The organism is Burkholderia sp. LS-044 (assembly GCF_004803625.1).
GTDB classification, from domain to species: Bacteria; Pseudomonadota; Gammaproteobacteria; order Burkholderiales; family Burkholderiaceae; genus Burkholderia; species Burkholderia cepacia.
Window position 1 is genome coordinate 336,718 of the sequence record NZ_SSWO01000004.1, and the last position, 57,671, is coordinate 394,388.

A 57,671-nucleotide genomic window follows, 5' to 3' on the forward strand; every position below is an offset into this window, starting at 1 on the left:
GCGCCGCGAGATTCGCGCGCAGTTCGACGCGTTCGCGGCGAGCGGCCTGCCGCTCGACCACGTGAACGCGCACAAGCATTTCCACCTGCATCCGACCGTGCTGTCGCTGATCATCGAGATCGGCCGCGACTACGGGCTGCGCGCGGTGCGGCTGCCGTACGAGACGAGCGCGCCCGCGCTGCTCAAGCCGTGGATCGCGCTCGTGCGCGCGCGGCTCGACCGGGCGGGGCTCGCGCACAACGACTACGTGGTCGGGATCGAGCATACGGGCGCGATGGACGAGGCCGTGCTGCTCGACGCGCTGGCCAAGCTGCCGCCGGGCGTCGGCGAGATCTACTGCCATCCGGCCGAGGCCGGCGACGGCCCGATCACGCCGACGATGGCCGGCTACCGTCCGGTGGACGAACTCGATGCGCTGCTGTCGCCGCGCGTCGCAGCCGCGCTGAAGGCCGCGGGCGTCGCGACCGGCGGCTTTGCCGACGTGTTCGGCCAGCCTGCGGCGCGGCGCGGCGGGCAGGCGTCGCGCGCACCGGGAGCGCAGCCGTCATGATCAAGTGGATCAAATGGCTCGGCTGGCCGCTCGGCATCGGCATCCTGCTGGCGCTGGGGCTGCACGAAGGCATCGGCGACGTGTCGCAGATGCTCGCGCGCGCCGGTTACGCGCTGCTGTGGCTCGTACCGTTCCACGCGCTGCCGCTGCTGCTCGACGCCTACGCGTGGCACCTGCTGCTCGACAGGCGCTCGTCGCTGCCGTTCCTCTGGTGGATCGCGACGGTGCGCGAAGCCGTGAACCGGCTGCTGCCGGTGGTCGGGATCGGCGGCGAGCTGGTCGGCATCCGGCTCGCGCGCTGGCAGGTGCCCGACGCGAGCCGCGTGACGGCGTCGGTGATCGTCGAGGTGCTCGTGACGATCGTCGTCCAGTATGCGTTTGCCGCGCTCGGCCTCGTGCTGCTGCTCGCGACGACGGACAACATGGGCGGCGGCACGATCGGCCTCGCGCTGCTGCTGACGCTGCCGCTGCCGGTGCTCGGCGTCGTGCTGATGCGCCGCGGCGGGATCTTCCATGCGATCGAGCGTTTCGCGGGCCGCCTGCTCGGCGATTCGCACCGGCTGCTGCAGGGCGTCGACGGCAAGCGGCTCGATGCCGACATCGATGCGCTGATGTCGCGCACGGGCCTGTTGTTCAGCGCGTTCTTCTGGCAGCTGGCCGGCTACGTGCTCGGCGCGCTCGAGATCTACTGGGCGCTCGCGCTGCTCGGCCATCCGGTGTCGATCGGCGGCGCGATCGCGATCGAGGCGATGACGCAGGCCGTGCGCCATGCGGCGTTCATGGTGCCGGGCGGCCTCGGCGTGCAGGAGGCGACCGTCGTGCTGCTCGCGCAGATGTTCGGCGTCGACCGCGAGACGGCGCTGTCGCTCGCGCTGGTCAAGCGTGGCCGCGAGGTGCTGTTCGGCTGCCTCGCGCTCGGTTCGTGGCAGCTTGCCGAACTCGTGCGCACGCGCCGCAGCATCGGTGCGCCGCCGGCCGTGCCGCGCGCGACGGGCCGCGTGGCCGAATCCGAAACCGAAACGATGCATTGACCACGAGACGGGCCGCGCGCCCGTCTCGCGCTTTTGGCGTCGCGCGGGTATCCTTGCCGCGTGTTTTCTCGACGCGCATTTCTTCCGATGAATTTCCGTTTCCGGCTGCTCCCCGTGACGATGCTGGCCGCCGCGCTGGCGCTGACCGGCTGCGACGACAAGCAAGGCAACCTCGACGTGCAACGTATCAGGGACTTCTTCAACGCGATCAAGCCCGCGCCGCTGCTGCTGAAGGGGCTGAAGGCCGGCGAATCGACCGAGGCCGACGTGCGCGGCACGATGGGCAAACCCGAGACCGAGCGCGACTTCACCGACGGCTCGAAGCGTCTCGAATACCCGCGCGGCCCGATGGGCAACCAGACGTGGTTCGTCGACCTCGATGCGAACGGCCGCTACACGGGCGCGACGCAGGTGTTGACCGCCGAGAATTTCGCGAAAGTGCGCCCGGGGATGAACGAGGACGAGGTGCGGCGCCTGCTCGGCAAGCCCGGCGACATCGCGCAGTATCCGCTCAAGCCCGAGACGGTCTGGAGCTGGCGCTGGCTCGAGGACGGCGTCAACACCGACGCGTTCTTCAACGTCCATTTCGGCCCGGACGGGCTCGTCTACACGACTTCGCGCTCCGACATCCTGAAGGGGCGGTGAGCCCGACCGTCTTCTTCGGCGCTATATCGAAAAAGCGACCGGAAAATTGCAAAAAGTCCGCTTCCCTGGCCGTTATCCGGTTGTCAGGGAGCGGCTTTTTTCCTTTTGAAACAGCGGTGTAGGTCGCGGTTGAAAATGACGGGGCGGATTGTTGCGACGCAGCAATCGCGTGCCGGGTGATTTGAGGCAATCAATTTCGCTTGCGACTATCCGCGTCAGCCCGGCGCGGGACAGGCAGACGCGTCGGCATCCATTCCAACTCTGGAGACGCGCGTGTTCCTTTACGGCTTTGGTCCTGTCCTCTGGGCCGGCACCGTGCAGACCATCGAACTGTCGGTGCTGTCGCTCGCCACTGCGGTGGCGCTGGGGCTGATCGGCGCGGTGGCGAAGCTGTCGCACAACCGGGTGCTGCGAGCGATCGCGACCGGTTATACGACGCTGATCCGCTCGGTGCCCGATCTCGTCCTGATGCTGCTGCTGTTCTACAGCATCCAGATCTGGCTGAACCAGTTCACCGACTTCGTCGGCTGGGACCAGATCGACATCGACCCGTTCGTGGCCGGCGTGCTCACGCTCGGTTTCATCTATGGCGCGTACTTCACCGAGACGTTCCGCGGCGCGTTCCTGTCGGTGCCGCGCGGCCAGCTCGAAGCCGGTGCGGCTTACGGGATGAGCGGGATGCGCGTGTTCGTGCGGATCATGTTTCCGCAGATGATGCGTTTTGCGCTGCCCGGTATCGGCAACAACTGGCAGGTGCTCGTGAAGGCCACCGCGCTGGTGTCGATCATCGGTCTCGCGGACGTCGTGAAGGCCGCGCAGGACGCCGGCAAGAGCACGTTCAACATGTTCTTCTTCATCCTCGTCGCGGCGCTGATTTATCTCGCGATCACGACCGTTTCCAACCTCGTGCTGATCCAGCTCGAGAAGCGTTATTCCATGGGCGTGCGGCACGCAGAACTATGATCGAGATCCTCCAGGAATTCGGCCAGGCGTTCCTTTACTGGGATGGCCAGCGCCTCTCCGGCCTCGCGGTGACGCTGTGGCTGCTCGTCGCGTCGATTTCGCTCGGTTTCGTGTGCGCGGTGCCGCTCGCGGTCGCGCGCGTGTCGAAGAACAAGTGGGTGTCGACGCCGGTGCGGTTCTACACGTACGTGTTCCGCGGCACGCCGCTCTACGTGCAGTTGCTGCTGCTGTACACGGGCATGTACAGCCTCGAGTTCGTGCGGTCGCACTCGCTGCTCGACGCGTTCTTCCGCAGCGGCTTCAACTGCGCGATTCTCGCGTTTGCGCTGAACACCTGCGCGTACACGACCGAGATCTTCGCGGGTGCGATCCGCGCGATTCCGCACGGCGAGGTCGAGGCGGCGCGGGCATACGGGATGTCGCCGTTCACGATGTACCGCCGCGTGATCCTGCCGTCGGCGCTGCGCCGCGCGCTGCCGCTGTACAGCAACGAGGTGATCCTGATGCTGCACGCGACCACCGTCGCGTTCACGGCGACCGTGCCGGACATCCTGAAGGTCGCACGCGATGCGAATTCCGCGACCTACATGGCGTTCCAGTCGTTCGGAATCGCCGCGCTGATCTATCTTGCGGTATCGTTCGCACTCGTCGCGGCGTTTCGCCGCGCGGAGCGCCACTGGCTCGCGTATCTCGCGGCCGCCCGTCATTGATTCACTTCGAGGAGAGCCAGTTGGCCGAGATCACTCAAACGAGCGCGTCCGCTTCCACCAAGCTTGCCGCGGTCGACATTCACAAGCGCTACGGCGACAACGAGGTGCTCAAGGGCGTATCGCTGAACGCGAAGGCCGGCGACGTCATCAGCATCATCGGCGCGAGCGGCTCGGGCAAGAGCACGTTCCTGCGCTGCATCAATTTTCTCGAGCGGCCGAATGCGGGGCAGATCGTCGTCGACGGCGAGACCGTGCGCACGAAGACCGACCGCGCCGGTGCGCTCGAAGTCGCCGATCACAAGCAGCTTCAGCGCATCCGCACGAAGCTCGCGATGGTGTTCCAGCACTTCAACCTCTGGGCGCACATGAACGTGCTCGAGAACGTGATGGAAGCGCCGGTGCACGTGCTCGGCATTTCGAAGAAGGAAGCCGAGGAGCGTGCGCGCGAGTACCTGGAGAAGGTCGGCTTGCCGCCGCGCGTCGAGAAGCAGTATCCGTCGCATCTTTCCGGTGGCCAGCAGCAGCGCGTGGCGATTGCGCGCGCGCTGGCGATGCATCCGGACGTGATGCTGTTCGACGAGCCGACGTCGGCGCTCGACCCGGAACTGGTGGGCGAAGTGCTGAAGGTGATGCAGAAGCTGGCCGAGGAAGGCCGCACGATGATCGTCGTCACGCACGAGATGGGTTTCGCGCGCAACGTGTCGAATCATGTGATGTTCCTGCATCAGGGGCGGACCGAGGAAGAGGGCGATCCGAAGGAAGTGCTGGTACGCCCGCAGAGCGAGCGGCTGAAGCAGTTCCTGTCGGGCAGTCTCAAGTAACGCGACAGGGCGGGTTTCATACGTGGTACCGGTGTCTCGTCCCGCAGGCGCCACCCGCACGATGCAGGTGGCGATCGTTGCATTGCCGCCCGTGTCGATGTCGGGCGTGGGTCCGATCGTCGATGCGCTGAACCTCGCGAACGAGATCGACGGGCGGCTGCTGTATCGCTGGCAGGTGTGTTCGTGGGACGGGCGGCCCGTGCCGCTTGCCGGCGGTGCGCAGTGGCATGCCGATGCGGCGTTCAACGACGCGATCGCATGCGACTGGGTCATCGTCGTGTCGGAGCGGTTTCAGCAGTTTGCCGACTATCGGTTGTTTCTCGCGAGTCTCGCGCGGGTCGGGCAGCGCACGCCGCTCGTGACCGGAATTCATCATGGCGTGTGGTGGCTGGCGATGGCCGGGCAGCTTTCCGGGTACCGGGTGAGCGTGAACTGGGAGACGTATCAGCAGTTCGCCGAACAGTTCGAGCGGTCGATCGTCACGCAGCAGATCTTCGAGATCGACCGGGATCGCGCGACGTGCGCGGGCGGGCAGGCTACCGTGGATTTCATGCTGGCCATGATTGGCCGGGAACATGGGGCGGACCTCGCGGAGCGGATTGCCGATGCACTCGGGGTCGGGACTTTGCGGAGCGGCGAAGAGCGGCAGCGGATTCCCTTTGTGACTGCGCCGGGCGAGCGGCATCCTCGGTTGAACGATGCGTTGCTGCTCATGGAAGCCAATGTCGAGGATCCGTTGACGACCGACGAGATCGCCGAACTCGTCGGCGTTTCACGCCGGCAGCTCGAGCGGCTCTTTCGACAGTATCTCGGGGCGATGCCCTCGAAGTATTACCTCAACCTCCGGTTGCTCAAGGCCCGGACTCAGTTGCAGCGGACCAGCAAGTCGGTTGTGCAGGTTAGCCTTGCCTGTGGGTTTTCTTCTGCTGCGCATTTTTCCAACGCGTACCGCGAAAGGTTCGGGGTCACGCCTCGGGAGGATAGGCGAGCGTGGCTCGAGAAGCAGACCGGCGGGGGCAGTGAACCGCGGGGTGGGGCGCTCGTCGAGCGTGGGAAGGATTGATTTCAGGTTTTTTTGCAGTGTGCTTGCTTTTGTCGTGAAGCACCTGTGAGCTTGTCGGTCTATTAGCGTCGCCCCTGCGCGGGGCGGCGGTTACTTTTCTTTGTCTTGCCAAAGAAAAGTAACCAAAAGAAAGGCGCTGTGAGAACGCATGACTTCCCGGTGCCATGGTTTCCGGAGTGGACACCGCCTAAGTGTCCGCGCCAGTCAGGAACACGGAGTGGTTCGAGCAATGGTTCTGACTCCACTCCCTACCCAACAGAGCGGTATACCACCCGCAAGCTCCATCCTCGCTTCGCTCGGCTGCAAGGTACCTCCCGTCGCGTTTCATGCGCTTGCGCTTTTACCAGCGCTGGTCAGCAAATCGACGCTCTTTACTCACACCATTCGTACCTGTCGGACTGCTTGTCATCTGTACGTGTTTGATACCGTCGGTGGCCGTGTGTTTTCGTGATGGGTCGCTGCGTCCCTTTTTCCTTGTGAATGAGGGTGTGCCCTTGATTTGCTGAGTTCGGGGTACTTGCGCGTGCGATTGCCGGGAGGATTGACCTTATGCGCTACTGGAGGGGGTGTACCTGTCGGCCGAGCGAAGCGAGGGCGGAGCTGGCGGGTGGTATACCGCTCTGTTGGGTAGGGAGTGGTGTCAGAACCATTGCTCGAACCACTCCGCGCTCCTGACTGGCGCGGACACTTAGGCGGTGTCCACTCCGGGAACCACGGCACCGGGAAGTCATGCGTTCTCACAGCGCCTTTCTTTTGGTTACTTTTCTTTGGCAAGACAAAGAAAAGTAACCGCCGCCCCGCGCAGGGGCGACGCTAATAGACCGACAAGCTCACAGGTGCTTCACGACAAAGGCAAGCACACGACCCACAAGCCCCAAAACCAGACAAGCTTCCACGCCCCCCGCCCGGAGAGAGAGGGCAAAATAAAGCGCACTATCCGCTTCCGATAGAACCCGTCGCAATTCCGCAAGACGCTTGCGTCACCCTTACCTAAACTTGATCCTGTTGAACCCTCTTACGAAACCGAAAGGAACGACCATGACGACCTCGACCGTGACCCGCCAGACATTCGATGAAGTGATGGTGCCGGTATTTTCTCCCGCGCCGTTCGTGCCGGATCGCGCAGAGGGCTCCCGCGTGTGGGACACGGCCGGCCGCGAGTACATCGATTTCGCGTGCGGCATCGCGGTGACGTCGCTCGGCCACGGCCACCCGGAACTGCTGAAAGTCCTGGACGAACAAAGCCGCAAGCTCTGGCACATCGGCAACGGCTACACGAACGAGCCGGTGCTGCGCCTCGCCAAGCGCCTCGAATCGCTGACCTTCGCCGACCGCGCGTTCTTCGCGAACTCGGGCGCGGAAGCGAACGAAGCCGCCCTGAAACTCGCGCGCCGCGTCGCGTTCGACCGCCACGGCGCCGACAAGGTGGAAATCATCTCGTTCGTGCAGTCGTTCCACGGTCGCACGTTCTTCACGGTCAGCGTCGGCGGCCAGCCGAAGTACTCGGAAGGCTTCGGCCCCGTGCCGGCCGGCATCACGCACCTGCCGTACAACGACATCGAAGCCGCGAAGGCCGCGATCGGCCCGCAAACCTGCGCAGTGATCGTCGAGCCCGTGCAAGGCGAAGGCGGCGTGATCCCGGCCGATCCGGCATTCCTGAAGGCACTGCGCGAAGCCTGTGACGCGAACGACGCGCTGCTGATCTTCGACGAAGTGCAAACGGGCGTCGGCCGCACGGGCCAGTTCTACGCGTACATGGACACGGGCGTCACGCCGGACATCCTCACGACCGCCAAGGCGCTCGGTAACGGCTTCCCGATCGGCGCGATGCTGACGACCAACGAACTGGCCGCGCACTTCAAGGTCGGCGTGCACGGCACGACGTACGGCGGCAACCCGCTCGCATCGGCGATCGCCGACAAGGTCGTCGAACTGATCGGCGACCCGGCACTGCTCGAAGGCGTGCGCGAACGCAGCGTGCGCCTGAAGGGCGCGCTCGAGCGCATCAACGCACGCTTCGGCATCTTCAAGGACGTGCGCGGCAAGGGCCTGCTCGTCGGCGCGGAACTCACTGCCGCATTCGATGGCCGCGCGAAGGACTTCGTCACCGCGGCAGCAGAAAACGGCCTGATCATGCTGATCGCCGGCCCGAACGTGCTGCGCTTCGTCCCGTCGCTGGTGATCCCGTTCGACCTGCTCGACGAAGGCGTCAAGCGCTTCGAGAAGGCCGTCGAACAAGTGCTCGCCGCCCAGGAAGCCACCGCGCGCTGATCGGCGCACCCATCGCAGACAGGAACGACGATGCTATTTGTTCGCCCCGGCAAACTCACGGATCTCGATGCGCTCGCGCACATGGCGCGCACCGCGCAACCGGTCCTGCACTCGCTGCCGCACGACCGCGCGGCGCTCGAAGCGCGCGTGGCGCTCTCGGAGGATTCGTTTCGCGCGGACGTCGACTTCGCCGGCGAGGAGTTCTACCTCTTCGTGCTCGAGGATTCGTCGACGGGCAAGCTGCTCGGCACGGCGAGCATCGTGGCCGCGGCCGGTTACTCGGAACCGTTCTACGCGTTCCGCAACGACGCCTTGATCCACGCGTCGCGCGAGCTGCACGTGAACCGCAAGATCCACGCGCTCACGATGTCGCACGAGCTGACCGGCAAGAGCCGGCTCGCGGGCTTCTACGTCGATCCGTCGCTGCGCGGCGACGCGGCCGCGCACCTGATCTCGCGCGCCCGGATGATGTACATCGCCGCGAACCGCCGCCGCTTCACGCCGGAAGTGTTCACGCTGCTGCTCGGCGTGAGCGACGACACGGGCGCGTCGCCGTTCTGGGAAGCGGTGGGCCGCAAGTTCTTCGGCCGCGACTTCACCGACGTCGACATCGCGTCGGGCGGCCGCAGCCGCACCTTCATCGCGGAAGTGATGCCGGCGTATCCGCTCTACGTGCCGCTGCTGCCGGAAGCCGCGCAGCGCGTGCTCGGTGAACCGAACGAATCGGCACTGCTCGCCTACGACATCCATCTCGAGGAAGGCTTCGAGCCCGACCGCTTCGTCGACATCTTCGACGCGGGCCCGGTGCTCACCGCGCAGGTCGACCGCACCGCGTGCGTGAAGCACGGCACGGAGCGCGTCGTGCGCGAGGCCGCGCACCAGCAGGGCGACGTTGCGTACATGGTGTCGACGGGCAGCGGCGAATCGTTCCGCTGCGTGCTGGCCGACCTGCCGGGCGATGCGGCTGACGCACCGCTCGCCGGCGACGTGCGCGCGGCGCTCGATGTGAAGGATGGCGATGTCGTGCGCTGCGTGCCACTGCACCGCCGCGACGATGAAGATTTGAAGGGAGACGCAGCATGATCGTCGTTCGGGTCGTACAAACGGGCGACGTCGACGCGCTCGTGTCGCTCGCGAAGGAAACCGGGCCAGGCCTGACCACGTTCAAGCCCGACCGCGACGCGCTCGCCGCGCGCATCGAGCGCACGCGCCGCACGCTCGAGGGCGAGGCCGCCGCAGGCGAAGCCGGCTACTTCTTCGTGATGGAAGAATCGAAGACGGGCGACATCGCGGGCGTATGCGGGATCGAGTCGCAGGTCGGCCTCGAACAGCCGTTCTACAACTACCGCGTGAGCACGGTCGTGCATGCGAGCCAGGAGCTCGGCGTGTGGACGCGCATGCACGCGCTGAACATCTCGCACGACCTGACCGGCTACGCGGAAGTGTGCTCGCTGTTCCTGAGCCCGCGTTATCGCACGGGCGGCGTGGGCGGCCTGCTGTCGCGCTCGCGCTTCATGTTCATCGCGCAGTTCCGCGAACGCTTCCCGGAACGCATCTGCGCGGAACTGCGCGGCCACTTCGACGACGACGGCACGTCGCCGTTCTGGCGTGCCGTCGGTTCGCACTTCTACCAGATCGATTTCAACGCGGCCGACTATCTCAGCTCGCACGGCCGCAAGTCGTTCCTCGCGGAACTGATGCCGCGCTATCCGGTGTATGTCGACCTGCTGCCGCAGGACGCGCAGAACGCGGTCGGCCTCACGCACCGCGACACGCTGCCGGCCCGCAAGATGCTCGAGGCGGAAGGGCTGCGCTACCAGAACCACGTCGACATCTTCGACGCGGGCCCGGTGCTCGAATGCCACGTCAACGACCTGCGCACGGTGCGCGAGAGCGTCGTCGTGCCGGTCGCGATCGGCGTGCCCGACGCGCAGGGCGATCATCCGCCGACGTCACTCGTGTCGAACACGTCGCTCACCGATTTCCGCGTCGGCGTCGCGCCGGGCGTGGTCGCGAACGGCTCGTTCGTGCTGTCGGCCGACGATGCCGCCGCGCTCGACGTGAAGGCCGGCGATCCGGTCCGCGTGCTGCCGCTCAAAGTCAAACAGGGATAAACGAATCATGACGGAACTCTTCATCGACGGCGCCTGGGTCGCAGGCTCGGGCCCCGTGTTCGCTTCGCGCAACCCGGGCACCGACGAGATCGCATGGCAGGGCGAAAGCGCGTCGGCGGCCGACGTCGACCGTGCGGTCGCGAGCGCGCGTCGCGCATTCGCCGGCTGGTCGTCACTCGACTTCGAATCGCGCTGCGCGATCGTCAAGCGTTTCGCTGCATTGCTCAATGAACGCAAGGAAGCGATCGCGACCGCGATCGGCCGCGAGACGGGCAAGCCGCTGTGGGAAGCGCGCACCGAAGTCGCGTCGATGGCCGCGAAGGTCGGTATCTCGATCCAGGCGTACCAGGAACGCACCGGCGAGAAGCGCCAGGACATGGCCGACGGCGTCGCGGTGCTGCGCCACCGCCCGCACGGTGTCGTCGCGGTGTTCGGCCCGTACAACTTCCCCGGCCACTTGCCGAACGGCCATATCGTGCCCGCGCTGATCGCCGGCAATGCGGTCGTGTTCAAGCCGTCGGAGCTCGCGCCGGGCGTCGCGCGCGCGACGGTCGAGGTGTGGCAGGAAGCCGGGCTGCCGGCCGGCGTGCTGAACCTCGTGCAGGGCGAGAAGGACACGGGCATCGCGCTCGCGAATCACCGGCAGATCGACGGGCTGTTCTTCACCGGCAGCTCGGATACCGGCACGCTGCTGCACCGCCAGTTCGGCGGCCGTCCGGAAATCGTGCTCGCGCTCGAGATGGGCGGCAACAATCCGCTCGTGATCGGCGAAGTCGAGGACATCGACGCGGCCGTCCATCACACGATCCAGTCGGCGTTCCTGTCGGCCGGCCAGCGCTGCACGTGCGCGCGCCGCATCTTCGTGCCGCAGGGCGCGTTCGGCGACCGCATCCTCGCGCGTTTCGCCGACGTCACGTCGAAGATCACGGCCGACGTGTTCGACGCCGATCCGCAGCCGTTCATGGGCGCGGTGATCTCGGCGCGCGCGGCCGCGAAGCTCGTCGACGCGCAGTCGCGCCTGATCGAGCAGGGCGCGAAGCCGATCATCGCGATGACGCAGCGCGATCCGCGCCTGGGCTTCGTGAACGCGGCGATCGTCGACGTGACGGGCGTGGCGAACCTGCCCGACGAAGAACACTTCGGCCCGCTCGCGCAGATCGTCCGCTACGCGACGTTCGACGAAGCGATCGAGCGCGCGAACGACACGGCGTTCGGCCTGTCCGCCGGCCTGCTGGCCGACGACGCGAACGCATGGGACCACTTCCGCCGCACGATCCGTGCGGGGATCGTCAACTGGAACCGTCCGACCAACGGCGCATCGTCCGCCGCGCCGTTCGGCGGCACCGGCCGCTCGGGCAACCATCGCCCGAGCGCGTACTACGCGGCCGACTATTGCGCGTATCCGATGGCGTCGGTGGAAAGCACGCAACTGACTTTGCCCGCGAGCCTGTCGCCGGGCCTGCACTTCTGATCGAGGGAACGACGATGAACGCACAAGAAGCCAATTTCGACGGGCTCGTCGGCCCGACCCACAACTACGCCGGCCTGTCGTTCGGCAACGTGGCGTCGCTCAACAACGAGAAGTCGGCCGCGAACCCGAAGGCCGCCGCGAAGCAGGGGCTGCGCAAGATGAAGCAGCTCGCGGATCTCGGCTTCGCGCAAGGCGTGCTGCCGCCGCAGGAGCGGCCGTCGCTGCGCCTGTTGCGCGAGCTCGGTTTCTCGGGCAAGGACGCGGACGTGATCGCGAAGGCCGCGAAGCAGGCGCCCGAACTGCTCGCCGCCGCGAGCTCGGCATCGGCGATGTGGACCGCGAACGCGGCCACCGTCAGCCCATCGGCCGACACGAGCGACGGCCGCGTGCACTTCACGCCGGCGAACCTGTGCAGCAAGCTGCATCGCGCGATCGAACACGAAGCGACGCGCCGCACGCTGTCGACGCTGTTCGCCGATCCCGCGCACTTCGCGGTGCACGAAGCGCTGACCGGCACGCCGGCACTCGGCGACGAAGGCGCGGCGAACCATACGCGCTTCTGTGCCGAATACGGCAAGCCGGGCATCGAGTTCTTCGTGTACGGCCGCGCGGAATATCGCCGCGGCCCCGAGCCGAAGCGCTTCCCGGCACGCCAGACGTTCGAGGCGAGCCGCGCGGTCGCGCATCGCCACGGGCTCGCCGAAGAGGCGACGGTGTATGCGCAGCAGGACCCGGACGTGATCGACGCGGGCGTGTTCCACAACGACGTGATCTCGGTCGGCAACCGCGACACGCTGTTCACGCACGAGCGCGCGTTCGTCAACAAGCAGGCGATCTACGACACGCTGACCGCCGCGCTCGACGCACGCGGCGCGCGCCTGAACGTGATCGAGGTGCCCGAGGCGGCCGTGAGCGTGAACGACGCGGTCACGTCGTATCTGTTCAACAGCCAGCTGCTGTCGCGCGCGGACGGCTCGCAAGTGCTCGTCGTGCCGCAGGAATGCCGCGAGAACGGGAACGTCGCGGCTTATCTCGACGAACTCGCGGCCGGCAACGGCCCGATTCACGACGTGCTCGTGTTCGACCTGCGCGAAAGCATGAAGAACGGCGGCGGCCCCGCCTGCCTGCGCCTGCGTGTCGTGCTGAACGACGCGGAACGCGCGGCCGTCACGTCGAACGTATGGATCAACGACACGCTGTTCACGTCGCTCGACACGTGGATCGACCGGCACTATCGCGATCGCCTCGCACCGGAAGACCTCGCCGATCCGGCGCTGCTCGACGAATCGCGCACGGCGCTCGACGAGCTCACGCAGATCCTGCGCGTCGGTTCGCTGTATGACTTCCAGCGCTGAAGCACGGATGCCGGCCAACGCGCTGCTCGACGACTTCCTCGCGTTCACGCTGGCCGGTAGCGCGCCGTCCGTGACGGACGGCACCTGCGCGGCCGGCGCCGTGCGCTGGTCATGGCGCGGCGACGGTCTGCTCGCGCTCGAACCGGCCGCGGCCGCCGGCGCGGCGCGCCCGAGCGTGCTCGTGTCGGCCGGTGTGCACGGCGACGAGACGGCGCCGATCGAGCTGCTGTCGATGCTCGTGCGCGATCTCGCATCGGGCGCGCTGCCGCTCGCGTGCCGGCTGCTCGTCGTGCTCGGCAACGTGCCGGCGATGCGTGCCGGCGAGCGTTATCTCGACGACGACCTGAACCGCCTGTTCAGCGGCCGTCATGCGCAGGTGCCCGCCAGCCGCGAAGCACCGCGCGCCGCGCAGCTGGAAGCGGCGGCCGTCGCGTTCTTCGCGGACGCGCCGGCCGGCGCTGCGCGCTGGCACATCGATATGCACACGGCGATCCGCGCGTCGGTGTTCGAGCAGTTCGCACTGCTGCCGCACACGGGCACGCCGCCGACGCGCACGATGTTCGAATGGCTCGGCGACGCGCGGATCGCGGCCGTGCTGCTGCATACCGCGAAGGGCAATACGTATTCGCATTTCACGGCCGAGCACTGCGGCGCGCTCGCGTGCACGCTGGAACTCGGCAAGGTGCGCCCGTTCGGCCAGAACGACCTGACGCGCTTCGCACCGGCCGATCGCGCGGTGCGCAAGCTCGTGTCGGGCGTGGCGGGAGATGCGGTCGCGCAGGGCGATCATTCGTCGCTGCCGCGCGTGTTCACGGTGATCGACCAGATCACGAAGCAGAGCGATGCGCTGGAGCTGTTCGTCGCGGCCGACGTCGCGAACTTCACCGCGTTTGCACGCGGCACGGTGCTCGCGCAGGACGGCGACTACCGCTACACGGTGACGCACGACGAGGAACGGATCGTCTTTCCGAACCCGACCGTGAAGCCGGGCCTGCGCGCGGGCCTGCTCGTCATCGACACGACGCGCGAGACGATCGCGGCGCTTATTTGAGCGCATGTCCCGACCGGCTGCTGATTGCGCTGCCGCGACGGCACGCGGCCCGCGCCTGACCCGCAACCTGTCGGTATCCCGTCGTCGTCGCCCGCATGCCGGGGGCCGACGGCACGCGCCCCCGGCTTGCGTATTTGCGACACCGTTTTGCAAGTTCGGCGGATCGCCTGACCGGCGCCGCGCACGCACCGCAGCATCGCGCGACGTCGCCCGCTTTGCCATATCGGGCCGCGCGGATTGGTACAATCGCGGCCTTGCGGCTGTTGCGCCGCATCACGGCGTGGCATCGCGATTGTCGTGGTCATCCGACCCTGCAATGATGCAAGCGCCCGTAGTTCCGGAACATTCGAGTATCGAGGAGAGCACCTGATGAAGTTGGATTGGCGTAAAGTGGCCGCGCATGCGGTGGTGGCGGCATCGGCGGTGGCGGCAGGCAGCGCGTTTGCCGCGGATCTGAAGGAGATCCGTTTCGGCGTCGAAGCCTCGTACGCGCCGTTCGAATACAAGACGCCCGACGGCAAGCTGACCGGCTTCGACATCGACATCGGCAACGCGGTGTGCGCGAAGCTGAAGACGAAGTGCGTGTGGGTCGAGAACGACTTCGACGGCCTGATCCCGGCGCTGCAGGCGCGCAAGTTCGACGCGATCAACTCGGACATGACGATCACCGACCAGCGCAAGCATGCGATCGCGTTCACCGATCCGATCTACACCATTCCGAACCAGCTGATCGCGAAGCAGGGCAGCGGCCTGCTGCCGACCCCGCAATCGCTGAAGGGCAAGCGCGTCGGCGTGCTGCAGGGCACGATCCAGGAAGCGTACGCGAAGAAGAAGTGGGCGCCGGCAGGCGTCGAGGTCGTGCCGTACCAGACGCAGGACCTGGCCTACGCCGACCTGAAGTCCGGCCGTCTCGACGCGACGTTCCAGGACGCGGAAGCCGGTTCGAAGGGCTTCCTGGCGAAGCCGCAGGGCCAGGGCTTCGCGTTCGCGGGCGGTACCGTGAGCGACGCCGAGATCCTCGGCTCGGGCGTCGGTTTCGGCCTGCGCAAGAACGACGCGGCGCTGAAGACCGCGCTCGATCAGGCGCTGAAGGACCTGAAGGCCGACGGCACGATCGACAACCTCGCGAAGAAGTACTTCAGCGTGCCCGTAACGCTCAAGTAAGCGTTGCGTTCGATCGCACGATGCAAGCAAACCGGCCGCTCATGCGGCCGGTTTGCTTTTGCAGGCGGGGAACGGTGTGAAACAGGATGCGAAACAGGGTGTGAAACCGCCGAAAACGGCGGGGAGCGGCCGGCGCCGCGTCACGCCGGAAAGAACCGGCCCAGTTCGCGCGCGAGCTCGTTGAGCACGCCCATCTCCTGCTGCGTGATCTTGCGCGCGGGCTGCGCGCCGGCCCAGTCGCCGTACAGCAGCGCGACGGTCGTCGTGCCGACGCGCACGGGCAGCAGCACGAACGCGCGCGTGTCGTCGAACGCGTCGAGATACCACGCGGGCAGGCGCTTGAGCATCTTCGGCTCCCGTGCCTGCTCGATGAAGATGCCGACCGAGTTCGAGATCGCGAGATGAAACACGTCCGGCTCGAAGCGCTCGTCGAAGCGCAGCCGGTCGAGCATCGTATCGACGCCGGGGCCGAAGCCGAGGCGCGCGGCGAACATGCCGTCGTCGTGACGCACGAACATCACGGTGCGCGTGAACGCGAGGCCGGCCAGCAGGCTTTCCGACGCGAGCGCGAGTACCGGCGTCAGCACGTGCTCGGACGGCAGCGCGCGCAGGTCCGCGAGGCCGGCTTCGAGGCACGCCTCGGGCTCGGCCTGTGCGCGCGCGATCGCATCGGCGTTCGCGCGCAGCTCGACGATCTCGCGCATCATGGTGTCGCTCGCTTCCTCGCGCGCGAGCCGCTCGGCGATCTCGACGAGCGCGTCGGGTTCCATGCCGAGTTCCGCGCCGTAGTGCTGCGCGAGCGCCGCGATGCGCGCGTCGCGCTGCGGGCTCGCGGGCATCACGAGCGCGCCCGCGACGTCGGTCGAGCAGCGGCTGATCTCGCGCAGCCAGCGGACGCGCTCGGTCGGGCCGTCATCGGACACCTCGCCCGCATCGAGGTCGTCCTCGTCGTTGCCGAACGCGTCGGTGCGGACCACGTGGTCGTGGTCGGCCATCCCCGCGCGGATCACGTCGGGCAGCCGCCAGCGCGCGGCCGCCTCGAGCCCGATCTCGTCGAAGCCGACGCCGAGCACGTCGATGCAGGCGGCCGCTTCGTCGCCGTTCAGTTCGGCCGCGCGGCGGCGGATCCGGTCCCATTCGCTGTCGAGATAGCAGACCACGAGCAGCTTGCCGACCTGGCGCATCAGCGTGCAGACGACGGCTTCCTCGCCCGCGCGCAGCTCGACGCGTTCGGTGAGCTTGCGTGCGACGCAGCCGGACAGCAGCGCGCGGTTCAGTTCGAGCTTCGCGTCGATGCGCCGCGGCGTGCTGTGGTGGAAATGGTCGACGAGCTTGAGCCCGACGACCAGGTGGCCGACGGCATCCATGCCGAGCACCATCAGTGCGCGGGTCACGGTCGTGATGTTGCCGCCGAACGCCATGTACATCGCGGAATTCGCGAGCCGCAGCACTTTCTGCGTGAGTGCGAAGTCCGACAGCACGACGCGCACGAGCGCGGTGAAGTCGAGGTCGTCGTTCTTCATCGCGGCCATCGTCGCGCGCAGCGATTCCGACAGCAACGGGAAATCGCCCCGTTCGTTCATCCGGGCCCACAGCTTGTCGAGCAACGCGGTGCGGGGCAGGTGTTCGGTGATTGACATACGGATCTGTCCGGTTCGCCGCGCGTCAGGCGGCGGCGTGCAGGTGCAGCTGATGGGCCTCGAAGCGCCGCGCAAGCTCCTCGGACGGCAGCGCCTGGCAGACGAGCCAGCCCTGGATATGGTTGCAGCCCATTTCCGTCAGCAATTCGCGCTGCGCCTCGGTCTCGACGCCTTCCGCGACGAGCTCGAGATCGAGCGTCTGCGCGAGGCCGACCACGGCCGACACGATCGCGCGGTCGTTGCGCGAGGTCAGCAGGTTCTCGACGAAACTGCGATCGATCTTCAGCTTCGCGAGCGGGAAGCGCTGCAGATACGCGAGGCTCGAATAACCGGTACCGAAATCGTCGATCGCGAAGCGGATGCCGAGATCGGTCAGCTCCTCGAGCAGCCCCTTCGCCTGCGCGGGATCGTGCATCAGCAGGCTTTCGGTGATCTCGAGCACGATGCGGCGCGGGTCGATGCCCGTCAGCGCGATCGCCTCGCGCACGCTTTGCGTGAAGCGCGGGTCGCGGAACTGCTGCGGCGACACGTTGACCGCCACGTACTGCAGCGCGAGCCCCTGGCGGTCCCAGGCGACGAGCTGCATACACGCGGCCTTGAGCACCCAGTTGCCGAGATAGTTGATCAGGCCGATCGATTCGGCGAGCGGAATGAAGGTCGCCGGCGGCACGAGGCCGTGCACCGGATGGCGCCAGCGGATCAGCGCCTCGACGCCGACCACCGCGCCCGACTGGCTGCGCGTGATCGGCTGGAAATGGAGCGAAAACTCGCCGTTGCGCACGCCGTCGTACAGGTCGGCTTCGAGCTTCAGCCGTTCGGCGTCCGCCGGGTCGTCGACGGGCGCGTGGAACGCGAGCGCGTTGCCGCCCGATGCCTTTGCCTGCGCGAGCGCGTGATCGGCGCGGCGCAGCAGCGGGCTGTGGTGCTGCGCGCGATGCGGGGCGGCGCGCTCGTCAGGGTAGAGCGCGATGCCGATGCTCGCGGACAGGTGCACGGTCTGCCCCTGGTACACGTAAGGCTGGCGCACCGCGGCCTGCAGCCGGCGTGCGAGTGCATCGGCGGCATTGCTCGCCTGCGTGCGGTCCGGCGCACTGAGCACGACCGCGAACTTGTCGCTCGCGACGCGCGCGAGCTGTTCGTTCTGCGTGACGAGCGCCTTCAGCCGCTGCGCGGTTTCGCGCAGCAGCGTGTCGCCCGCGTCGTAGCCGAGCGCGCGGTTGATCCGCTGGTAGTCGTCGAGGTCGAGCAGTAGCAGCGCCGCGCAGGTGCCGCCCTCGTCGGCGGCCTGCTGCGCGCGCATCAGCGCGGGCACGAGCGCGGACAGGTTGTCGAGGCCCGTCATCGGGTCGTGGTGCATCTCGTAGGTCAGGCGCGCCTCGAGCGCGCGCCACGACGACACGTCGAACGCCGCGATCGCGAACCCGTCCACCCCGTGGTGGCGGCTCTTGAACGCGCGGATCTCGACGTCGAGCGGGTAGGTCAGCGATTTCACGATGCACATCGTCGCCTTCTCGACCTGGCCGGAACGCGCGGCGCGCGCAAGCAGGCCTTCGAGCGCCGCGGTATCCTGTTCGGCGATCAGGTCGCGCAGCGTCAGCGTGTGCAGGTAGTCGCGGTGGTAGCCGATGAAGCGCAGGCTCGCGTCCGACACGTAAAGAAAACGCAGTTCGCGGTCGACATGGGCGAGGAAATCCACCGTGCCAACCGTCTGTTCCAGCCAGTTGCGTACGGAGTCGTCGCGGCGCGGGGCGCCGGCGCGCGCGGGCATCAGCGCGCCGCCCGACCAGGCGAAGCGGCGCAGCGTATGCAAGGCGCTGCGCCAGGAGCCCTTGCGTGACGTCTGTTTCCTGTTGGCTTCCATGTTTCTCGCTGACGTGAAGGGCTGGAACCGGTTGTCCGGAAGGAATAACGGCAGACTGTGCGGAATCTTTAACGGGCCGGGCGCGGATGGCGCTGCCGCGGGTCCGAATCGGTCACGCAAGTGTTCGACAGGCGAACGCCTGCGTGGCCCACATCGAGGCTGACTTTATAAGAAATGAGGATGCAGATGAAGCGAAAACTGTTGCTGGGCGCCGCCGTGGCGGCGCTGGTGGCCGGTCATGCACTGATGGCGCAGGCGGAACTGAAGCCGGGCGCCGCGGCGCCCGATTTCACGACGCAGGCGTCGCTGGGCGGCAAGACCTACACCTACGCGCTCGCGGACGCGCTGAAGCAGGGGCCGGTCGTGCTCTATTTCTACCCGGCTGCGTTCACGAAGGGCTGCACGATCGAGGCGCACGCGTTCGCGGACGCAGTCGACCGTTACAAGGCTTACGGCGCGACGGTGATCGGCGTATCCGCCGACAAGATCGACACGCTGACGAAGTTCTCGGTGAGCGAGTGCCGGAGCAAGTTCCCGGTCGCGGCCGATCCGGACGCGAAGATCATCCGGGAATACGACGCGAAACTGCCGGCGATCGACCGCGCGAACCGCGTGTCCTACGTGATTTCGCCGGAAGGGAAGATCCTCTACGAATACACGAGCATGTCGCCCGACAAGCACGTCGAGAACACGCTCGCCGCCGTGAAGGCGTGGGCCGACGCGCATCCGAAGCAGTAAACGGACACCGGGGCACCGGGGCACCGCGTGCGTCAAGCGTCGAGGCGGCCCGTCGTGCGGGCCGCCGGTACGGATCGGCGCACCGCCGCGCGGCGGCGCGTGTGAGGGCGCTAGGCGCGCAAGGCCTGCTCGATCGGCACGCTGCCGCCGACGAAGCCGACGATCTTGCGCGAGATGCCGAGCTTGATCGCCTCGATCGCGGCCCAGGCGACGTCCTGGCGTGACACGGGCGGGGCGCCGTCGAACCACGCGTCGGTCAGCGCGATCTTGCCGACGCCCGGATCGTCCGTGAGCGGGCCGGGGCGCAGGATCGCGTAGTCGACACCCGACGCGATCACGCGATCGTCGCCTTCGCGCTTCATCTGCGAATAGTGGCGCAGCGCGTCCGGACCGAGTTCGGGCCGGTACGCGGACAGCGAGCTGATCACCACGAGCTTCTGCGCGTTGTAGGCCAGCGTGTATTCGGCCGCACGGGCGACCGCGTCGCGGTCGACCTGCTCCTCTTCGGCCGCGCCTTCCGATTCGGCCGATCCGGCTGCGTAGATCACGTGCGTGATGCCCTGGAATGCGTGCGAGAAATCGTTCGTCAGATCGGCCTCGACCACCCGCGCGCCCGCCAGCGCATAGCCGTGCCGGCGCACGAGCGCCGTGACCTCGAACTCCGGCTGCTTGAGCAGCAGATCCGCGCAGGCCTGGCCCGTTCGGCCGGTCGCGCCAATCAGCAGTACCTTCGTCGTCATGAAACCGCTCCTTGCTCGATGCGTCGTCCTCCCAGATAGGGACGGACGACCGATAACTCAAGTGTAATGTCGATTTGCCCGTGCGGCGGGTGTGTATTAAGGGGCGTACCGGCGACGGGCCTTCCTGCCGCCATTCGTTCACACGGATGCGGGAATGACGCGCCGACCGGCTATCATGTGCGCGATGCATTTTTCGCCGCTACGTCATACAACGCAGCGGCCCACCGGTTGGAGTACACATGGCATTACCCCTGGACAACGTCAGCATGGCCGTGTTCTGCGACTTCGAGAACGTCGCGCTCGGCGTGCGCGACGCGAAGTACGAGAAGTTCGACATCAAGCCCGTGCTGGAGCGCCTGCTGCTGAAGGGCAGCATCGTCGTGAAGAAGGCCTATTGCGACTGGGATCGCTACAAGGGCTTCAAGGCGTCGATGCACGAGGCGAGCTTCGAGCTGATCGAGATTCCGCACGTGCGCCAGTCGGGCAAGAATTCGGCCGACATCCGGCTTGTCGTGGATGCGCTCGACCTCTGCTACACGAAGTCGCACGTCGATACGTTCGTGATCATCAGCGGCGACTCGGATTTTTCGCCGCTGGTGTCGAAGCTGCGCGAGAACGCGAAGAAGGTGATCGGCGTCGGCGTGAAGAAATCGACGTCGGACCTGCTGGTCGCGAACTGCGACGAATTCATCTTCTACGACGATCTGGTACGTGAGCAGCAGCGCACGCTCGCGAAGCGCGAACAGCAGCAGCGCGCGGGCAACGGCGGCGCGAAGCGGCCGGACGAGCCGGCGGCGTCGCGCAAGCACGACCTGGACGCGCGCAAGGCCGAGGCGATCGCGCTGGCCGTGGAGACGTTCGACGCGCTCGCGTCGGAGCGGGACGATGTCGGCAAGATCTGGGCGTCGGTGCTGAAGAGCGCGATCAAGCGGCGCAAGCCGGATTTCAACGAGTCGTACTACGGATTCCGCGCGTTCGGCAACCTGCTCGACGAGGCGCAGGCGCGCGGCCTGCTCGAAGTGGGGCGTGACGACAAGTCGGGTGCGTTCGTGTCGCGGGCACGCCAGTCGGCGGCTGCGGAGCAGGTTGCGCAGGCCGGCGAAGGCGGGGCCGCACACCACGGCGGCCACCACGGCGCGCGCGCGGCGGAGCCGGCGCGGGCCGGCCGCGAGCCGCGACGTCGCGAGCAGCGGGCGGAAGCCGTCGTGCATGAAACGGTGCAGGTCGACGCGGACGACGCGGCGATGGCCGAATCCGCCGAAGCCACCGAAATCGCGGCAGTCGTGCCGGCAGAAACGACCGAAGCGGTCGAAGCAGCCGAGGCGCACGGCGATGCGAAGGATGGCCGCAAGCGTGCGCGCAAGAGCGCGGCGAAGAAGACCGGCGCGACGAAGGGCGCCGCCGCGAAGAGCGCAGGCCGTGAGTCGGCCGGGCGGCCGGACGACGCCGGGCATGGCGCGGCGAAGCACGGCGGCGACAAGCACGCGCACGGCAAGCATGCGGGCGACCCGCATCGCGATCCGGAGCAGGGCGACATGTGGCCCGCCGCGGTGACGCACGTCGAGCCGGCGGCCGGCGATGTCGGCGGCGGGGTGGCTGCCGCACCGGCCGAGGCGGCTGTCGAGGCGCCCGCCGAAGCCAAGCCGAAGAAACCGGCCCGCAAGGCGGCACCGCGCGCGCGGCGTCCGCGCAAGACGGCGGCAGCGGCCGAGTAATGGTCGTGTAGGGGCTGAGGTAACGGCCGAGTAGCGGCCGAGCCGGGTAGTGGCCCGGTAACGTCCCCCGGCCGGGTGTCGTCCGAAGCAGGTCGGCACTCGGGCCGGTTTCTCGCAGCGCAACAACGGCCGGCGCAATGCCGGCCCGTCAGCCGAGTTGACCGTTCAGCACATAAGGCTGCGTCATCACTTCGAGGAAGTGGCCGTCCGGATCGTCGAAATACACGCCGCGGCCGCCGTTGTGGCGGTAGATGTCATCGGGTTGCCGCTTCGCGGGATCGGCCCAGTGCGGCAGCCTGCGCTCGCGGATGCGTGCCAGCACGCGGTCGAAGCCGGCTTCGTCGAGCAGGAACGCGTAATGCTGCGACCGGATGTCCCCTGCCTGTTCGTAGAAATCGAGCGACACGCCGTTGTCGAGCGGCACGACCAGCATCGCGCCGAACGGCGTCGGCGGCGGCAGTTCCAGAAGCTCGGTGAGGAAGCGGCTCGACGCGCGCTTGTCGCGACACCAGACGATCGTATGGTTGAGCTGGACGTTCATGGCGTGTCCCCGTGAAGGGGCCCGCGGTGGGCATGGACTCACGATAGCCGATCGCTGCCGATGCGCAAGCGCGGCGAGCGGCCGCCCGGCGGGCGGCCGCTTCCATCACTCCCCGGCGACGGCCGGCCCGCCGGAATTCCCTCGGCGGTTGCGCCGCTTCTCGGCCCAGACGCGGAAACGGTCCATGTACAGGTAGACGACCGGCGTCGTATAGAGCGTCAGCACCTGCGACACGATCAGCCCGCCGGCGATCGCGATCCCGAGCGGCGCGCGCAGCTCGGCGCCGTCGCCGCTGCCGAACGCGAGCGGCAGCGCGCCGAACAGCGCAGCCATCGTCGTCATCATGATCGGGCGGAAGCGCAGCAGGCACGCCTCGTGGATCGCGTCGAGCGACGATTTGCCGTAGTGGCGCGTCTGGTCGATCGCGAAGTCGACCATCATGATCGCGTTCTTCTTCACGATACCGATCAGCAGGATCACGCCGATCAGCGCGATGATGCTGAACTCGGTCTTGAACAGCAGCAGCGCGAGCAGCGCACCGACACCGGCCGACGGTAGCGTCGACAGGATCGTGATCGGGTGGATGTAGCTCTCGTACAGGATCCCGAGCACGATATAGACGGCCAGCAGCGCCGCGAGGATCAGGATCGGCTGGTCGTTCAGCGACTGCTGGAACGCCTGCGCGGTGCCCTGGAAGCTGCCGACGATCGTCGGCGGCACGCCGACCTGCGCCATCGTCTGATAGATCACCTGCGTCGCCTGCGACAACGACACCCCGGGCGGCAGGTTGAACGAGATCGTCGTCGCGACGAACAGCCCCTGGTGGTTGACCGACAGCGGTGTCGTGCTCGGCCCGAACGTCGCGATCGCCGACAGCGGGATCATCGTCGACTTCGACGTCGACACCGACGCACCCGACGACGCGCTCGACTTGCCGCTCGCCGCGATCGCGTTGAGCGCCTGGTTGCGCGCGGAGTCCGACGCGATCGCCGCGGCGCTCTGCGCGGCCGTGCCGGCGCTCGACGTGCCGGCCGACGTCGCGACGTAGGTGCCGGCAGCCGCGTTGGTGGTCTGCGAGCCGTTCGCGCTGCCGCCCGACGTGCTGACCCACACCTGGTTCAGCATCTCGGGGCTCTGCCAGTATTTCGGCGCGACTTCCATCACCACGTGGTACTGGTTCAGCGGGTTGTAGATCGTCGAGACCTGGCGCTGGCCGAATGCGTCGTACAGCGTATTGTCGATCTGCGCGGGCTTGATGCCGAACCGCGCGGCCGTCGCGCGGTCGATCGTCACCATCGCCTCGAGGCCGCCTTGCTGCTGGTCCGAGTTCACGTCGGTCAGCTCGGGGCGCTTCTGCAGCGCCTCGGTCAGGATCGGCCCCCACTTGTACAGGTCGGCGCTCGAATCGCCGAGCAGCGTGAACTGGTACTGCGCGTTGCTCTGCCGGCCGCCGACGCGGATGTCCTGTGCCGCCTGCAGGAACGTGCGCGCACCCGCGACGTCCGCCAGCGGCGGGCGCAGTTGCTGGATCACCTGGTCGGCCGTCAGCTTGCGCTCGGTACGATCCTTCAGCGTGACGAACATGAAGCCCGAGTTGGTCTGCGTGCCGCCGGTGAAGCCCGCGACGCTCTTCACGTTCGGGTTGCCCTGCACGATCCGCATCATCTCGGAGAACTTCAGCTTCATCGCCTGGAACGACGTCGACTGGTCGGCCTGGATGCCGCCGATCATCAGCCCGGTGTCCTGCTGCGGGAAGAAGCCCTTCGGCACGACGATGTACAGGTAGACGTTCAGGCCGATCGTTGCGACGAGCGTCAGCAGGATCAGCAGCGGCCGGCGCAGCGCCCACGACAGCGAGCGTTCGTAACCGCGCTGCATGCGGCTGAAACAGCGTTCCAGGAATCGCGCGAAGCGGCCTTCGTTCTGCGGTTCGTGCGACTCGGGGAGCAGGCGCGCGCACATCATCGGTGTCACCGTAAGCGACACCGCGAGCGATACCGCGATCGCAAGCGACAGCGTCAGCGCGAACTCGCGGAACAGGCGCCCGACGATGCCGCCCATCAGCAGGATCGGCAGGAACACCGCGATGAGCGAAATGCTCATCGACAGCACCGTGAAGCCGACCTCGCGCGCGCCGTCGAACGCGGCCTGCATGCGCGACTTGCCGTTCTCGATATGCCGCGAGATGTTCTCGAGCACGACGATCGCATCGTCGACGACGAAGCCGGTCGCGACGATCAGCGCCATCAGCGACAGGTTGTCGATCGAGAAGCCGAGCAGGTACATCGCGCCGAACGTGCCGACGATCGAGATCGGCACTGCGACGCTCGGGATCAGCGTCGCGCGCCAGTTGCGCAGGAACAGGAACACGACCATCACGACAAGGCTGATCGCGATCAGCAGCGTGTGCTCGGTGTCCTTCAGCGACGCGCGAATGGTGGTCGAGCGGTCGAGCACGGGCGTGACCGTTATGTCGGCCGGCAGCGACGCGGTGAGCTGCGGCAGCGCCGCGCGCACGCGGTCGATCGTGTCGATGATGTTCGCGCCGGGCGAGCGGTAGAGGATCACGAGCACCGCGCGCTTGCCGTTCGACAGGCCGAGGTTGCGGAGATCCTCGACCGAATCGACGACGTCGGACAGGTCGGACAGCCGCACGGCCGCGCCGTTGCGATACGCGACGACGAGGTCGCGGTATTGCGACGCCTCGGATGCCTGGTCGTTCGTATAGAGCTGGTAGCGCTGCGGGCCGAACTCGATCGCGCCCTTCGGCGCGTTGGCGTTCGCGGAGGCGAGCGCCGCGCGCACGTCCTCGAGGCCGATCCCGTAGTGGAACAGCGCCTGCGGCTCGAGCTCGACGCGCACGGCCGGGTTCGCGGAGCCGCTCACCGACACCTGGCCGATCCCGTCGATCTGCGACAGCGACTGCTGCAGCACCGTCGACGCGGCGTCGTACAGCTTCGCGGGCGACGAGGTCTCCGACGTCAGCGACACGACCATGATCGGCGAGTCGGCCGGGTTGACCTTGCGGTAGGTCGGGTTGCTCTTCAGCGCGGCGGGCAGGTCGGCGCGCGCCGCGTTGATCGCGGCCTGCACGTCGCGGGCGGCGCCGTCGATGTCGCGGTTCAGCCCGAACTGCAGGATGATCCGGGCATTGCCGACCGTGCTCGTCGACGTCATTTCGGAGACGTCGGCGATCGAGCCGAGGTGCCGCTCCAGCGGGCTCGTCACGCTGGTCGCGACGGTCTCGGGGCTCGCGCCGGGCAGCGACGCCTGCACCGAGATGGTGGGGAAGTCGACCTGCGGCAGCGGCGACACCGGCAGCTTGACGAACGCGAACAGGCCCGCGAGCGCGACGCCGATCGCGAGCAGCGTCGTCGCGACGGGGCGGGTGATGAAGGGGCGCGACAGGTTCATGTCGGCACTCGCTGGGCCGCCGCGTGTTCCGACGGATGCGTTTTCGGGAGATGGGGGGGCTGCGCCCCCCCACGCGAACGAAGTGAGCGTGGGGGTCGTTTCATTTACGCATCCGTGCGCGTGCCGGCTTGCGGGCCGTGGCGCTCGAACCAGCCGCGCACGCGGCGCGCGAGCGAGTCGAAGCCGAGGTAGATCACGGGCGTCGTGAACAGCGTCAGCACCTGCGACACGATCAGGCCGCCGGCGATCGCGACCCCGAGCGGCTGGCGCAGCTCGGAGCCCGCGCCGGCGCCGACGATCAGCGGCACCGCGCCGAGCAGCGCGGCGAGCGTCGTCATCAGGATCGGCCGGAAGCGCAGCAGGCACGCCTGGTAGATCGCCTCGCGCGGCGGCTTGCCTTCGACGCGCTCGGCCTCGAGCGCGAAGTCGATCATCATGATCGCGTTCTTCTTCACGATACCGATCAGCAGCACGATGCCGATGATCCCGATGATGTCGAGGTCGTGCCCGGTGATCATCAGCGCAAGCAACGCGCCGACGCCGGCCGACGGCAGCGTCGACAGGATCGTGATCGGGTGGATGTAGCTCTCGTACAGCACGCCGAGCACGATGTACATCGTGACGACCGCCGCGAGGATCAGGAACAGCTGGTTCGACAGCGATGCCTGGAACGCGAGCGCCGCGCCCTGGAAGCGCGTCTGGAACGACGCGGGCAGCCCGATGTCCTTCTCGGCGGCCTCGATCGCCTTGACCGCCTCGCCGAGCGACGCGCCCGCCGCGAGGTTGAACGAGACGGTGGTCGACGGGAACTGCGACAGGTGCGCGACCAGGAGCGGCGACGGCCGTTCGTGGAACGACGCGATCGACGACAGCGGCACCTGGCCGCCGCCCGCCGACGGCAGGTAGATGTCGTTCAGCGATTGCGCGTAGTGCTGCTCCTTCGGCTCGGACTCGAGAATCACGCGGTACTGGTTCGACTGCGTGAAGATCGTCGACACGATGCGCTGGCCGAACGCGTCGTACAGCGCGTTGTCGACGGTCGCCGGCGTGATGCCGAAGCGCGCGGCGCTCGCGCGGTCGATCTCGATGTAGACGGACTGGCCGTTGCTCTGCAGGTCGGTCGCGACGTCGGCGAGCGACGGCTCCTGCTGCAGACGCGCGACGAGCTTCGGCACCCAGGTCGCGAACTCTTCCGAGTTCGGGCTCGTCAGCATGAACTGGTACTGCGTCGGGCTGACGGTCGAGTCGATCGTCAGATCCTGCACCGACTGCATGAAGAGCGAGATCCCGGTGATGTTCGCCACGCGGTGCTGCAGGTCGCGGATGATCTGCGCGGCCGTTTCGGAACGCTCGTCGCGTGCCTTCAGGTTGATCAGCATCCGGCCGCTGTTCAGCGTGATGTTGCTCCCGTCGACGCCGATGAACGACGTGAGGCTCACGACGTTCGGATCCTTCAGGATCTCGGCCGCGAGCGCCTGCTGGCGCTCGGCCATCGCGCCGTACGAGATCGACTGCGGCGCCTGCGTGATCGCCTGGATCACACCGGTGTCCTGCGCGGGGAAGAAGCCCTTCGGCACGTAGACGTACAGCAGGCCCGTCAGCGCGAGCGTCAGCAGCGCGACGACGAGCGTCGAGCGCTGGCGGTTCAGCACCCATTCGAGCGCGACCGCGTAGCGCGCGATCACCCAGTCGATCGCGTGGTGCACGCGCGCCTCGAAGCGATGGCTCTCGGGCGGCGGCGAATGGCGCAGCAGCTTCGCGCACATCATCGGCACGAGCGTGAGCGACACGATCGCCGAGATCACGATCGTCACCGCGAGCGTGATCGCGAATTCATGGAAGAGGCGCCCGACCACGTCGCCCATGAACAGCAGCGGGATCAGCACCGCGATCAGCGACACCGTCAGCGAGATGATCGTGAAGCCGATCTGCTTCGAGCCCTTCAGCGCGGCCTCGAGCCCGGATTCGCCTTCCTCGACGTAGCGCGCGATGTTCTCGATCATCACGATCGCGTCGTCGACGACGAAGCCGGTCGCGATGGTGAGCGCCATCAGCGACAGGTTGTTCAGCGAGAAGCCGGCCATGTACATCACCGCGAGCGTGCCGATCAGCGACAGCGGCACCGACAGGCTCGGGATGATCGTCGCGTAGATGTTCGCGAGGAACAGGTACATCACGAGCACGACGAGCCCGACCGCGACCAGCAGTTCGAACTGCACGTCGCGCACGGCGGCGCGGATCATCGTCGTACGGTCGGTGACGATCTGCACGTCGAGCGCGGCCGGCAGCGTTTCCTGCAGCTTCGGCAACTGCGCCTTGATCGCGTCGACCGTCTGGATCACGTTCGCACCCGGTTGGCGCTGCACGTTCAGGATGATCGCGGGCTCCGAATTCACCCACGCGCCGAGCTTGGTGTTCTCCGAGCCGGCGACGACCGTCGCGACGTCGGTGAGCATCACGGGGCGGCCGCCCTTGTACGCGACGACCGCGCTGTTGTATTGATCGGCGCTCGTGAGCTGGTCGTTCGCGTTGATCGTGTACGCGCGCGTCGGGCCGTCGAAGTTGCCCTTCGGCGTGTTCACGTTCAGGTTCGAGATCGTCGTGCGCAGGTCGTCGAGGTTCATCCCGTACTGCGCGAGCGCGGTCGGGTTCGCCTGGATCCGCACGGCCGGGCGGTTGCCGCCCGACAGGCTGACGAGGCCGACGCCCGCGATCTGCGAGATCTTCATCGCGAGGCGCGTGTCGGCGAGGTCCTGCACCTGCGTGAGCGGCAGCGTCTTCGACGTGACCGCGAGCGTGATCACCGGCGCGTCGGCCGGGTTGACCTTCGCATAGATCGGCGGGGCAGGGAGGTCGGACGGCAGCAGGTTGCCGGCCGCGTTGATCGCGGCCTGCACTTCCTGTTCGGCGATGTCGAGCGGCAGGTCGAGCGAGAACTGCAGCGTGATCACGGACGAGCCGGCCGAACTTTGCGACGACATCTGGTTCAGCGACGGCATCTGCCCGAACTGCCGTTCGAGCGGCGCGGTGACCGACGAGGTCATCACTTCCGGGCTCGCGCCCGGGTAGAAGGTCTGGACCTGGATCGTCGGATAGTCGACTTCCGGCAGCGCGGCGAGCGGCAGGAAGCGCAGCGCCACGAGACCGGCCAGCATGATCGCCGCCATCAGGAGGGCGGTGCCGACCGGCCGGAGAATGAAAAGGCGGGATGGATTCATCGAGCGGCCCGCGCGTTACTGGGCCGCGGGGGCCGCTGCCTGCGACGCGCCGTGCCGGTGTCCGCCGCGATGGCCGTCGGCGCCCGATGCACCCGACGCCGCACCGGCGCCGCGCGCGCCCGACGCGCCTTTCGGCTTGTCGGCCGGGATCGAGATCTTCGCGCCTTCGCGCAGGCGGTCGGAGCCGTCGGTCACCACGCGCTCGCCGAGCGACACGCCGCTGACGATGCTCGTGCGTTCGCCGTCGACCGGCCCGACCGTGACCTTGCGCACCGTCACCGTGTTGTCGGGTTTCACGACGTAGACGAACTGGCCGATCGAGCCGGTCAGCACGGCGGAGGTCGGCACGATCGTCGCGTTGCGCATCACGTCGACGAGCAGCCGCGTGTTCACGAACTGATTCGGGAACAGCATGCCTTCCTTGTTATCGAAGTTCGCGCGCAGCTTGACCGTGCCCGTGCTCGTGTCGATCTGGTTGTCGAGCGTCGCGAGCGAGCCCGTCTCGAGCGGCACCGTGTTGTTGCGGTTGTACGCGGTGACCGACAGCTTCTGGCCCGCGTTCACCTGCTTGAGGATCTGCGGCAGGTTGTCTTCCGACGTCGTGAAGATCACGCTCATCGGCTGCAACTGCGTGATCACGACGATGCCGTTGGCATCGCCCGGCGTCACGTAGTTGCCGGGGTCGACCTGGCGCAGGCCGACGCGGCCCGACACCGGCGCGGTGATGCGCGCATACGTGAGGTTCAGCTTCGCGGAATCGATCGCGGCCTGGTCGGTCTTCACCGCGCCTTCGTATTGCTTGACGAGTGAAGCCTGCGTATCGACCGTCTGCGACGCGATCGAATCCTGCGACAGCAGCGTCTGGTAGCGCTTCAGGTCGAGGCGGGCCGTCGCGAGCAGCGCCGAGTCGCGCGCGTGCGTGCCTTCGGCGTTCTCGAGCGACACCTGGTACGGGCGCGGGTCGATCTGCGCGAGCACGTCGCCTTTCCTGACGATCTGGCCTTCCTGGAACGAAACCGATTGCAGGTAGCCCGACAGCTGCGTCTTGACCGTCACGTTCGCGAGCGGCGTGACGGTGCCGAGCGCGGACAGCACGATCGGCATTTCGCCCTGCGTCGCGGTCGCGACCTGCACGGGCTGCGGAATGTTCGCCATCGCGGCGGGGCCGCCTCGGCCGCGGTGGCCGCCGCCACCGGCGGCGCTTGCACCCGCGCCCGTCGCGGCACTGCCGGCCGCCGGCGTGCGGTTCCACGGGTGCCACCACAGCAGGCCGCCGATGACGACGACCGCGAGCGCCCCGGCCATCAGCGTGCGGCGCGGGCGCCGTGCGGCGGGAGACGCGGGGTCGTTCGAAGGAGGCGTGGGCTTTTGTTCGTTATCCATCGTGTTCTGTCAGGAAGACGGCGCGGCGTGCCGGAAATCGGACTGCTGGGCTGCGCGTGGGCGGGCGGTGCCGGGACGGGGCGCCCGGCTCGGTCCGGGGCCCCGCCGGCCTGCGCGGGAAAAGAGCGGTGCGCACCGCGAAGGCGGCGCGACGATGGGCATGATCCTACGTCCCGTCCCCGTTACAGTCCAGTGGACTATCTTTCAACGGGTTACGGTCGTTACAGAACGCAATTGGACGATGACGAATCGATTACACGGCGTGCCGCCGGGCCGGTGCGCCGCCGATCTCGCGGGTGATTTTCGCGATGCATTCGTGCAGCGCGGGCACCACGTGTTCGTGCAGCCATTCGGGCGGGCACTGGTGCGACGCGCCGCCGCAATTCACCGAATAGCGCTGGCCCGACGGGCCGACGAAACCGGCCGCCACCGCATTCAGGCCCTCGCGCCATTCGCCGATCGCGATCGCGCACCCGTCGCGCATTGCGTCGTCCAGTGCGGGGGTCAGGCGCGCGGACACGTGCGGCCAGTCGTCGCCGGCCGTGGTGCGCAGCGACTCGAGCAGCAGGCGGCGTTCGTCGTCCTCGAGTGCGGCGAGATACGCGCGGCCTACCGCGGTGCGTGCGATGTCCATCCGCGAGCCGATCTCGAGACGCGTGACGAGCACGGCCGAGCGCGGCCGGATCACGTCGATCGCGACCATGTCGAGCCGGTCGCGCACCGCGAGGTGCACGGACAGAGACGTGCGTTCGGCCAGCTCGATCATGAACGGCCGCGAACGCGCGCGGATGTCGAAGTTGCGCAGGAAGCCGTGGCTGAGTTCGAGCACCGACGCGGTGAGCACGAAGCGCTCGCTGTCGGGCAACTGGAACAGGAAGCCGGCGCTGACGAGCGTCGCGGTGATGCGCGAGACGGTCGGCTTCGGGATGCCGGTCAGTTCGGTCAGCTCGCGGTTGCTGACGGGCGCGTCGGCAGCCGCGATGCGACGCAGGACGGCGAGGCCGCGGGCGAGGGCGGTGATTTCGTCGGGCGAGGATTCACGGTCCCGCGACGCGGGAGGGGTTACAGTGGTCGACACGAGGGATTCTCTCTATTTCCGAAACTCGATTTCAATTTTGTTGGTATTGTAGGACTATTGTCAAAGGATGCATGTTCCGCGGGTGAACCGGTCATTGGATGAGATTTTACGGGTTCACCCTTGGTTTATTAGGAAAACGCTCAAATGAGCGTTGCCAGAAAGTGCATGAACCGGTGCAAATACCGCTTGACTTGTCGGGCGGAAACGGAAAGAATGTCTCACGTTTTCGAAACATCGTTTCAAGAGTTTAACCGGCAACGATGTTTCGCGCAGTCTCTCAGGTTCTAGCACGGCCCTCGGAATGGCTAGAACTTTTTTAGCGCCACGGTCTCCGTGGCGCTTTTTTTTGCCCGTTTTTCTGCTCGCCCGCCCGGACGCGTCAGGCCCGTATTATCCCCCGATCGTCGAAACCCCCCGTTTACACCCGCGCGGCGCCTGCTCGCGCGTGCGCCTGACGCGATTCGCACGCGCAAAAAAAAAGCGCGATGCCCGCACTGGGCATCGCGCATCAAACGGCGTGGAGCGCCGACGAATGATCGGTGATGAAGAAAGGGGCGCCCGGTTAGGGACGCCCGGTCAGGGACACCCCGGCCGGCGGTGGCGCCTCCTCGCGCGGCCCGGTCAGGCCTTCGCGAGCTTGATGCTGGTCTGCTCGGCCGTCAGGTAGCCGACGCTCGCGCCGAAGCGGTCCTTGAAGTTCGCGCGCACGAGCGGGTCGAGCGTCGGCTTGACCTTGTCGTGCAGCGGTGATTCCCAGTCTCCCGCGTGCTGGAAGTTGCTCATGATGTACGTCCAGCCGTTGATCTCGTCGACCGCGTGCAGGCCCGTCGATTCCGCGCCGGCCGGGCACGACAGCACGCGCACCAGCGACTTCGTGTCGACGTTGTACGCCCACAGGAAGTTGTTCACGTGCATGCCCGAGTCTTCGCCGATGAAGAGCGTGCGCAGTTTTTCGGAGAACTTCAGGTTGTCCGGGTTCGCGATCTTGTCCGGGTTCGCGAGGTTGCCGAGCCCGTCGGCCGCGGCGAGATCCTCGCCGACGAGCGCGGCCGGCGCGCCCATGTCGACCGGCACCCATTCGCTGTCGATCGCGCTGCCCGTCGTGTCGCGCTGGCTGCCCTTCAGGTTCAGCGCATAGACGGCGCCCGCGGCGATCTTCTTGTCGACCGCGACGTCGCGCGACGCCGCATTGCCCTTGACCATCGACGTCTCGATCCGCGACATCGCCGTGTAGACGATCTTGTCCTTCGCGTTCACGGTCGTGCCTTCGAGCTTCGTGAAGCCCATGCTGCCGCCGAGCAGCGCCGCATAGCGGTGCGTCTCGAGGAACGCGGCCGCCTTTTCCATCCCCGGCTTCACGCGCATCCAGTTGAACTTGCCGCCGAAGTGGATCTTCGTGTAGCTCGCATCGTTCGGGTCGGTGGTCACCAGGTCCATGATGTCCGACGCCTTCAACGTGTTCGCGAGCGCTTCGATTTCGCCGCTCGTCGCGTGGCCGATCCTGATCCACGTGAGCGTCGCGGTGCCGGCGCCGGCCGACGAGGTCTGCGTCCACTTCGCGACGTACAGCGTGCCGGCCGACAGGTCGGCGGCCTTGTCGGCGACGAACATGAACAGGCCGCCGTTGGTGGCGTCGTCACCCATCATCACGGTGCGCTGGTCCGGCATCACCTGGATCAGCTCGTGCGAGATGCGGCCGAGGCAATAGTGCTTCTTCACGGTGCCCGTGCCGTCGGGATTCACGGTGATCTCGGGCAGGTGGCCGTAGTGGTAGGGGTTCGCCTTCGTCTCGTCGCCGAACGTGTTCCTGCTGAACGCCTTGAACTGCGCGTCGGTCGCGGCCTTGGTCGCGTCCGGCTCGTACTCCTCGCTCGACAGGTGCGTGCCCCACGGCGACAGGCTCGCGCCGCACGTGATCCACAGGCCGTGTGCCTTCGACGTGTCGACGTTGTGGTACTTGACGACCTTCAGCGCGCCGTTGGCCGGATCCTGGTCGAGCGTCAGCACCGCGATCGGCGACGGCAGCTGGCCGTACTGCGATGCGCTCGCCTGGTCGCGCGTCGTGTATTCGAACTGCACGACGGCGAACACCGTGTTGCCTTTCACGCCGGGCACGTTCGCGTTCTTCAGCGTCAGCAGCGAGCTGCCGTCCGGGCAGTCGGAATAGAACTGGCGCTCCTTGCCGGCAACCGAGTGGTCGATGATCGGCTGGTTGTTGATGTCGTAGTAGCCGCCCGCGAGCGTCGTGCCGCCCTTGCCGTCCGGCACCATGTCGCCCGTCACGAAGAACGGCCGGTACGCCAGCTTGAAGTTGCGCGCCGAGCCGTCCGAGAACGACACCGACAGCGTCGAGCCGACCGTCGTCGTGGCCATCGCGGCCGCGTTGTCGAGCGTCGGGGCGGCCATCGCGGAGAACGTCGCCGACGTGTACGCGGCGGCGACCGGGGCCGGCGTCGACGCCGGATTGTCGTCGCCGCCGCAACCCGTCAGCAGGGCCGGCAGCGCGAGGCCGGAAAGGGGAAGCATCGGCGCGCCGGCGAGGATCTTCAGGGCCTGACGACGGGAAGCATTGGGCAACGCGGGCATGTGGAGTCCAGTTTCAGTTGTTGGAAGAATGGCCTTCGCGAAGCAGGCGCTCGGCAAGCGTCGCGAAGGCAAATTGAAAACTGGACGGAAGTGTAAGGACGCTCGATGAAAGTTTTTTGAATTGAAAACGTAATGGCGGGCCGGGCGTTCGTCAGGGGCTCAATCGCGCTCGGGCGTCGCCGAGATGCGGTGGATCGACAGGTCCGCGCCGTCGAACTCGGCTTCGCGGTCGAGGCGCAGCCCGACGGTCGCCTTCAGCGCACCGTACACGAGCGTGCCGCCCACGGTCGCGATGGCGATGCCGCCGAGCGTGCCGACGAGCTGCGACATGAACGACACGCCGCCGAGGCCGCCGAGCGCGGGCAGGCCGAACACGCCGGCCGCGAGGCCGCCAAGCGCGCCGCACATGCCGTGCAGCGGCCACACGCCGAGCACGTCGTCGATGCGCCACTTGTTCTGCACGCAGGTGAACATCGCGACGAACAGTGCGCCGGCGGCCGCGCCCGTGACGAGTGCGCCGATCGGGTGCATCACGTCGGAGCCGGCGCATACCGCGACGAGGCCCGCGAGCGGCCCGTTGTACGTGAAGCCCGGGTCGTTGCGGCCGGCCATCCACGCGGCGAGCGTGCCGCCGACCATCGCCATCAGCGAGTTCACGGCGACGAGGCCGCTGATCTTGTCGAGCGTCTGCGCGCTCATCACGTTGAAGCCGAACCAGCCGACCGCGAGCACCCACGCACCGAGCGCGAGGAACGGGATGTTTGACGGCGGGTGCGCGGCGATCCGGCCGTCCTTCGCGTAACGGCCGTGGCGCGCGCCGAGCAGCAGTACGGCCGGCAGCGCGACCCAGCCGCCGAACGCGTGCACGACGACGGAGCCTGCGAAATCGTGGAACGGCGCGCCGAACGCGTGCGCGAGCCAGGCCTGCACGCCGAAGCGTTCGTTCCACGCGATCCCTTCGAAGAACGGATAGATGAAGCCGACGATGATCAGCGTCGCGACGAGCTGCGGATTGAACTTCGCGCGCTCGGCGATGCCGCCGGACACGATCGCGGGAATCGCCGCCGCGAAGGTCAGCAGGAAGAAGAAGCGCACGAGCGCGTAGCCGTTGTGCTGGGACAGCGTGCCGATGTCGTCGAAGAACTCGACGCCGTACGCGATCGTGTAGCCGATGAAGAAATACGCGAGCGTCGACACCGAGAAGTCGACCAGGATCTTCACGAGCGCGTTGACCTGGTTCTTCTTGCGGACCGTGCCGAGTTCGAGAAATGCAAAGCCCGCGTGCATCGCGAGCACCATGACGGCGCCGATCAACAGGAACAGTGAGTCGACGCCGGATTTCAGACCATCCATGCCGTGGCTTCCTTGCGCAAAAAACGGGCAAGGAATGCAAATATCGAGCCAACTTGGTGAGCCGCCGCATGGAGTTGGTGCCCGTGCGCCGCGTGGTGAGGCATTCCGATGGATCGTGCACGGGAAGAGGGCGTAGCCGGCGCGGGCCGAGCTCGATGCCTGTTGCACGTGTGTGGTGCGGCGCGTACGGAACTGGTGCGCGTGACGAGCCAGTTGGTGCGGCGTGGTGCGCGATGGTGCGTGGCGGGCGCACCAACCGGCGCGTTAGTGGCGCGTGAACAGCTGGGGCGGCCGGCGCAGCCGCAGCGCGCACGCCGACCAGTAGGCGGCAACGGTTGTCAGCCCGAGCGCGGCGAACGCGAGCGCCGCGAAGCCCGCGAGCGACTGGCCGTCGCCGTCGGGGCCGAGGATGCCTTGCGCGACGATCAGCGCGGCGGTCCAGAAGCCGATCACGGCCTGCGCGAGCAGGCGCGCGGTTGCGACGCGGCGCGGGCGTCCGGATTCGGCCAGGCGATGCGCCGACCGCGGGCGCAGACACAGGAACAGGGTGGCGGCGAGCAATGCGGCCAGGGCGATGAGCCAGTCGACGAGGAAATCCATGAGAAAAAGGGGGCACGTCCGAAGCGGGTTGAAGCGTGCCCACTTTAGAGTCCTCGCGTGTGCGATTGAATCAGACGAGTCCGAAATTGAAAGCCATTTTTAATGGCGGGGCGTGATTGGCCCTGTTCAACAGGCGGTATCATCGACGTCGGTCCAACCACGAGGCCGCGCCACGCGCGGCCGGAGATTGCTGATGAAGATGAAGACTTCGCGGGCGCGTCGCGTGTCCGGGTCCGTACTGGCGGCCGTGGCCGCCGGTGCGCTGCTGTTGCTCGCGGGCTGCGAGAAGTCCGGTGCGCCGGTCACGCAACCCGATACGGCCGCGAGCGCGGCCGCCGATGCCGCGAACAATGCGGCCAAGGCGCTCGACCAGGTGGCGAGCACCGTCAACCAGCAGATCAACGCCGCAAAGGCCGGCATCGCGTCCGCGGCGTCGGCCGTGCCGCCGCTGTCCGCGAGCGGCCTCGCCTCCGCCGCGCAGGCGCAGATCGACGCGGCTGCTTCCGCGGTCGTCGCGCATGCGGCTTCCGAAGCCGGCGCGAAGATCGCCGAAGCCGGCAAGAAGCTGCAGCAGTGGAGCCAGCAGAATGCGTCGGGCGCCAAGCCCGCGAGCGGAGAGTGACGCGGGCTTGCATGATCCGCAAAATGTAATTATGATGGTTACACATGTCGCCGGCCGCAGGATGGGCCGGCGTCGTCAAGTGAGTGAGGAATGAATACCAGCAGCCGGTTCGCTTTTGCCGTCCACGTGCTTGCCTTGCTGTCGATGCAGGAAGGCGTGCCGCTGTCGTCCGACATCATCGCGGGCAGCGTGAACACGAATCCGGCGCTGATCCGCCGCTTGCTGTCGATGCTGGCGGCCGCCGGGCTGACCACGTCGCAGCTGGGCGCGGGCGGCGGTGCGCTGCTGGCGCGCGAGCCCGGCGCGATCACGCTGCTCGACGTATATCGGGCGGTCGACGATGCGCAACTGTTCGCGCTGCACCGCGAGGCGCCGAATCCCGCGTGTCTCGTCGGGCGGCACATCCAGGGCGCGCTGACCGACTACATCGGCGACGCGCAGCGCGCGATGGAAGCCTCGCTTGCTACGCGCACGCTGGCCGACGTCACGGCCGACGTGCTGGATCTGGAGCAGCGCACGCAACATGAGGCGCGCGCCGGCGGGTAACCGGCGGCAGGGCAGGAAGCTGGACGGCGCGTTTGCGCGGCGACCGGCGCAACGGGGGCTTTGCCCCGTTTTTTTCGGTCTTATCTGTAATTGACTTTGTTACATATTTTGCTTACTGGAGAATCGACATGACGCAACGTACCCTGAATATCGCGCTGTTCGGCGCCACCGGCACGATCGGCTCGCGCATTGCCGCGGAAGCCGTGCGACGCGGCCATCGCGTGACCGCGCTGTCGCGCCATCCCGGCGCGGCCGGCGACGGCATCACCGCGAAGGCGGCCGACCTGTTCGACTCGGCCAGCATCGCGGCTGCGCTGCCGGGTCATGACGTCGTCGCGAGCGCATACGGCCCGAAGCAGGACGATGCGGCGAAGGTCGTCGCGGCCGCGAAAGCGCTGGTCGCCGGCACCCGCCAGGCGGGCCTGAAGCGGCTCGTGGTGGTGGGCGGCGCGGGTTCGCTCGAAATCGCGCCGGGCAAGCAACTGGTCGACAGCGAAGGCTTTCCTGAAGCGTACAAGGCGCAGGCGCTCGCGCACCGCGATGCGCTCGGCTACCTGAAGACGGTCGACGATCTCGACTGGACGTTCTTCGCGCCGGCCGCGATGATCGCCCCGGGCGAGCGCACGGGCACGTTCCGCACGGGCGTCGGCAAGCTGATCGTGGATGCGCAGGGCAACAGCAGGATCTCGACGGAAGACTACGCGGTCGCGTTCGTCGATGCGCTCGAGCAAGGCAGCTTCGTGCGCGAGATCGCGACGGTTGCGTATTGAGCGGCGCGCCGGCCGGCGCGTGAGCATCGGGCCGGCCGCGACGTGCAGGAACGCCAGGCGATTCCACCTTGACGGGCGGGATCGCCTGTTTCGTCTGGAGCGTGCCGCGTGCCGGCGGACTCACCCGTCCCGCGCGTGTACCGGATCGGTATTTATACCGGTCGACGCGGCGAGGCGGTTTTCATATTGTTCCCCGTTGTGCAGGATGAATAGAATAAATTTCTATCTACGAGGGACTGGAGAAATGGACGCCATCGATCGCAAGCTGCTGGAGCTGTTGCAGGCGGATGCCACGCTGCCGATCGCGGAACTGGCACAGCGCGTGAACCTGTCGCAGACGCCGTGCTGGAAGCGCGTGCAGCGGCTCAAGGAAACCGGCGCGATTCGCGCGCAGGTCGCGCTGTGCGATCCGCGCAAGCTTGGGGTCGGCACGACCGTGTTCGTCGCGATCCGGACGAACCAGCACACCGAGGAATGGGCGCAGCGGTTCACGCAGGCCGTGCGCGACATGCCGGAAGTGGTCGAAGTGTACCGGATGAGCGGCGAGACCGACTATCTGTTGCGCGTCGTGGTGGCCGGCATCGACGATTACGACCGCGTCTACAAGCAGCTGATTCGTACGGTGCCGCTGTTCGACGTCAGCTCGTCGTTCGCGATGGAGCAGATCAAGTATTCGACCGCGCTGCCCGTGCGCGACCTTGCCGAGCCGGCGTAGCGCGGCAATGAAACGGCGCGGGCGTGCAGCGCGCCCGCGGGTTCAGCGGCCGCGCGCCAGTGCGCGTGCGCGCTCGTCGGCCAGTGCGTCGCGGCGCACGAAATCCGCGACGAACGGGCTGGCCGGATGGTGATGCAGTGCGTACGGCGTATCCCATTGCGCGAGCCGGCCATCCTTCATCACGCCGATCCGGTCGGCGATCGCGAAGGCTTCCGCCTGGTTGTGCGTGACGAGGATCGCGGTGTGGCCCGTGCGTTTCAGGATGTCGCGCAGCTCGAACGCGAGCCGCTCGCGCGTATCGACGTCGAGATTCGAGAACGGCTCGTCGAGCAGCAGCAGTTCCGGTGACGGCGCGAGTGCACGGGCGAGTGCGACGCGTTGCTGCTGGCCGCCCGACAACTCGTGCGGATAGGCGCTGCCGGAATCGGCGAGGCCGACGAGATCGAGCATTTCCGCGACACGCATGCGCCGTTCGGTCTTCGGCATGCGCCGCAAACCGAACGCGACGTTGTCGGCCGCGCTGAGGTGCGGAAACAGCGCGTAATCTTGGAACATCATGCCGATGCGGCGCCGCTCGGGCGGCACGTCGAGCGACGGCGCCGCGACGGGCGCGCCGTCCAGCACGATGCGCCCCATGCGCACCGGTTCGAAGCCGGCGATCGCGCGCAGCACGGTGGTCTTGCCGCAGCCCGACGCACCGAGCAGGCAGCCGATGTCGCCGCGCGGCAGCGCGAGGCTCAGGCCGTCGACCACCGTGCGGCGGCCGTGCGGCGTGTCGTAGGCGAGGCAGAGGTCATCGAGTTCGAGCAGGTTCACGGTGTCAGGCTCCGATCTTGTGGCGGGTGCGGGCGAGCAGGATCACGGGCACGAGCCCGGCCAGCACGATCGCGAGGGCGGCGACCGCGCCTTCCTCGTAGGTGCCGCGCGCCGCTTCCGCATACAGCCAGGTGGCGAGCGTGTCGAAGTTCAGCGGACGCAGCAGCAGCGTCGCCGGCAATTCCTTCATGGCGTCGACGAACACCAGCAGTGCGCTCGTGGTGAGCGCGGGCCGCAGCAGCGGCAGGTGCACGCGGCGCAGCGTGCCGCCGGCCGTTTCGCCGAGCGAGCGCGCCGCCTGTTCCAGCGATGGCGGGATGCGCGCGAGGCCGGCCTCGATGCTGCCGGCCGGGATCGCGAGAAAACGCACCGTGTAGGCGATCACGAGCGCGGCCGCCGAGCCCATCAGCAGCAGCCCGTCGCGGCCGAGTGCCGCGCCGAACAGCCGGTCGGCCGCTGCGAACGCGATCAGCAGGCCGATCGCGAGCACGGTGCCGGGCACCGCATAACCGAGGCTCGCGATTCTCGCGCACACGCGGGCCGGGCCCGCGCCTGCGCTGTCGCGTTGCGCGCGCGCGGCCCATGCGACGACGAGCCCGCACGCGAGTGTCGCGACGGTGGCGGCGGTGGCGATCGTCAGCGTGTTCGCGAGCCCCGTCATCAGTTGCGCGGACACGCCGCCGACGAGATGCAGCCGCTTGGCCGTCTCGACCGCGAGATACGCGGCCGGCGCGCCGAAGCCGAGCAGCACGGGCAGCCAGCCGAGCACGGCGGCGCCCCATGCGGCCGTGCCCGTCAGGCGGCGCGGCGCGATCGGCCGCATGCGCCGGCCATGCGCATAGCGCTGGCGGCGGCGCCCGTAGCGTTCGAGCACGATCATGCCCACGACGATCGCGAGCATCGCGAGCGCGATCTGTGCGGCGCCGGCAAGATCGGACCGCGTGATCCATGTCGTGTAGACGGATACCGTCAGCGTCTGCACGCCGAGGAATTCCGATGCGCCGATATCGTTCAGCGTTTCGAGCAGCGCGAGGCTCACGCCGACCGCGATCGCGGGCCGCGCGAGCGGCACGACGACGCGCCAGAACGTGGCGATGCGTCCCGCGCCGAGCGTGCGCGCGGCTTCGAGCAGGCTCGCGGACTGCGTGACGAACATCGCGCGCGTGCTCAGGTAAACATAGGGATACAGCACGAAGCCGAGTACGAAGATCGCGCCGGGCAGCGAGCGCAGGTCGGGCAGGCGGAACTGGCGCGGGCTGTCGAAGCCGAGCAGCCAGCGGACCGCGCCCTGTACGGGGCCGATCGGGTGCAGCAGGTCGAGATACGCGAACGCGACGATGTAGGTGGGCACCGCGAGCGGCAGCAGCAGTGCCCATGTGAGCACGCGGCGGCCGGGAAAGTCGTATGCGGTGACGAGCCACGCGCAGCCGGTGCCGACGATCGACACGATCGTGCCGACGCCCGCGAGCAGCAGCAGCGTATTGACGAGCGCCTGCGGCAGCACGAATTCGGCGAGATGCCGCCAGTGCGCGAGATCGGCGTCGAACGCGGCGGCCACGAGCACCGCGAGCGGCGCCGCGACCGCCGCGGCGATCGCCAGCGCCGCGAGCAGCCACAGGCTGCCCGCGCGCGGCAGCAGGCGCGGCCGGCACGCCACGCGGCGCGCGCCGGCGGTGGTTGCGTCAGTTGTCAAAACCGACCTTGTCGACGAGCTGGCTCGCCTGCTTGCGATGCTTCGCGATGTCCGCCAGCGGCAGCGGGTCGATCTTCAGCGTGCCGAAGCCGGCGATCACCGGATCGAGTTTCACGTTCGCGCGCACCGGGTATTCGTAGTTCGCCTGCGCATACAGCGCCTGCGCTTCCGGCGACACGAGGTATTCGAGCAGCTTCACCGCGTTGGCCTTGTGCGGCGCGTGCTTCGCGACCGTCGCGCCGCTGATGTTGACGTGCGTGCCGCCGCTCTTCGCGTTCGCGAACGTCGGCCGCACGACCTTGATCGCATCGCCCCACTTGCGTGCGTCGCTGCCGGGCTCCGCATTCTTCATGTGGCCGACGTAGTAAGCATTCGCGAGGCCGACGTCGCAGATGCCGCCGAGGATGTCGCGTGCGACGTCGCGGTCGCCGCCCGTCGCCTTGCGCGCGAGGTTCGCCTTCACGCCGCGCAGCCACTTCTCGGTCGCGGCTTCGCCGTCGTGCGCGATCATCGCCGCGACGAGCGCCGTGTTGTACGGATGCTGGCCCGAGCGGATGCAGACCTTGCCCTTCCATTTCGGATCGGCGAGATCCTCGTAGCGGAACGCATCGACCTTCAGGTCCTTCTCGACGTACAGCACGCGATCGCGCAGCGACAGCGCGTACCAGTCGCCGTTCGTGCCGCGCAGGTTCGCGGGAATCGCCTCGTCGAGCGTCTTCGAGCGCACCGGCTGCGTGAGCCCGCCGTCGACGAGATCGAGCAGGTTGCCGACGTCGACCGTCATCAGCACGTCGGCCGGCGACTGCGCGCCTTCCGCCTTCACGCGCTCGAGCAGGCCGTCCTTCACGAACACCGTATTGACCTTGACGCCGCTCTGCTTCGTGAACGCTTCGATGAGCGGCTGGATCAGCTTCGGTTCGCGAGTGGTGTACAGGCTGACTTCCTCGGCCGCGTGTGCCGGCGGCGCGAAGGCAGCGGCGGCAAGGGCGAGGGCGCCGGCGAGCGGCAGCAGGCGGGTGCGCGGATTCGACATGAAGACTCCGGAGGGGCAGGTGGACGAAGGGAGCGTTCCGGGGCGCGCCTGCCGCTCGATCGACCCGGAATATTACAAAATGAAAGACTCGGGATTCTAGATCGAAATGGGAACCGTTATCAAATGAAAGATAACGACGGGCAGGCGGAGGACGGGAAAGGGGAGCGGAAACGGGGCGTCGCGGGACGGGCGCAAGCGCGTAGAATGCCCGCTTCGATGAATTTGACGGAGTCGCCCCGACCATGAACGATCAGCGCAAGAAGAACCCAGTCCGCAACGTGAGCATCCTGATCGTCGTGGCCGTGCTGCTCGTGATCGGGACGATCCTGTACAACGCGATTTCGCAGAAGCACGCGTACGACGAAGCCCATCCGGCCGAGGCCGCGAGCGCCGCGTCGCACTGACGTGCCGATGCGCGGCCCGGCGGGCCGCGCACGTGGCGTCGAGGTGAAGGGGACGAGTGCCCGGCTGTTGGCGCGGCGGATGCCGCGCGGAGCCGGGAACGAAGCGGGCGCCGGAACCGGCGCGCCGCGTACGCAGGTCAGCCGTGCGTCAACGTGACGCAGGTGCGAATTTCGGGCGGATCCGTGCGTAGAACACGGCCGCGAGCAGCGCGAGCCACGCCGCGCCGACATACAGCGCGACACGCGTGTCCTCGAACCAGCCGAGCATCACGATCACGAAGCCCATGAACGCGATCGTCAGCGCCGGCGCGACCGGCCACAACGGCACCTTGAACTTCAGCGCCGCGACTTCGGCGCTCGACAGCCGGCGGCGCATCGCGACCTGCGACAGCAGGATCATCAGCCAGACCCACACGGTCGCGAACGTCGCGATTGCCGCGACCATCAGGAACACGTCCTTCGGCATCAGGTAGTTGAGCAGCACGCCGGCGAGCAGCGCGACCGCCATCACGAGCACCGTGACCCACGGCACGCCGTGCCGCGAGGTCGTCATCAGCACGCGCGGTGCCTGGCCCTGGCGCGCCATCCCGAACATCATCCGGCCCGCGCCGAAGATGTCGCTGTTGATCGCGGAGATCGCCGCGCTGATCACGACCAGGTTGAGGATCGTCGCGGCGGACTTCACGCCGAGCGCGGAGAAGATCTGCACGAACGGGCTGCCGTCGCTGCCGACACCCGTCCACGGGCTGATCGACATCAGCACGACCATCGTCAGCACGTAGAACAGCAGGATGCGCGCGGGCACCGCGTTGATCGCGCGCGGAATCACGCGCTCCGGATCCTTGGCTTCGCCGGCGCTCATCCCGATCACCTCGATCCCGCCGTACGCGAAGATCACGACCGACAGCGACGCGATCAACCCGCCGACGCCGTTCGGCAGGAAGCCGCCATGGTTCCACAGGTTCGCGAACGTCGGCACGTCGGCCGAATGGCCGAAGTGCATGCCGGTCAGCAGGATCGCCACGCCGCCGCCGATCATCGCGACGATCGCGCCGACCTTGATGATCGACAGCCAGAACTCGAGTTCGCCGAACACCTTCACGTGGCACAGGTTCAGCCCGCAGATGATCGCGACGACGCCGAGCACCCAGATCCATTGCGGGACATCCGGAAACCAGAAGCCCATGTAGATGCCGAACGCCGTGATGTCGGCGATCGCGACGATCACCATTTCGAGCGTGTAGGTCCAGCCGGTGACGAAGCCGGCAAACGGGCCGAGGTTCTCGGTCGCATAGTGGCCGAACGAGCCGGCGACGGGTTCGCGCACGGCCATCTCGCCGAGCGCGCGCATCACCATGTAGACGGCCGCGCCGCCCAGGATGTACGCCAGGATCACGGCCGGGCCCGCGAGCTGGATCGCGGACGCCGAACCGTAGAACAGGCCCGTGCCGATCGCCGAACCCAGCGCGAGAAAGCGGATGTGCCGCGCGCTCAGGTGGCGCTGCAAGTTTTTCATCGTGTCTCCGATATCGTTATGCGACGGACCGGGCGAGCGGGGCCGGTCCGATTGCGTCAAGTTGTCTATACAACTTGAATGTGAACGAATGATAACAAGCCGGGCCGGATGACCGGAATCGGGTATTCCCTGACTGGCGCGACGGGCGCAACAGGGGGCAAGGCGGTCGCGCATGGGAGGCGCGGGCCGCCTGGAACGCTCGGGTCATGCTTCGGGGATCGCTGAATCGGGGAGCGCCGCTGGCCGATCCGCGGCATGCGCGGGCCGGCCACCGGCGGGGTAAAGCCGCGGTCAGGCGGGCAGGCGGATCACGCTCGCATCCTTGCGGATCAGCAGCGACGACGCGAGCATCTGCTTGCACTGATGTGCGAGTACCTTCAGGTCGTGCGTGAGCTCGGCACCCACCGCATCGGATTTCTCCGCGGACACGACCATCGCGTCGAGGTCGCGCGTGATCTGCTTCGACGCGTCGAGCTGATCGGCGGGCGGCGGCTCGCCGGCCTCGGCCTTCTCGAGATTGTCGAGCACGGCGGCGAGGCCGCGGTGCAGCGCATCGTCGTGAAGGATGTTGCCGTCGGCTGCGCAGGCCGTGCGGATCAGCGGCGCGGCCGCCGTGATCTGCGCGCCGAGCACGTGGGTCTGCACGAGCAGGTCGTTCAGTTCCGGCACGAAGCGCTGGTGCGCCTTCGGCTCGATCATCATCCGCTGGAACGCCTGCCCGAGATTCGCGAACGCGATGTGCACGTCCTTGCGCGCGAGGCGGTAGCGGTAGTCGTCGTCGAGGGTCGTGGCCGGCGCCTCGATGGCCGCGGCGACGACCGGCACGACGGCCGCGCCGTCGGCGGCCGGCACGGGCGGCGGCGACACGCCGCGCCCGGCCCGCCACACGGCCTCGAAATACTTGCGGGTCGCGGTGAGCATGTCGGCCACCTGCTTGCCCATCAGACGGTATTCCCAGTACGGGAACAGCCGGCTCGCGGCGATCGCGATCATGCAGCCGACCACGGTGTCGATCGCGCGCTCGCCGATGATCCGCATGCTGCCCGGCGCGAGCAGGTGGAACATCAGCAGCACGTACGACGACGTGAACACGACGCTCGCCGCGTAGTTGAACAGCAGCAGGCTGTAGCTCATCACCATCGACCCGAACATGATCGCGATCAGCAGGTGCGGCTCCTTCACCGTGTAGATCAGCGCGATGCTCGCTGCGCAGCCGATCAGCGTGCCGATGATCCGCTGCGCGTTGCGCTGCTTGGTGAGCGAGTAGCCGGGTTTCAGGATGATGATGGTCGTCATCACGATCCAGTACGCGTTCGTGAGCGGCAGCAGCCGGCCGAGCCAGAACCCGACCGCCACCGCGATCGTCACGCGCAGCGCGTGGCGGAAGCTCGGGGAACGCATGTTCAGGTTCGAGAAGATCAGGAGCGGCGACATCCGGCGGCGCTGCAGGAAGCGCGTGAGCGCCTTGTCGATCTTCAGTTCGGTTTGCTGCGGATCGGCGTGGCCCGACAGGTTGCGGCGCATCCGGTCGATCAGGCGCGTCGCGCTCCAGATGCGCCGGAACGTGGCGAGCACGGCCGCATACGCCTCCGCGTTGGTGGCCGGGAAGTTCTTCTTGCGCATCAGCTCGATCTCGTACTCGATCGCGCGCAGCTCGGCCTTCACGCTGATCCGCGAATGCGGGGCGCGGTTTTCGAGCACCGCGAGGCCGATCTCCTCGAGATCGGCGGCCGCCTTGCCGATCAGGTCGCGATAGAAGATGATCAGGTCCGAGCCGCCGAACGTGTTGCGCACCAGCGGGTAATCGGTGTGCGCGCCGACGAACAGCTCGTGCAGGTCGACGCTGTTGATGAACAGGTTGTACATCGTCGTGCGGCCGGGATCGAGCTTGCCGCGGCGCAGCTTCGGCAGGTTGCGCAGCACGATGTCGCGCGCGGTTTCCTGGGTTTCGACCGCCGTGATCTGCTTGGCGACGAGATTGCGGTAGCACTCGTCGAGATCGGCATCGAGGTCGTAGAACTGCGCGCGCGCGAGCAGGTAGTCGGCGCAGGCGAACAGGCTCTCGGCCAGCGCCTGCTGCTCGATCCGGCGCGCCTGCCATCGCGACACGAGCGTGGCCCAGTACGTGTACCAGAGGCCGCCCGCGAGAATCCAGCCGGCGTTGATGAACGCCTGCAGCGGCGTGAACTTCTCCTCGAGCGTCATCACCATCATGAACAGCGTCGCGAAGCTGATCTGCGGCCAGCGGTTGCCGTAGACGACGATCAGCGACAGCACGAAGGTGAGCGGCACGATGGTGAGCCACAGCACGAAGATGTTCGGTGTGGCAAGGCCGGTCGCGAGCGCGGCCAGAAAGCCGATCACGCTGCACGCGAGCATTTCGTTGTGCTTGTACTTGAGCGGGCCCGGCATGTCGACGACGCAGGCGCCGAGCGCGCCGGTCGAGATCGTGAAGCCGAGCTCGCGGTTGTGAAACACGATCAGGCACAGCACGGCCGGCAGCGAGACGCCGACCGCGATCCGCAGGCCGCCGAAAAAGTACTGGCTGTAGAAAAACTTTCTGATTTCGACCGAATAGCGCATCGATGGACTGAATGGCAGACGAAGACGCCCGGGGCGGCGTATTGACTGGCGACGAGTCTATCGTATTTCGCGGTCCGCAAAACCTGGCTTTCCGGCCGAGGTTCGCGGAGGCGGTCCATTTGCTATCCTTGGTGATCCTGTTCGCCCGGCCCTGCCCGCGCGAGGTTCCGACGCCTGCTTCATGCTCCATCTCTTCTATTCGAACCGTCACGAAACGCTGGCCGACGCGCTGCTCGAGGATCTGGCCGCGTTCCCGGCCCGCAACGGCCCGTGGGCGCCGCAACAGGTCATCGTGCCGAGCGCGGCGCTGCGCCGTCGCCTCGAGCTCGACATCGCCGCGCGCAACGGCGTATGCGCGAACGTCGAGTTCACGTATCTCGCGCAGTGGCTGTGGGCGCAGATCGGCCGCGTGCTGACGGTGCCCGCGCGTTCGCCGTTCGCACCCGACCGCCTCGTGTGGCGCTGCTACCGGCTGTTCGCGCAGGCATCCGACGGTGCGCCGTGGCTCGCGTCGCCGCGGCTGGCCGCGTATCTGTCCGCGTCCGACGATGCGATGCGCTACGAGCTTGCCCACCGCGTCGCGGCCGTGCTCGACCATTACCTGACCTATCGTCCCGAGTGGCTCGCCGCGTGGCAGGCCGGCGAGTCCGTGCTCGCGGGCGACGCCGCGCCGCGCGGGATCAGCGACGCCGCGCGCGACGACGAGCGCTGGCAGGCCGCGCTGTGGCGCGCGCTGCTCGCCGAGCTGAGCGACAGCGGCACGCCGCCGGCGCACCGCTTCCTCGTCGAGGCGCGCCATCTCGATCCTGAAACCGTCGCGCGCGCACGCACGCATTGGCCGGAATCGGTCAGCGTGTTCGCGCTGCCGACGATGCCGCCGCTGCACGTCGCATTGCTGCGCGAGCTGTCGCGCTGGATCGACGTGCGCGTCTATGCGCTGAACCCGTGCCGCGAATTCTGGTTCGACATCGTGACCGCCGCGCATGCCGAGGCGCTCGACGCGGCCGGGCGCCTCGACTACCAGGAGGTCGGCCATCCGCTGCTCGCCGAATGGGGCAGGCAGACCCAGGCGCAGCTGCACATGCTGCACGAACTGACTGAAAGCGCCGCGTCGGGCGACGCGTCGCGTTTCATCGAGAATCCCGCGCCGACGTGGCTCGCGCGTGTGCAGAACGCGATCCTCGAACTGCGGCCCGAGGCCGAAGCCGGCGATGCCCCGGCCGAGCGCGGCATCGAGGTGCACGTGTGCCACAGCCTCGCGCGCCAGCTCGAGGTGCTGCACGACCGGCTGCTCGCGTGGTTCGACGCCGACGCGAGCCTGCAGCCGTCCGACGTGCTCGTCGCGGTCGCCGATCTCGCGGCGGCCGGGCCGTTGATCGATGCCGTGTTCGGCACGGCCGGCAGTGGCGGTGCACGCGTGCCTTACCGGATCACCGGCCTGCCGCCTTCGCAGGCGAACCCGGTCGCGCGCGTGCTGCTCGACTGGCTCGCGTTGCCGGAGCGGCAGGTCGGTGCGCCCGAGCTGGTCGAATGGCTGCGTGTCGACGCGGTGTCGGCACGCTACGGCATCGACGCGACGGCGCTCGAGACGGTGCAGACCTGGCTCGCGGCCGCCGGCGCGCGGCGCGGGCTGTCGCCGCTCGCGAGCGACGATGCGGCCGTGCCGTCGCCGCGTCATACGTTCTCCGATGCGCTCGCGCGGCTCTTTCTCGGTTATGCGATGCCGGAAGGCGCGGCTCCGGTCGGCGCGTGGCTGCCGATCGAAGCGGCCACCGGCAGCGAGGCCGAACTGCTCGGCCGGCTTGCTCGCTTCACCGACGACCTCGACGGCTTCGCGCGGCGGCTGGCCGAATCGCATACGCCGCACGGCTGGAGCGAACTGTTCGCCGACACGCTCGCGCGTTTCTTCGATTCGGGCGCCGCGTATGCGGATGCGCTCGCGGGCGTGCGCGACGCGCTCGACGCGATGCTGGCCGCGATGACGGAGGGGGCGCCCGACGAAGCGCTGCCGGCGGCCGTCGTCCGGGCCGGGCTGGCCGCCGCGCTCGACGATCCGGCGCGCGGCGGGGTGCCGTGGGGCGGTGTCACGTTCTCGTCGCTGACGAGCCTGCGCGGGCTGCCGTATCGCGTCGTCTGCCTGCTCGGGATGGACGATGGCGTGCTGCCGAGCCTCGCGCGCGCGGACGAATTCGACCTGATGGCCGTGTTGCCGAAGCTCGGCGATCGCCAGCGCCGCGACGACGAGCGCAACCTGTTTCTCGACCTGCTGCTCGCCGCACGCGACCGGTTGCTGATTGCGTACACGGGCCGCAGCATTCGCGACAACGCGCCGTTGCCGCCCGCGGCACTCGTCGACGAATTGCTCGACCATCTCGCGCTCGTCACGGCAGGCCCCGACGCCGCGCCGGACGCGGTCGATGCCGCGCGGCGCGCGTTCATCGTCGAGCATCCGCTGCAACCGTTCGCGGCCGTGTATTTCCAGCCCGGCAGCGCGCTCGTGTCTTATGACGCCGAGCGGGCGACGCTCGCGTCGCTGCTCGCCGCCGAAGCGTCGCGCGACGGCCCGCGCGAATTGCCGTTCTTCGCGCAGCCGCTGCCGGCCGAACCGGTCGAGCCTGTCGCATTCAGCGAATTCGAACGCTTCTGGCGCCATCCGGCGCGCGCGTTGCTGCGCGGCCGGCTCGGCATCGTGCTTGCCGACGCGCAGGCCGAACTGCTCGATACGGAACCGTTCGCGCTCGACTTCGCCGGCAGCGATGCGCTCGCCGAGCGCGTGCTGCCGCTGCTGATCGAATCGGACGAGGGCGGCGTGCACGATCATGCGCTGCGCATCGCGGACGCGAGCCCCGAACTGCCGGGCGGCGCGACGGGCGCCGTGTGGCGCGACCAGGCGCTCGGCTCGATGACGCAGCTGGCGTCGAACGTGCGTCGAGCGCTGGCCGACGGGATGGAGCGGCGGTCGTTCTCGCTCACCGTCGTGCCCGCGTGGCCCGATACCGAGCAGGCGCTGTTCGGCGCGCACGACGCGCTGCTGTCGGGCGACGCGGTGAGCGCGCCGCTTGAACTGCACGGCACGCTGAACCGGCTGACGCAGGCCGGGCAGATCATCTACCGTTATGCGAGGCCGAGTGCGCGCGATTACCTGTCCGCGTGGCTTGCGCATCTCGTCTACTGCGCGATCGAGCCTGGCGGCCCGCGCCGCACGCTGTGGTTCGGCAGCGGCGGCGCGTTCGAGCTGACGCCTGTCGCCGCGCCGCTCGAGCAGCTCGCACCGCTTGCCGCGCTGTTTCGCGCGGGGCGGCGCATGCCGCTGCGGTTTTTCCCGCGCAGCGCATGGGCGCGGGTGTCCGACGGCGAGGCCAAGGCCGCGAGTGTCTGGATCAACGAACGGGTCGTGAGCGAAGCCGACGATCCGGCCATCGCGATCGCATGGCGCGGCGCGCATGCGTCGCTCGACGAGCCGTTCGCCACGCTCGCGCGGCTCGTGTTCGATCCGCTCGTCGAGCATCTGAAGGAGGTCGCATGAGCGCCGTGTCGCAGCCGCAGCAGGCGCTCGAACTCGACGTGTTCGCGTGTCCGCTCGATGGCGTCAACCAGATCGAGGCATCGGCCGGCACCGGCAAGACCTGGAACATCTGCGCGCTCTATGTGCGCCTGCTGCTGGAAAAGGATCTCGGTGCGGACGAAATCCTCGTCGTGACCTTCACGAAAGCGGCGACCGCGGAGCTGCACGAGCGGATTCGCGGCCGGCTCGCGCAGCTTGCGCATGCGCTCGACACGGGGGACGACGGCGGCGATCCGTTCATCGAGCGCCTGCTCGAGACGACGCTCGGCGAAGGTGGCGAGCTCGATCCCGAAACGGCCGCGAAACGGATCCGGCGTGCGCTGCGCGCGTTCGACCAGGCGGCCATCCATACGATCCACGCGTTCTGCCAGCGCGCGCTGCAGGAAGCGCCGTTCGCGGCCGCGATGCCGTTCGCGTTCGACATGGAGGCCGACGATGCGTCGCTGCGCTTCGAACTTGCGGCGGATTTCTGGCGCACGCGCGTCGAACCGGCGGCCGCACGCTGGCCGGGTTTCGCGACCTGGCTCGTCGAATCGGGCGCCGGGCCGGCCGCGCTCGACGCGCAGCTCGCGCGCCGGCTGAAGAAGCCGCTCGCCGCGCTGCGTTGGGACGGCGTGACCGAGCCCGACGAATCGGCCGAGGCCGCCGCGGCCGAATGCTTCGCGGAGGCCGGGCGGATGTGGGCGGCCGAGCGCGAAGCGATCGATGCGTTGCTGCGCACCGCGCAGCCCGCGCTCAACCAGCGGTCGCACAAACCCGAAGCGGTTGCCGATGCGCTCGCCGCATGGGCCGCGCATTTCGCGCAGGGCGACGCGACGGCTGCGCTGCCGAAGGCCGCGCTGAAGCTCACCCGCACCGCGCTCGTGAAGGCGACGAAAAAAGGCGGCGCGACGCCCGAACACGCGTTCTTCGACGTGGCGGACGCGCTCGAGGCGGCCGTGGCGGCGGCTGAAGCCGCACAGCGCGCGCGCTGGCTCGCGCTGATCGCCGAATGGCTCGACATGGCGCCGGGCGAGCTGGCCGAGCGCAAGCGCACGCGGCGCATCGTGTCGTTCGACGATCTGCTGGCGAACCTGTACCACGCGCTGCATGCGCATCCGTGGCTCGCCGAGACGCTGCGCGCGCGCTATCCGGCCGCGCTGATCGACGAGTTCCAGGATACCGACCCGCTGCAGTTCGCGATCTTCGACCGGATCTTCGCGCCGGGCGGCCCGCTATTCCTCGTCGGCGATCCGAAGCAGGCGATCTACAGCTTCCGCGCGGCCGATCTGCATACCTATCTGGCGGCGCGCGCGCGGGCGAGCGCGTGCTACACGCTCGCGGTCAACCAGCGCTCGACGCCCGCGATCGTCGATGCGTGCAACCGCTTCTTCATGTCGAATCCGCGCGCGTTCGTGCTCGACGGGCTCGACTATTACGCGGTGCGTGCCGGCACGCGCGTGCGCGCGCCGTTCGTCGACGACACCGATCCGGGCCCGGCAGGCGACTTCCGGGTGTGGGCGTTGCCTGGCGGTGAAGGCACGTTGCTCAAGCGCGATGCGCAGGCACGGGCCGCGCAGGCCTGTGCCGCCGAGATTGCCCGGCTGATGCGGGGCGCGCGCGAAGGGCGCGTTCGGCTCGGCGAGTCGCCGCTGTCGCCGGGCGATATCGCAGTGCTCGTGCAGACGCACCGGCAGGGCAGTCTCGTGAAGCGCGTGCTGGCCACGTGGGGCATCGGCAGCGTGGAACTGGCGCAGGCCTCGGTGTTCTCGACCGGCGACGCGGAGCAGCTTGAACGCGTGCTGGCGGCGATCGATGCGCCGGGCGACCTGCGTCGGCTGCGCGCGGCGCTCGCAGCCGACTGGTTCGGCCTCGATGCCGGCGCACTGTGGCGGATGGAGCAGGGCGACGGTGATGCATCACACGAAGCGTCCGCGGCTGACAGCGCCGACGCGATGAGCTGGGTCGAGCGCTTCTCGCGGTACCGGCTGCTGTGGCGCGAACGCGGTTTCGCGGTGATGTGGCGCACGTTCACGCGCGAATTGCGGATCGCCGAGCGGCTGATGGCCGGCGCGGACGGCGAGCGTCGCGTGACCGACATCAACCATCTGGCCGAACTGACGCAGGCACGCGCGTCCGCGCAGCCGGGCATCGCGCCGACGCTGCGCTGGCTAGCCGCGCAACGGCTCGACGGCGGCGGCGAGGAAGCGCAGTTGCGGCTCGAATCCGATCGCAACCTCGTGCAGATCGTCACCGTGCACAAGTCGAAAGGCCTCGAATACGCGATCGTGTTCTGTCCGTTCCTGAACGACGGCGGGTTGCGCGAGCCGCCCGCGTCCGCGTTGCCCGATGCGCGCGAATACCACGACGATGCGGGCGACGCGGTGCTGCATTACGGGTGCGACGACGAGGCGGCCGCGCATGCGGCGCAGCAAGCGCTGCGCGAGCAGGCCGCGGAGCGCGCGCGGCTCGTCTACGTGGCGCTCACGCGTGCGGTCTATCGCTGCTACGTCGTCGCCGGGCCGTACCTGTCGTCGCGCTCGACGCGCGAGGCGCGACGCAGCGTGCTGAACTGGCTCGTCGCCGGCGCCGGCCAGTCGTTCGATGCATGGCTCGACGAGCCGCCCGACGAAGCCGCGCTCGATACGGCGTGGCACGCGCTCGCGGGCGGCCCCGTGAGCGTCGCGCCGCTGCCGGCGCCTGCGCGCCCCGAGCGTCTGGCGGCCGGGCACGACGCGTCGCAGACGCTCGCGGCGCGCCATGCGACGCGCGTGCTGCGCGATGCCTGGCGGATGGCCAGCTTCAGTTCGCTGACCGCGTCGATGGCGCGCGAGGAGGCGGGCGTCGCGGCCGTGCCGGATGACGAACTGCGGCCCGACCACGATGCGCTCGCCGCGGTCGCGCCGGATGCCGAGTGGCTGTTGGCCGATACGGTTGCGCCCGAACCGCCGGACGACGACATCCTCGTGTTCCCGCGCGGCGCGGCGGCCGGCGAGTGCCTGCACCGCCTGTTCGAGCTCAGCCGGTTCGCGGAGCCCGAGTCGTGGCCGAAGGCCGCGCTCGGTGCGCTGCACGACCGGCCGGTCGAGGCCGGGCCCGAACTCGCGACACGTCTGCCGGCGATGATGGTGCAACTGGTCGATGACGTCGTGCACACCGAGCTCGTGCCGGGCATGCGGCTCGTCGATCTCGATCCCGCGAAGCGGCTCGACGAAATGGGGTTCCTGTTCCCGGCGCCGTCGCTCGACCTGATGGCGCTACGCCGCCTGCTGGTCGCGCACGGCTACCCGGACGTTGCACTGGAGGCGGGCATGCTCGCCGGTTTCATCAAGGGTTTCATCGACATGATCGTCGAACACGACGGCCGCTTCTGGATCGTCGACTGGAAGTCGAACCATCTCGGCACGACGCCGGACGCCTATGGCCCGCGCGCGCTCGACGTCGCGATGGCCGACCACGCGTATCACCTGCAGGCGCTGCTCTATACGGTCGCGCTGCATCGCTACCTGCGCGGGCGGTTGCCCGATTACGACTACGACACGCACGTCGCGGGCTACCTGTACCTGTTCGTGCGGGGTGTACGGCCCGGCTGGCGCAGCGGCGGCGAGCCGGCCGGCGTACATGCGCGGCGGCCCGCGCGCGCGCTTGTCGACGCACTCGACCGGATGATGGAAGGGGGCCGCGCATGAACGCGCAGGACGATACGCTCGAATTCACCGGCGGCCTCGTCGCGCGGCTGCCCGAGCCCGCCGATTTCGGTATCGCGCTCGCGGAAGGTTTCGCGCGGCGGATCGGCGATCTCGCTCGCCGCGCCGGCGCGCCGGCCGCGGCCGCGCGCTGGGCGGCGCGCGCCGCGTTCGCGACGAGTCGTGCGACGGCGGGCGGCCACGTGTGCGTCGCGCTCGGCGCGCTCGCGCAGCGCTACGAAACACCGCTCGACGAGGTTCGCGCGGCGCTCGCCGCGAGCGGCGTGGTCGCGTTCGGCACGCTCGCGCGGGGCGACGAGCGGCCGCTGATCGTCGACCGCCACGACCACCTGTACCTGTCGCGCTATTTCGACTACGAACGGCGGCTCGCCGATGCGCTCGTCGCGCAGGCCGGTGCGACCATGCCGGACGAAGGTCTTGCGCCCGACCGGCTGCGCGACAGTCTCGCGCGTTACTTCGGGCCGGCGAACGGCGAAGTCGACTGGCAGCGCGTCGCGGCGATCGTCGCGCTGACCGGCCGCGTGACGATCGTCAGCGGTGGCCCGGGCACGGGCAAGACGACGACCGTCGTCGGCGTGCTGGCCTGTCTGCTCGATGCGCATCCGGGGCTGCGCGTCGCGCTGGCCGCGCCGACCGGCAAGGCCGCGCAGCGGATGCAGGAGGCACTGCATGCGCGGGCCGGCGACCTGCCGCCGGAACTCGCGGCGCGCCTGCCCGATACGTCGTACACGCTGCACCGGCTGCTGGGCGGCGGCGGGGCGGCCGGTTTCCGGCATCATCGCGACAATCCGCTGCCGTACGACCTGATCGTCGTCGACGAGGCATCGATGATCGACGTCGCGCTCGCCGCGCATCTGCTCGATGCGCTCGCGCCGGGCGCGCGGCTCGTGCTGCTCGGCGACAAGGATCAACTGGCCGCGGTCGAGGCGGGTGCCGTATTCGCGGAGCTGAGCGCGCGACCGGCGTTTACCGCCGCGGCGCGCACGCGCATCGCGCAGGCGCTCGGCATCGACGAGGCGGCATTCGTCGCGGCGTTGCCGGTGCAGGACGAGGCCGCGACCGTGGTCGCAGCCGTTCCCGCGGCGCATCCGGTTTCCGCCGCGGCCCGCGCCCCGGCGCCGCCATCGACCACCACACGCAAGCCGGCGTCGCGACGGAAGGCCGATGCGAGACAGGCATCGCTCTTCGACGACGAACCGCAGGATGACGAGGTTTCGTCGTCCAACGTCGCGCCGGCGCCGGCCGAAACCGGTGAAGCCGGCGACGCAGGCGAGGCCTCCGCATGGATCGAGGTCGACGAACTGGCGTGGCTCGACGCCGTCGAGCTGCCGCCGTTCGACGCAGGCGACGTGGCGCTTGCGTCGGTCACGTCGAACCCGCCGGGCGAACCCGCCGCCGCGTCCGCCACGCCCACGCCCGCACCGGCACCGCTCGCCGACTGCGTGGTCTGGCTCGAACGCAACTACCGCTTCGGTCTCGATTCGCCGATCGGGCGGCTGTCGCTCGCGATCCGCAGCGGCGACGTGCAGGCCGCGCTCGACGCGCTGCCCGCCGACGATTCGGCGGCTGCGTCGTTCCATGACGATGCGGGCGAGTCGCTCGCGACGTCGACGCTCGAGCGGCTTGCGCGGCGGTTCGGTGCTTACCTCGACGCGTTGCGCGACGCGCTGGCCGCGCCGGTGCCCGATCCACTGCCGCTGTTCGACGCGCTCAACCGGTTCCGGATCCTGTGCGCGACCCGCAGCGGCTTGCGCGGCGCGGAGCACGTCAATGCGCTCGTGGCCGCGCACGTGCGCCACGTGGCGCGCGTGCCGCTGGCGGTCGGCGCGCACTGGTTCACGGGACGGCCGATCATGGTGACGCGCAACGACTACGCGCTCGGGCTGTTCAACGGCGATATCGGCATTGCGCTGCCCGATGCGCACGGCGTGCTGCGCGTGTGGTTCCGGCGTGCGGACGGCACCGCGCGCGCGGTGTCGCCGGCCGCGCTGCCGCCGCACGAAACCGCGTTCGCGCTGACGGTCCACAAATCGCAGGGCTCGGAATTCGACGAAGCCGCGCTCGTGCTGCCGGCATCGTTCGGCCGCGTGCTCACGCGCGAACTCGTCTATACGGCCGTCACGCGTGCCCGCACGCGCGTGCAGGTGATCGGGCCGCGGCGCGTGCTGGCGCAGGCGGTCGCGACGCGCACGCAGCGCGATTCGGGGCTCGCGGCACGCGTCGACGAGGCGCTTGCACGGCGCCGCATGGAGGCGTCGCGATGATGATCCGCTATACGCTCGATCCGGCCGAGGTCGAATGGACGGCCGTGCGCGCGCAAGGCGCCGGCGGGCAGAACGTGAACAAGGTGTCGAGCGCGATCCACCTGCGCTTCGACATCCGTGCGTCGTCGTTGCCGCCTGTCATCAAGGAGCGGCTTCTCGCGCTGTCCGACCAGCGCATCACGCGCGACGGCATCGTCGTGATCAAGTCGCAGGAATACCGCACCCAGGAGAAAAACCGCGAGGCCGCGCTGGCGCGCCTCGATGCATTGATCGCCGGCGTTGCGTTCACGCCGCGCGCGCGGGTCGCCACGCGGCCGACGCGCGCGTCGAAGGAGCGGCGGCTCGAGCACAAGTCGCGCCGCAGCGCGGTGAAGTCGGGAAGAGGGAAGGTGATCGACTGACGAATGGTCGGGCGGTCGAACCGCGGGTGCGGCAGCCGGGCGCCCGCACCCGCGCCGGTTACCGCATCACGGTCCCGGCGCTGTCGAGTACGAAGTCGACGCAGAACACGACGAGCCGGCTCTGCGCGCGGATCGCGACGGCGGCCGTATAGCAGTCGCGGCCTTCCGTCAGCGAGAAATGCGGGCCCATCAGCGCGACGCGTCCGGGCGCGGCGATCGCGCGCTGGAAATACGGGCGCCGCGACCAGTTGCTGTGGGTCTCCGGAAAGAGCGGTGCGAGGCGGGTGACGCCGGCCTGGCCGTCGTCGGCGGGCGCACCGATCGACGGCAGGAACTGCTCGCCGGTTTCGTCGGTGACGAACACGCGGCGGGCGGCCGGCACCGCGAACACGCGATGCGCGGCGTCCTGCAGGTTGCCGCTCGCGGAAAACGCGGCCGCGCCGGTCAGCACGAGCCGCTCGATCGCGTCGAAGCCCGGCTGCTCGGCGACGACCGGCGTGTGCCGGCGGGCGATGAAGCGCTGCCACGCGGCGTCGAGCATCGCGGGTGCTGCCGCGCTGGCATGGGCGATCGATGCGTCGGGCTGGCCGAACTGGAAACCCTGCACGAAATCGATGTCGGCTTCCATCAGCGCCTGCAGCGAATCGTCGTTCTCGACGCCCTCGGCGAGCACCATCGCGCCGGCCTGGTGCAGCATCGACACGAGGTGATGCATGATGCGGCGATCGTCGGCCGAACCGGTCGAACGTTCGACGAGCGAGCGATCGAGCTTGACGATGTCGGGACGCGCGCGCCACACGCGGTCGAAGTTCGAGAATCCGGTGCCGAAATCGTCGATCGCGATCAGGAAGTCGCGATGCTGGATCATGTCGATCGTGCGGGCGAGCGCGGCTTCGTCGCGCGACGGCTGTTCGACGACCTCCAGCACGATGCGGTTCGGCGGCAGCGCGAAATGCCGGCACAGCGCCTCGACGAATTCGC

42 protein-coding genes (2 of these 42 only partly in view) are annotated in these 57,671 nt (G+C 68.2%); 25 read left to right on the plus strand and 17 right to left on the minus strand.

Going from position 1 to position 57,671, the window contains the following annotated elements:
- From hpnK to E9536_RS13095, 14 genes are all read left to right on the plus strand, one after another.
- A protein-coding gene (gene hpnK / locus E9536_RS13015) for a hopanoid biosynthesis-associated protein HpnK (protein ID WP_059681864.1) crosses the window boundary here: on the plus strand, nt 1-550 show its 3' portion. 335 nt of this gene lie to the left of the window's left edge; 550 of the gene's 885 nt are visible here — the last part of the coding sequence; its start codon lies off the left edge, out of view; its stop codon occupies nt 548-550.
- Complete coding sequence (locus tag E9536_RS13020; RefSeq protein ID WP_134255458.1) at nt 547-1,581, plus strand: lysylphosphatidylglycerol synthase domain-containing protein; 1,035 nt, start codon at nt 547-549, stop codon at nt 1,579-1,581. Before hpnK ends, E9536_RS13020 begins: the two co-directional genes overlap by 4 nt.
- Before the next feature lie 87 nt (nt 1,582-1,668).
- A complete protein-coding gene (locus tag E9536_RS13025; RefSeq protein WP_021163189.1) occupies nt 1,669-2,226 on the plus strand; it encodes a lipoprotein in 558 nt (185 codons plus the stop codon).
- A 273-nt stretch (nt 2,227-2,499) separates the two neighbouring features.
- Nucleotides 2,500-3,189: a histidine ABC transporter permease HisQ gene (hisQ, locus tag E9536_RS13030; RefSeq protein WP_021163190.1), complete on the plus strand. Its 690-nt coding sequence runs from the start codon at nt 2,500-2,502 to the stop codon at nt 3,187-3,189.
- Nucleotides 3,186-3,899, plus strand: a complete 714-nt coding sequence (locus E9536_RS13035; RefSeq protein WP_011351456.1) for an ABC transporter permease — start codon at nt 3,186-3,188, stop codon at nt 3,897-3,899. The genes hisQ and E9536_RS13035 overlap by 4 nt, the downstream gene beginning before the upstream one ends.
- Nucleotides 3,900-3,919: 20 nt before the next feature.
- A complete protein-coding gene (locus tag E9536_RS13040) occupies nt 3,920-4,720 on the plus strand; it encodes an ABC transporter ATP-binding protein (protein WP_021163192.1) in 801 nt (266 codons plus the stop codon).
- 22 nt (nt 4,721-4,742) lie between these two features.
- On the plus strand, nt 4,743-5,783 hold the full coding sequence (locus tag E9536_RS13045; protein WP_027787973.1) for a GlxA family transcriptional regulator: 1,041 nt from the start codon (nt 4,743-4,745) through the stop codon (nt 5,781-5,783).
- Between the two features lie 1,038 nt (nt 5,784-6,821).
- Nucleotides 6,822-8,054 (plus strand): aspartate aminotransferase family protein, encoded by a 1,233-nt coding sequence (locus E9536_RS13060; RefSeq protein ID WP_027787970.1) that lies wholly within the window; start codon nt 6,822-6,824, stop codon nt 8,052-8,054.
- A 30-nt stretch (nt 8,055-8,084) separates the two neighbouring features.
- Entirely contained in the window at nt 8,085-9,137 is a 1,053-nt protein-coding gene (aruF, locus tag E9536_RS13065) for an arginine/ornithine succinyltransferase subunit alpha (protein ID WP_027787969.1), read from the plus strand.
- Nucleotides 9,134-10,168, plus strand: coding sequence for an arginine N-succinyltransferase (gene astA / locus E9536_RS13070; RefSeq protein WP_136469942.1), 1,035 nt, complete (start codon nt 9,134-9,136; stop codon nt 10,166-10,168). Before aruF ends, astA begins: the two co-directional genes overlap by 4 nt.
- A 7-nt stretch (nt 10,169-10,175) precedes the next feature.
- Nucleotides 10,176-11,639 (plus strand): succinylglutamate-semialdehyde dehydrogenase, encoded by a 1,464-nt coding sequence (astD, locus tag E9536_RS13075; RefSeq protein WP_136469943.1) that lies wholly within the window; start codon nt 10,176-10,178, stop codon nt 11,637-11,639.
- Between the two features lie 14 nt (nt 11,640-11,653).
- Nucleotides 11,654-12,994 (plus strand): N-succinylarginine dihydrolase, encoded by a 1,341-nt coding sequence (gene astB, locus E9536_RS13080; RefSeq protein WP_021163198.1) that lies wholly within the window; start codon nt 11,654-11,656, stop codon nt 12,992-12,994.
- A gap of 7 nt (nt 12,995-13,001) precedes the next feature.
- Nucleotides 13,002-14,045 carry a succinylglutamate desuccinylase gene (gene astE, locus E9536_RS13085; protein WP_211097462.1) on the plus strand — a complete coding sequence of 348 codons (1,044 nt, stop codon included), beginning with the start codon at nt 13,002-13,004 and terminating at the stop codon, nt 14,043-14,045.
- A gap of 369 nt (nt 14,046-14,414) precedes the next feature.
- Entirely contained in the window at nt 14,415-15,209 is a 795-nt protein-coding gene (locus E9536_RS13095) for an ABC transporter substrate-binding protein (protein ID WP_059695483.1), read from the plus strand.
- A 140-nt stretch (nt 15,210-15,349) separates the two neighbouring features.
- On the opposite strand, the gene E9536_RS13100 is transcribed toward E9536_RS13095, so the two are convergent.
- Together E9536_RS13100 and cdpA are read right to left on the minus strand one after the other, a co-directional pair.
- Nucleotides 15,350-16,849, minus strand: a complete 1,500-nt coding sequence (locus tag E9536_RS13100) for an HDOD domain-containing protein (RefSeq protein WP_027787963.1) — start codon at nt 16,847-16,849, stop codon at nt 15,350-15,352.
- Between the two features lie 25 nt (nt 16,850-16,874).
- A complete protein-coding gene (gene cdpA, locus E9536_RS13105) occupies nt 16,875-18,617 on the minus strand; it encodes a cyclic di-GMP phosphodiesterase CdpA (RefSeq protein WP_194290282.1) in 1,743 nt (580 codons plus the stop codon).
- A gap of 279 nt (nt 18,618-18,896) precedes the next feature.
- Between cdpA and E9536_RS13110 the strand changes: the two genes are divergently transcribed.
- Complete coding sequence (locus E9536_RS13110) at nt 18,897-19,448, plus strand: peroxiredoxin (protein ID WP_021161764.1); 552 nt, start codon at nt 18,897-18,899, stop codon at nt 19,446-19,448.
- 110 nt (nt 19,449-19,558) lie between these two features.
- Here E9536_RS13110 and E9536_RS13115 read toward each other — a convergent pair whose 3' ends face one another.
- Nucleotides 19,559-20,188: an NAD(P)H-binding protein gene (locus E9536_RS13115; RefSeq protein ID WP_027787962.1), complete on the minus strand. Its 630-nt coding sequence runs from the start codon at nt 20,186-20,188 to the stop codon at nt 19,559-19,561.
- 239 nt (nt 20,189-20,427) lie between these two features.
- Between E9536_RS13115 and E9536_RS13120 the strand changes: the two genes are divergently transcribed.
- Nucleotides 20,428-21,903 carry an NYN domain-containing protein gene (locus E9536_RS13120; RefSeq protein WP_136469945.1) on the plus strand — a complete coding sequence of 492 codons (1,476 nt, stop codon included), beginning with the start codon at nt 20,428-20,430 and terminating at the stop codon, nt 21,901-21,903.
- 148 nt (nt 21,904-22,051) lie between these two features.
- On the opposite strand, the gene E9536_RS13125 is transcribed toward E9536_RS13120, so the two are convergent.
- The 8 genes from E9536_RS13125 to E9536_RS13160 all read right to left on the minus strand — a co-directional run bounded on the left by E9536_RS13125 (nt 22,052) and on the right by E9536_RS13160 (nt 36,076).
- The gene (locus tag E9536_RS13125) at nt 22,052-22,444 is read right to left on the minus strand and encodes a VOC family protein (RefSeq protein ID WP_136469946.1); all 393 of its coding nucleotides are present in this window, start codon (nt 22,442-22,444) and stop codon (nt 22,052-22,054) included.
- A 105-nt stretch (nt 22,445-22,549) separates the two neighbouring features.
- On the minus strand, nt 22,550-25,858 hold the full coding sequence (locus E9536_RS13130; RefSeq protein ID WP_136469947.1) for an efflux RND transporter permease subunit: 3,309 nt from the start codon (nt 25,856-25,858) through the stop codon (nt 22,550-22,552).
- A 104-nt stretch (nt 25,859-25,962) separates the two neighbouring features.
- Complete coding sequence (locus E9536_RS13135) at nt 25,963-29,076, minus strand: MdtB/MuxB family multidrug efflux RND transporter permease subunit (RefSeq protein WP_060173773.1); 3,114 nt, start codon at nt 29,074-29,076, stop codon at nt 25,963-25,965.
- Between the two features lie 15 nt (nt 29,077-29,091).
- The gene (locus tag E9536_RS13140) at nt 29,092-30,459 is read right to left on the minus strand and encodes an MdtA/MuxA family multidrug efflux RND transporter periplasmic adaptor subunit (RefSeq protein WP_060086503.1); all 1,368 of its coding nucleotides are present in this window, start codon (nt 30,457-30,459) and stop codon (nt 29,092-29,094) included.
- A gap of 253 nt (nt 30,460-30,712) precedes the next feature.
- Nucleotides 30,713-31,537, minus strand: coding sequence for an IclR family transcriptional regulator (locus E9536_RS13145; RefSeq protein WP_057056455.1), 825 nt, complete (start codon nt 31,535-31,537; stop codon nt 30,713-30,715).
- Between the two features lie 621 nt (nt 31,538-32,158).
- Nucleotides 32,159-34,123, minus strand: coding sequence for an alkaline phosphatase PhoX (locus tag E9536_RS13150; RefSeq protein ID WP_136469948.1), 1,965 nt, complete (start codon nt 34,121-34,123; stop codon nt 32,159-32,161).
- Nucleotides 34,124-34,282: 159 nt separating this feature from the next.
- On the minus strand, nt 34,283-35,476 hold the full coding sequence (locus tag E9536_RS13155; RefSeq protein WP_027787954.1) for an ammonium transporter: 1,194 nt from the start codon (nt 35,474-35,476) through the stop codon (nt 34,283-34,285).
- Between the two features lie 264 nt (nt 35,477-35,740).
- Nucleotides 35,741-36,076 carry a hypothetical protein gene (locus E9536_RS13160; RefSeq protein ID WP_059695496.1) on the minus strand — a complete coding sequence of 112 codons (336 nt, stop codon included), beginning with the start codon at nt 36,074-36,076 and terminating at the stop codon, nt 35,741-35,743.
- Nucleotides 36,077-36,269: 193 nt separating this feature from the next.
- On the opposite strand from E9536_RS13160, the gene E9536_RS13165 reads away from it, so the two are divergent.
- The 4 genes from E9536_RS13165 to E9536_RS13180 all read left to right on the plus strand — a co-directional run bounded on the left by E9536_RS13165 (nt 36,270) and on the right by E9536_RS13180 (nt 38,729).
- Nucleotides 36,270-36,698: a hypothetical protein gene (locus tag E9536_RS13165; RefSeq protein ID WP_136469949.1), complete on the plus strand. Its 429-nt coding sequence runs from the start codon at nt 36,270-36,272 to the stop codon at nt 36,696-36,698.
- A gap of 90 nt (nt 36,699-36,788) precedes the next feature.
- Nucleotides 36,789-37,244: an Rrf2 family transcriptional regulator gene (locus tag E9536_RS13170; RefSeq protein WP_027787952.1), complete on the plus strand. Its 456-nt coding sequence runs from the start codon at nt 36,789-36,791 to the stop codon at nt 37,242-37,244.
- 128 nt (nt 37,245-37,372) lie between these two features.
- A complete protein-coding gene (locus tag E9536_RS13175; protein ID WP_136469950.1) occupies nt 37,373-38,014 on the plus strand; it encodes an NAD(P)H-binding protein in 642 nt (213 codons plus the stop codon).
- Nucleotides 38,015-38,258: 244 nt separating this feature from the next.
- Nucleotides 38,259-38,729, plus strand: coding sequence for an Lrp/AsnC family transcriptional regulator (locus E9536_RS13180; protein WP_006484401.1), 471 nt, complete (start codon nt 38,259-38,261; stop codon nt 38,727-38,729).
- A gap of 42 nt (nt 38,730-38,771) precedes the next feature.
- Here the strand turns inward: E9536_RS13180 and E9536_RS13185 are convergent, their stop codons facing one another.
- The 3 genes from E9536_RS13185 to E9536_RS13195 are packed head-to-tail and all read right to left on the minus strand — an operon-like array spanning nt 38,772 to nt 42,271.
- Nucleotides 38,772-39,545 carry an ABC transporter ATP-binding protein gene (locus tag E9536_RS13185; protein WP_059527441.1) on the minus strand — a complete coding sequence of 258 codons (774 nt, stop codon included), beginning with the start codon at nt 39,543-39,545 and terminating at the stop codon, nt 38,772-38,774.
- Nucleotides 39,546-39,549: 4 nt separating this feature from the next.
- Entirely contained in the window at nt 39,550-41,184 is a 1,635-nt protein-coding gene (locus E9536_RS13190) for an iron ABC transporter permease (RefSeq protein WP_247873440.1), read from the minus strand.
- Nucleotides 41,185-41,227: 43 nt separating this feature from the next.
- Nucleotides 41,228-42,271: a Fe(3+) ABC transporter substrate-binding protein gene (locus E9536_RS13195; protein WP_136469952.1), complete on the minus strand. Its 1,044-nt coding sequence runs from the start codon at nt 42,269-42,271 to the stop codon at nt 41,228-41,230.
- A 242-nt stretch (nt 42,272-42,513) separates the two neighbouring features.
- Here E9536_RS13195 and E9536_RS13200 point away from each other — a divergent pair, with 242 nt between their 5' ends.
- Nucleotides 42,514-42,675, plus strand: coding sequence for a hypothetical protein (locus tag E9536_RS13200; RefSeq protein WP_006476417.1), 162 nt, complete (start codon nt 42,514-42,516; stop codon nt 42,673-42,675).
- Between the two features lie 148 nt (nt 42,676-42,823).
- Here the strand turns inward: E9536_RS13200 and E9536_RS13205 are convergent, their stop codons facing one another.
- Entirely contained in the window at nt 42,824-44,191 is a 1,368-nt protein-coding gene (locus E9536_RS13205; protein ID WP_048024431.1) for an amino acid permease, read from the minus strand.
- Between the two features lie 291 nt (nt 44,192-44,482).
- Nucleotides 44,483-46,774: an FUSC family membrane protein gene (locus E9536_RS13210; protein WP_059695506.1), complete on the minus strand. Its 2,292-nt coding sequence runs from the start codon at nt 46,772-46,774 to the stop codon at nt 44,483-44,485.
- 181 nt (nt 46,775-46,955) lie between these two features.
- Here E9536_RS13210 and recC point away from each other — a divergent pair, with 181 nt between their 5' ends.
- Genes recC through arfB form a run of 4 tightly spaced genes read left to right on the plus strand, consistent with a single transcriptional unit; the run spans nt 46,956 to nt 56,690 of the window.
- A complete protein-coding gene (gene recC / locus E9536_RS13215) occupies nt 46,956-50,300 on the plus strand; it encodes an exodeoxyribonuclease V subunit gamma (RefSeq protein WP_136469953.1) in 3,345 nt (1,114 codons plus the stop codon).
- Entirely contained in the window at nt 50,297-54,007 is a 3,711-nt protein-coding gene (gene recB / locus E9536_RS13220; protein ID WP_136469954.1) for an exodeoxyribonuclease V subunit beta, read from the plus strand. Before recC ends, recB begins: the two co-directional genes overlap by 4 nt.
- Entirely contained in the window at nt 54,004-56,289 is a 2,286-nt protein-coding gene (locus E9536_RS13225) for an AAA family ATPase (protein WP_136469955.1), read from the plus strand. The genes recB and E9536_RS13225 overlap by 4 nt, the downstream gene beginning before the upstream one ends.
- A complete protein-coding gene (arfB, locus tag E9536_RS13230; protein ID WP_021162067.1) occupies nt 56,286-56,690 on the plus strand; it encodes an alternative ribosome rescue aminoacyl-tRNA hydrolase ArfB in 405 nt (134 codons plus the stop codon). The genes E9536_RS13225 and arfB overlap by 4 nt, the downstream gene beginning before the upstream one ends.
- Nucleotides 56,691-56,748: 58 nt before the next feature.
- Here the strand turns inward: arfB and E9536_RS13235 are convergent, their stop codons facing one another.
- On the minus strand, nt 56,749-57,671 hold the 3' portion of the coding sequence (locus E9536_RS13235; protein WP_027787944.1) for an EAL domain-containing protein. It continues 358 nt past the right edge of the window; 923 of the gene's 1,281 nt are visible here — the last part of the coding sequence; its start codon lies beyond the right edge, outside the window; its stop codon occupies nt 56,749-56,751.

Bases quoted from the DNA above. Each gene is read 5' to 3' on its own strand.
- E9536_RS13020 (WP_134255458.1), top strand. From the start codon at position 547: ATGATCAAGTGGATCAAATGGCTCGGCTGGCCGCTCGGCATCGGCATC.
- E9536_RS13025 (WP_021163189.1), top strand. From the start codon at position 1,669: ATGAATTTCCGTTTCCGGCTGCTCCCCGTGACGATGCTGGCCGCCGCG.
- E9536_RS13035 (WP_011351456.1), top strand. From the start codon at position 3,186: ATGATCGAGATCCTCCAGGAATTCGGCCAGGCGTTCCTTTACTGGGAT.
- E9536_RS13060 (WP_027787970.1), top strand. From the start codon at position 6,822: ATGACGACCTCGACCGTGACCCGCCAGACATTCGATGAAGTGATGGTG.
- aruF (WP_027787969.1), top strand. From the start codon at position 8,085: ATGCTATTTGTTCGCCCCGGCAAACTCACGGATCTCGATGCGCTCGCG.
- astA (WP_136469942.1), top strand. From the start codon at position 9,134: ATGATCGTCGTTCGGGTCGTACAAACGGGCGACGTCGACGCGCTCGTG.
- astD (WP_136469943.1), top strand. From the start codon at position 10,176: ATGACGGAACTCTTCATCGACGGCGCCTGGGTCGCAGGCTCGGGCCCC.
- astB (WP_021163198.1), top strand. From the start codon at position 11,654: ATGAACGCACAAGAAGCCAATTTCGACGGGCTCGTCGGCCCGACCCAC.
- astE (WP_211097462.1), top strand. From the start codon at position 13,002: ATGCCGGCCAACGCGCTGCTCGACGACTTCCTCGCGTTCACGCTGGCC.
- E9536_RS13095 (WP_059695483.1), top strand. From the start codon at position 14,415: ATGAAGTTGGATTGGCGTAAAGTGGCCGCGCATGCGGTGGTGGCGGCA.
- E9536_RS13100 (WP_027787963.1), bottom strand. From the start codon at position 16,849: ATGTCAATCACCGAACACCTGCCCCGCACCGCGTTGCTCGACAAGCTG.
- cdpA (WP_194290282.1), bottom strand. From the start codon at position 18,617: ATGCCCGCGCGCGCCGGCGCCCCGCGCCGCGACGACTCCGTACGCAAC.
- E9536_RS13110 (WP_021161764.1), top strand. From the start codon at position 18,897: ATGAAGCGAAAACTGTTGCTGGGCGCCGCCGTGGCGGCGCTGGTGGCC.
- E9536_RS13115 (WP_027787962.1), bottom strand. From the start codon at position 20,188: ATGACGACGAAGGTACTGCTGATTGGCGCGACCGGCCGAACGGGCCAG.
- E9536_RS13120 (WP_136469945.1), top strand. From the start codon at position 20,428: ATGGCATTACCCCTGGACAACGTCAGCATGGCCGTGTTCTGCGACTTC.
- E9536_RS13125 (WP_136469946.1), bottom strand. From the start codon at position 22,444: ATGAACGTCCAGCTCAACCATACGATCGTCTGGTGTCGCGACAAGCGC.
- E9536_RS13130 (WP_136469947.1), bottom strand. From the start codon at position 25,858: ATGAACCTGTCGCGCCCCTTCATCACCCGCCCCGTCGCGACGACGCTG.
- E9536_RS13135 (WP_060173773.1), bottom strand. From the start codon at position 29,076: ATGAATCCATCCCGCCTTTTCATTCTCCGGCCGGTCGGCACCGCCCTC.
- E9536_RS13140 (WP_060086503.1), bottom strand. From the start codon at position 30,459: ATGGATAACGAACAAAAGCCCACGCCTCCTTCGAACGACCCCGCGTCT.
- E9536_RS13150 (WP_136469948.1), bottom strand. From the start codon at position 34,123: ATGCCCGCGTTGCCCAATGCTTCCCGTCGTCAGGCCCTGAAGATCCTC.
- E9536_RS13155 (WP_027787954.1), bottom strand. From the start codon at position 35,476: ATGGATGGTCTGAAATCCGGCGTCGACTCACTGTTCCTGTTGATCGGC.
- E9536_RS13160 (WP_059695496.1), bottom strand. From the start codon at position 36,076: ATGGATTTCCTCGTCGACTGGCTCATCGCCCTGGCCGCATTGCTCGCC.
- E9536_RS13165 (WP_136469949.1), top strand. From the start codon at position 36,270: ATGAAGATGAAGACTTCGCGGGCGCGTCGCGTGTCCGGGTCCGTACTG.
- E9536_RS13170 (WP_027787952.1), top strand. From the start codon at position 36,789: ATGAATACCAGCAGCCGGTTCGCTTTTGCCGTCCACGTGCTTGCCTTG.
- E9536_RS13175 (WP_136469950.1), top strand. From the start codon at position 37,373: ATGACGCAACGTACCCTGAATATCGCGCTGTTCGGCGCCACCGGCACG.
- E9536_RS13180 (WP_006484401.1), top strand. From the start codon at position 38,259: ATGGACGCCATCGATCGCAAGCTGCTGGAGCTGTTGCAGGCGGATGCC.
- E9536_RS13195 (WP_136469952.1), bottom strand. From the start codon at position 42,271: ATGTCGAATCCGCGCACCCGCCTGCTGCCGCTCGCCGGCGCCCTCGCC.
- E9536_RS13200 (WP_006476417.1), top strand. From the start codon at position 42,514: ATGAACGATCAGCGCAAGAAGAACCCAGTCCGCAACGTGAGCATCCTG.
- E9536_RS13205 (WP_048024431.1), bottom strand. From the start codon at position 44,191: ATGAAAAACTTGCAGCGCCACCTGAGCGCGCGGCACATCCGCTTTCTC.
- E9536_RS13210 (WP_059695506.1), bottom strand. From the start codon at position 46,774: ATGCGCTATTCGGTCGAAATCAGAAAGTTTTTCTACAGCCAGTACTTT.
- recC (WP_136469953.1), top strand. From the start codon at position 46,956: ATGCTCCATCTCTTCTATTCGAACCGTCACGAAACGCTGGCCGACGCG.
- recB (WP_136469954.1), top strand. From the start codon at position 50,297: ATGAGCGCCGTGTCGCAGCCGCAGCAGGCGCTCGAACTCGACGTGTTC.
- E9536_RS13225 (WP_136469955.1), top strand. From the start codon at position 54,004: ATGAACGCGCAGGACGATACGCTCGAATTCACCGGCGGCCTCGTCGCG.
- arfB (WP_021162067.1), top strand. From the start codon at position 56,286: ATGATGATCCGCTATACGCTCGATCCGGCCGAGGTCGAATGGACGGCC.